This is a genomic window from Bradyrhizobium sp. USDA 3364 (assembly GCF_054056355.1).
Genome location: NZ_JBSRYG010000002.1, coordinates 560,815 through 618,485, shown reverse-complemented (window position 1 = coordinate 618,485; position 57,671 = coordinate 560,815). Strand labels below are relative to the sequence as shown.

Sequence of the window (57,671 nt, the reverse complement as noted above, 5' to 3'; positions counted from 1 at the left end):
TCACGACCTACCGCCGGCTGGCGGAGCAGGCGATGCAGCGCCTCGCGCCGTGGTTTCCGAAGCTGTCGCCGGCCTGGACCGCGGATCGGCCGCTGCCGGGCGGCGACATCGGCGGCAGCTTCGATGAGTTCTCGAATGGGCTGGTGCGCGACTATCCCGATCTGCCGCGAACGGTCGTCCGTCACTATGCCCGTCGCTACGGGACGCGGGCACGCGAGCTGCTGGGCTCGGCCCGCAGCTCCGTCGATCTCGGCCGCCATTTCGGCGGCGACTTCTACGAGTGCGAAGCGGCGTATCTTCGCGACAAGGAATGGGCCAAGAGGCCTGCCGACTTCCTGGATCGGCGCACCAAGCATGGCTTGCATATGACGCAGGCTGAGCGGCTCGCGTTCGAGAACTACATCTAGGCAGCATCGGCCAGCGGACGTCCGGACAGTCGTCATTCAGGTAATGATTATACCCGTATAACCTCACTACTTTACCCCGATGAGAAGCGTACCAATATCGGAGCCTTCTGAACAGGAGAGCTTCTCATGCGCGTATTCGTCACCGGGGCCGCGGGATTTATCGGCACCGAAACCACCAAGGAACTCATTGCCAACGGCCATCAGGTCGTCGGCCTCGCGCGCTCGGAAGCGAATGTGGAGACGCTCGAGAAGCTCGGCGCCAAGGTTCATCGCGGCTCGCTGCAGGATCTCGAAAGCCTGAAGCGCGGCGCGAGGGATGCGGACGGCGTGATCCATCTGGCCTTCATCCATGATTTCGCGAAGTTCGCGGAGAACGGCGCGATCGACAAGGCCGCGATCGAAGCCATGGGCGAGGCGCTGGCCGGCACCAATAAGCCCTTCATCGTGACCTCGGGAACGGGTCTCATCGCGCCGGGTGTGGTGATCACCGAGGAGATGCGGCGCGACTCGAGCCCGCATGTTCCGCGCATGTCCGAGCAGGCCGGCTTGGCCTATGCGTCGCGCGGCGTGCGCGCGATGGCGATGCGCCTGCCGCAAGTGCACGGCGCCGCCGGAAAGGCCGGGCTGATCTCCTATCTGGTCGAGCCCGCGCGCCGGAAGGGCGCCGCCGCCTACGTCGGCGAAGGCAGCGAACGCTGGGCTGCGGCGCATAGGCAGGACGTTGCCCGCCTCTACCGGCTTGCGTTGGAGAACGGTGCGGTGGACGGAATCTACCACGCCGTCGGCGAGGAAGGCGTATCGATGCGCCAGATCATCGACGTGATCGGCCGCGCGCTGAACGTGCCGGTGGTTTCGATCAGGAAGGAGGACGCGGGCGAATATTACGGGCCGCTGGCCATGTTCGCCGGCTTGGACATGCCGGCCTCCAGCGCGCTCACGCAACAGCGGCTGGGCTGGACGCCCACGGGGTCCGGCTTGATCGCCGACATCGGCCAGCCGGATTACTTCAAGGCCTGAGCGGCCCGAAGTTTTCGAGCACAACCGCGAGTGCCAGCGGCGGGCCGCTGCTGGCATGACGATCATGAGAGTCCCTGGCGTTCCCGGCACCGGCGACGAGATCATCATCTCGATCTCATTGGTGGGCCCGGCAGGACTCGAACCTGCAACCAGACCGTTATGAGCGGCCGGCTCTAACCATTGAGCTACAGGCCCCGCCGCCTTGCGGGCCGCATGGCGCGGCCGGCAACGGTGCGGGCTCCGTTTACAGGCTGCATCGGGTTTCGGCAATGCCGTCCCCGACCCGGCCCGTGGCGGGCCATCCACGCCTCAATCCACCGAGACGCCGGCGAACTCGACGACCTTGCGCCATTTCTCGGTCTCGTCGGCCACCAGTTTGCCGAATTCGGCCGGGGTCATCGGCCTCGGGATGCCGCCGGCCTCGGCGAGGCGCGCCACGAGTTTCGGGTCCTTCAAGGCCTCGCCGACCGCCTTGTTGAGGATCTCGATGACTTCCGGCGGCGTGCCCTTCGGCGCCGAGATGCCGTAGAAGCCCACCGCCTCGAAGCCCGGCACGGTCTCGGCGATCGCGGGCACGTCGGGCACGCCCGGCCAGCGTTGCGGCGAGGTGACGCCGAGCGCGCGGACGCTGCCGCCGCGCGACTGCTCCAGCGCCGACGGCAGATTGTCGAAGATCAGCTGCACCTTGTTGGAGATGATGTCGGGGAAGGCGATCGCGGATCCCCGGTACGGCACGTGCTGCATGTCGCACTTGGTCATCGCCTTGAACAGCTCGGCCGACATGTGCACCGAGGTGCCGTAGCCGGACGAGGCGTAGGCGATCTTGCCCGGATTGGCCTTGCAGTAGTCGATGAATTCTTGAACCGTCTTCACCGGCATCGCGTTTGAGACCACCAGCATGTTGGTGAGCTGCATGATGCTGGCGACCGGCGTGGTGTCGCGCAGGAAGTCGTAGGGCAGCTTCTTGTAGAGCGAGGTCGAGATCGCATTGTTGGGCGCAACGAACAGCAGCGTGTATCCGTCCGCCGGCGAGTTGATCGCGGCGGCAGCCGCGATGTTGCCGCCGGAGCCGGTGCGGTTCTCGACCACGAATTGCTGGCCGAGATGATCCGACAGCCACTGGCTCATGATGCGGGCGACGATGTCGACCGGGCCACCGGCGGCAAACCCGATCAGCCAGCGCACCGGGCGGTTCGGATAGTCGGATGCGAAGGAGGGGGCAGCCGAGGCAATGCAACAAAACAAACCAAGCAACGCGGCACGTGCGAACCGGAACATCGTCTCTCCCGTCATTTTCTTGTGACTGTTGCCGTCATGGTTTCACAAAACGCTGCCTTTGCCTACGACCCCGCCCGTGCGACGATAGTCGGGCTCATGTGCAATGCTTGAGGCTCGGAATGAAATTCGCTGTTATGGTTTGCGCTGGCGCGCTGCTGCTCGCGGGCGGCGCGGCGGCGCAAGAGGGGGACAAGGCCATTTCCAAAACTACGATCAGTTTCGCCACGGCGACGCCGGGTGGCGGCTTTCCGCTCTATGGCAATGCGCTTGCCGAGGTGATGAATGCGGCCGATCCGACGCTGTCGATCGAGCCGCGCAACACCAAGGGCTCCAACGAGAACATTCCGCTGCTCGAGGCCGGCGGCGTCGATATCGCAACCGTTGCGGGTGAGCCCGCCTATGAAGCCTTCATGGGCATCGGCCGGTCGAAGGCGACGAAGCTGAAGATCCTCACCGCGATGTATTCGAGTCCTGGCATGTTCGTGGTCCGCGCCGACAGTTCCTACACGACGATCAAGGACCTCGTCGGCCAGTCCGTCGCGTTCGGCGCCAAGGGTTCCGGCCTGCCGATCCTGTCGCGCTACATCCTCGACGGCATCGGGCTGAAGCAGGACGAGGACTTCAAGTCGATCTATCTCGATCGCGCCGGCGACGGGCCCGCGATGGTCGAGGACGGCCGCGCCGCGGCACTGTGGGGCGCCGGCATCGGCTGGCCCGGCTTCACCAAGATGGCCGAGAGCGCGAGCGGTGCGCGTTTCATCGCGCCGACCGCAGACGAGATCGCCCGCATCCGTGCCAAGCACACCTTCCTGAAGCCGCTGACGATCCCCGCGGGCAGCTATCCGAGGCAGAACGAGGCAATCTCGTCGGTCGGCTCCTGGAGCTACGTCCTGGTGCGCGAGAGCCTGCCCGACGACGTCGCCTACCGGCTGGCGAAGACGCTGCACGGCGTCGAGGCCGAGTTCTGCAAGAAGCTCGCCCAGGCCTGCGAGACCACGGCGGCGAACACCGTCGCCGCCGCGCCCGACATCAATCTGATTCACCCCGGCGTGCTCAGATATTTCCGCGAGATCGGGGTGGCGAAATGAAGAGGGCGAATGGCGAGTAGCGAATGGCGAATGGAAATTTCGGTCCATCGTCACCATTCGCCACTCCCTATTCGCCTACTTCTTCGCCATCGCACACGCCGGGTCCGGCGGGCCGAACGCGTCCTCGCCGGAGATCTTCGCCAGGATCTTGTAATAGTCCCACGGATATTTCGACTCGGCCGGCGTCTTGACCTGGACCAGCCAGAGGTCGTGCACCATCAGATTGTCCTCGCGCAGTCTGCCGTTGCGGGCGAAGAAATCCTCGACCGGCTTCTCGCGCATCTTGGCCGCGACCTTGAGCGGATCGTCGGTGCCGCTGTCCTTGATCGCGTTCAGATAGGCGGTCACCGAGGAGTAGACGCCGGCCTGCCACATCGTCGGCATCCGGTTCATCTTGGCGAAATAGCGCTTCGACCATTCCCGGGTCTTATCGTCCATGTCCCAGTAGAACGACGTGGTCAGCAACAGGCCCTGCGCGGCCGACAGCCCGATCGAGTGCACGTCGGTGATCAGCGCCAGCAGCGCCGCCATCTGCTGCCCGCCGGCGAAGACACCGAACTCGGCGGCCGTCTTGATCTCGTTGGTGTTGTTCGGCGGTCCGCCGGCGATGCCGATGATCTTGGCCTTCGAGGCCTGCGCCTGCAGGATGAAGGACGACAGGTCGGGCGTGGCAAACGGCGGCCGCACCGCACCAAGCACCTTGCCGCCGTTCTTGGTCACGATCGCGGAGGCGTCCTTCTCCAGCGAGTGGCCGAACGCATAGTCGTCAGTGATGAAGAACCAGCTGTCGCCGCCGCGCTTCACCACCTCCTGCGCGGTGCCGACCGCGAGCGCGCGGGTGTCGAACACCCACTGCATCGTGTAGGGCGAGCAGAACTTGCCATGGAAATCGGTCGCGCCGGTCGAGTGCGTGATGAACAGTTTCTTCTTCTCGTTGGCGATGTTCTGCACCGCGAGCCCGACCGCCGAGACCGGCACGTCGACGATGAGGTCGACCTGATCGACGTCATACCAGCGCCGCGCGATGGTCGCGCCGATGTCCGGCTTGAGCTGGTGATCGCCGACGATGACCGAGATCGGCTTGCCGAGCACCTTGCCGCCGAAATCGTCGACCGCCATCTGCGCGGCGGTCACCGAGCCCTGGCCGGTCGGCGTCGAGGCCGGGCCGTTCATGTCGGTCAGCACGCCGATCTTGACGATGTCGTCGGATACCTGCGCAGATACGGTCGAGGAGGCCAGCAGCGCGGCTGCGAGCGTCCCGAACATGGCTAGTCTGGTGGCGATCATTCTGTGTCCCTCCTGAACTGGCGCATTGGCCATTATTATGGTTGTGCCGGGCCTCTGGAACCCGGTCATATTAGTTTCTTTTGCAACTATATTGGGGGCAACGTCAACGCGCCATCGGTCTAATGACGCAGGCCCGGACCGGCGGGAGGCAGTTTCTTTCGGGGCCGATTCAGTCCATAGCGGGCCATGGCTACCACCCAGCGCTTGCCGGCTTCGCTCACCCCGCTCGACGCGGCATTGGCCGCCGTGCTGCGCGACCTCGCGCCGGTCCAGCCGATCGAGCTGACGCCGGCCGACGCCTTGCGTTGCATTGCGGCCGAGATGTCGGCCTTGCGCGCCTATCCGCCGCACGATGTCGCCGTCAATGACGGCTGGGCGATGCGCGCCAATGACCTGGTCGGCGCGTCCTCCTATGCGCCGTTGCCGCTGGCCGAACGCCCGGTCTGGGTGGCGGCCGGCGCGGCGATGCCCGACGGGACCGACTGCGTGGTCGACGCCGATGCCGTCGACAGCTCCGGTCCGCTTACGCAGGTGCTCGCCGATGCCATCCCGGGGCAGGGCGTCCGGCGTGCCGGCAGCGACATTGCCGCCGGGCGCGTCGTGATGCCGGCGGGAGAGCCGCTGCTGCCGCGCGGCCTGCTGCTCGCGCGGGCGGCCGGACTGGAACGGTCGCGCGTACGACGCCCTCGGCTTCGCATCGTCAATATCGCCAACGGCGAGCTGACCGCGCACCTGATCGCTGACACCGCGCGGCTCGCGGGCGCCGAAGTCATCCGCACGGAGGCGGCGCCGGATGTGGTTGCGATTGCAAGCGCGGTCGATCCAGCCGGCTGCGATCTGATCGTCACGATCGGGGGCACCGGCGTCGGTCATACGGATGCGACGGTGAATGCCCTGGCGTCGCGCGGCACGCTGCTCGCGCACGGCATCGCCCTGCAGCCCGGGCGCACGACCGCGGTCGGCCGGATCGATGTGGCGCCGGTCGTCGCCCTGCCGGGTGCGCCGGATCAGGCTTTCGCCGCCTGGTGGGCGATTGCGCTTCCCGTGCTCGATCACCTCGCGGGCCGGCGCGCGCGCAAAACGCTGGCGCTGCCGCTGGAACGCAAGATCGCCTCGGGCGTCGGCATTGCGGAGGTCGTGCTGCTGACGCGTCAGCAGGGGTCTCAACAGGGCTCTTGGTCCGTGATCGCGATCGCCGATCTGTCGCTCGATGCCATCGCGCGCGCCGAAGCCCTGCTGATCGTGCCTGGCGGCGCAGAGGGCTTCGCTGCGGGTACGGTGGTTGATGCCTATATGTTGCGGGAGTGAGTTCCCGAGATGACCCAACCATTCGCGCCGAAACCAAACCTGTCCGTCGAGCAGGACCAGTTCCTGACCATCCTGTCGCGTGAGGACGCGATCGCGCGCTTCGAGGCGGCGCTGTTCCCGCGCCAATTGCCGTCCGAGACGCGACGGCTCGTCGACGCGCTCGGCCGCGCGCTGGCCGAGGACGTGGTGGCGCCGATCGACGTGCCTCCGTTCGATCGCTCCAATGTCGACGGCTTTGCGGTGCGCTCGGCCGATCTTGCGCGCGCCGGCGAGGGCGCGCCGGTGCAGCTCGCGCTGAACGACGAGACCATCTCCTGCGGGACCGCGCCGAGGCGACCGGTGCTCCCGGGTACTGCGACCGCGATTGCGACCGGCGGTCCGGTGCCGCGCGGCGCGGACGCGATCGTAATGGTCGAGCACACCCAACCCGCCGGCCAAGCGGGCAGCAATGGCGCCATCGAGGTCCGTCGCGCGGCGGCGCCCGGGCAGTTCGTGTCCTATGCCGGCTCCGATATCGCGCGCGGCGAGGCATTGTTGCGCGCCGGAACCATGATCGGGTCGCGCGAGATCGGCATGCTCGCCGCCTGCGGCATCGCCGAAGTTTTGGTGACGCGCCGTCCGCGCGTTGCGATCCTCTCGACCGGCGACGAGCTGGTGCAGCCGGGCGAGACGCTGCGTCCGGCCGCGATCTACGACACCAATGGCGCGATCGTCACGGCGGCGATTGCCGAGAACGGCGGTGACGCGGCGTTCCTTGGCGCGATCGCCGACAACGAGGCGATGCTCGAAGCCGCGATGCGCAAGGCGCTGGCGGAGAGCGACATGCTGGTGCTGTCGGGCGGCACCTCGAAGGGCGCGGGCGATGTTTCGCATCGGATCATTTCTCGACTCGGCAAGCCCGGCATCATCGCGCACGGCGTGGCGCTCAAACCCGGCAAGCCGCTGTGCCTTGCGGTCTGCGACGGCAAGCCGGTGGTCATCCTGCCGGGCTTTCCGACCTCCGCGATGTTCACCTTCCACGACATGATCGTGCCGGTGCTGCGGCGGATGGCCGGCCTGCCGCCGCGCTCCGATGCCAGGGTGGCGGCGAAGGTGCCGGTGCGCATCGCCTCCGAACTCGGCCGCACCGAGTTCGTGATGGTGTCGCTGGTCGAGGGCGGCGACGGCCTGATCGCCTATCCAAGCGGCAAGGGCTCGGGCGCGATCACGTCGTTCGCGCAGGCCGACGGCTTCCTGAAGATCGAGGCACTCGCCGACCAGTTGCCGGCCGGCAGCGACGCCGAGGTGACCTTGTTCACGCCGCATGTGCGGGTGCCTGATCTGGTCATCGTCGGCAGCCATTGCACCGGGCTCGATCTCGTCACCGCCCCGCTGGCGCATGCCGGCCTTGTGGTGCGTTCGATCGCGGTCGGCAGCCTCGGCGGGCTCGCTGCTGCCAAGCGCGGCGAATGCGATCTCGCCCCGATCCATCTGTTCGACGACAAGACCGGAACCTACAACACGCCCTATCTCGCCGACGGCCTCGAACTGGTGCCGGGCTGGCGGCGCATGCAGGGCATCGTGTTCCGCACGGACGACAGGCGTTTTGCCGGCCTGAGCGCGGAGGAGGCCGTGCGCGCCGCGCTCGCCGATCCCGCCTGCATCATGGTCAACCGCAACCAGGGCGCCGGCACCCGCATCCTGATAGATCGCCTGCTGGGCGGCCACCGGCCCGACGGCTATTGGAATCAGCCGCGCTCGCACAATGCGGTTGCCGCCGCGGTGGCGCAGCATCGCGCCGACTGGGGCATGACCATCGCGCCGGTCGCCCACGCGTCCGGGCTCGGCTTCATTCCGCTCGCCGAGGAGCATTACGACTTCGCGCTGGTAACCGCGCGCAAGCAACGGCCCGCGGTGCAGGCCTTTCTCGATGCGCTGGCATCGGAAAAGGGGCGGGAGGCGTTGACGGCGGCGGGATTCCGGCCAGCGTAGTGCTGCCGTATACACAGCTGTCGTCGAAAGCCAGGACCCATAACCACCGCGTTGGGTGATGAACGGGACTGTGGCCCCAGCGTCGCGTAACAATCGCGATTTGGGGTAATGGGTCCCGGCTTTCGCCAGAACGACGATGGGGATGGTTCTCGATCCAGATGCCAAACACGCGGTGTCATCACCCGCGTGCGCATGCGGGTGATCCAGTATTTCCAGAGGCAGCAGTGCTTGGGCCGTGAAGCCGCGGCGTGCTGGATCGCCCGGTCAAGCCGGGCGATGACGAATGAGAACGGGACGACCGCGACCCGCCCGGCTCACGGATCCGGCTCAGTGCCGCATCGCCATCTCGACGAACTCCAGCACGGAACGCGGGACCTCATCGTATTCGACGAAGCGACGCCGGAGCTCGTCGGCGATATCGGTCGTCACGTCGCGCGCCCAACCTTCGTTGGTGTTGAAGGCGACGATGCGGACCGGACGGCTGTACTGGTCATCGAGCAGACGGCGGATCAGCGTCTTCCGGTCAGTGCCTTCTTCATCGGTTTCGCACCAGGCACGGCCAAGCCGGCCGAAATCGTTCAGCACCAGATAGGTGTCGTGGTCGATTTGATGCGGCACGATCGAAGGCGAGCGAGGCATACGTAGTGCTCCTATGACGCAATTTATCGCGTTCCACTTGCCCCACGCATTGGAAACTTCGAGGTATATCCGTTGATAGTCGGACCACGCGTGGCATGAGACGAAGGGCGCAATGGTCGCGTTGGAGCAAAGCGTCCCGTCGCTGGTTAATCTTCCATCACCGACATGAGCCCTGACGTGGGCATCGGTGGCTGAGCGACCATGTGGCACCCGCCCGCTCAGGGAGCGATGCGATGTTAAGAAGGCTTCGCTTTAGGAATACAACGCTGGAAGAGGTGCTGGCTGTTGGCACGCAGCGCGCCCGGAAGCGGTTCCGGCTGCGTTGCCAGGCCGCGCGAGAGAATCGGTCGGGAAGGCTTGCCAAGCCAGGGCAGCCCGTCAGTCAGCGGAACGAGTGATCCCAGCGCAGGGGCCGCCGCGGTGTTTCCGCTCGGCATCGTGTTCGGCCTGTTCTTCCGGCCGGCCTGGTTGCTCGTCGCCATCGGCCGGTTGCCGCGATTGACCCTGGCGCTTGGCGTCTGTGGCCTGGTCGCGTTCGCGGTGCTGTGGGCGCAGCTCTCCAGGAGCTTCCGAAGGCGCTCCATTAGGCCGCCCGATCGCGCGCCATCCGCCGGCGAGGGCTGGCATGACATTGCGTCAAGGCTGATATAAGCAGCGTTGGATGCTGGATGTCTTCGGAGACGCGTATGAAAGTGATTGGCCTCGCGGGATGGAGCGGTGCGGGCAAGACCACCCTGCTGTCGCGGGTGATCCCGCATCTGCTGAGCCGTGGCCTGCGCGTCTCCGTGATCAAGCACGCCCACCACGAATTCGATGTCGACGTGCCCGGCAAGGATTCCTGGGTGCACCGGCAGTCCGGCGCGACCGAGGTGCTGGTGTCCTCGACCAGGCGCTGGGCGCTGATGCATGAGCTGCGTGGCGCCGACGAGCCGCGGCTGCCGGAACTGCTCGCCAAGATGGCGCACGTCGATCTGGTCGTGGTCGAGGGGTTCAAGCGCGAGCCGGTCAACAAGATCGAGGTATATCGGGCCGCCAACGGCAAGCCGCCGCTGTTCCCCGACGACCCGTGCGTGGTCGGGATCGCCAGCGACGTCGCCATCGAAACCACGCTGCCGGTCGCGCATCTCGACGACATCGAGGACGTCGCCGAGTTGATGGTGCGCTTTGCGCTTCCCGTCGACGATGTGCTGGCATCGGCTCCCGCCGAAAGCTGAACAGGATGAAAGGCGCCGCCGTTGACGATGCGTGACGGCTTCGCCATGGTCGAACCATGACAACGACAAAGCTCGATCTCACCGGCCTGAAATGCCCGCTGCCGGCGCTGAAGACGCGCAAGGCTCTCAGGAACGTGACGGCGGGAGATTTCCTCGAGGTGCACTGCACAGATCCGCTTTCGGTGATCGACATCCCGGCCCTGATCCAGGAGACTGGGGACAAGGTCGAGATCACCGAACGAAGCGATATGCGGATCGTTTTCTTGATCGAGAAGGCGAATGGAACGATAGACAATCTAAATGCTGCAGCGCCGCGTACGCGCTAGATCCGGCTTGATATCTACCTTTTGCCAATCGACACCTATTTTCCATTCTGCGCGAATTGATAATGTCCACGGGGTTGTGGAGATGAAGTCGTGCCCGGATCAGGGCACGTGGGGCAGTGCAGGGCAGGCCTAACGTACAGAGCGGGCCGTGCGGCCGGGGCATATCCGGCCGTATCGGGGGTTAGCATTTCCGGAATGCGCGTGGCTGATCCCGGCGCATGCAGGGAATGGGTGGAGCAATGTGAAGATTGCGCCGCAAGGAATGAGACGGGATCGAACACGGCAGAACGCCTGACGCAACGGCGGCTGCAGGGAGGGTTCAATGACGACGATGAGCAGCGCCGGACGCGTATCGGCTGCAGGCGCAGGTTTCCTGGACAAGGAGCACACGATCGCGACCGCCGGCTTCAACCGCTGGCTGGTGCCGCCGGCCGCGCTGTGCATCCATCTGTGCATCGGCATGGCCTACGGCTTCTCGGTGTTCTGGCTGCCGCTGTCGCGTGCGATCGGGTTGAGCGCGCCGAAGGCGTGCCCCGACATTTCGCTAGTCCAGGAATTGTTCACCACGACCTGCGACTGGAAGGTCGCGAGCCTGGGGTGGATGTACACCTTGTTCTTCGTGCTGCTCGGCGTTTCCGCCGCGATCTGGGGCGGCTGGCTCGAGAAAGTCGGTCCGCGCAAGGCGGGCTTCGTCGCGGCGCTGTGCTGGGCCGGCGGCCTCGTGATCGGCGCGCTCGGCGTCTACACGCACCAGCTCTGGCTGATGTGGCTCGGCTCCGGCGTGATCGGCGGGGTTGGTCTCGGCCTCGGCTACATCTCGCCGGTGTCGACGCTGGTGAAGTGGTTTCCCGACCGCCGCGGCATGGCGACCGGCATGGCCATCATGGGGTTCGGCGGCGGCGCCATGATCGGCGCGCCGCTCGCGGACAAGCTGATGAACTATTTCAAGACCCCGACCTCGGTCGGCGTCTGGGAAACCTTCCTCGTCATGGGTGCGATCTACTTCGTGTTCATGATGATCGGTGCGTTCCGCTATCGCATCCCGCCGGCCGGCTGGCAGCCCGAGGGCTGGACGCCGCCGTCCAAGGCCAATGCGATGATCTCGACCAAGAACGTTCATCTCGACAATGCGCACAAGACGCCGCAGTTCTGGCTGATCTGGTGGGTGCTCTGCCTGAACGTGTCGGCGGGTATCGGCGTGATCGGCATGGCCTCGCCGATGCTGCAGGAGATCTTCGCCGGCAAGCTGATCGGCCTGCCCAGTGTCGGCTTCAACCAGCTCGATGCCGCACAGAAGGCGCAGATCGCGGCGATCGCCGCCGGTTTCGCCGGCCTGCTGTCGCTGTTCAACATCGGCGGCCGCTTCTTCTGGGCGTCGCTGTCGGACAAGATCGGTCGCAAGAACACCTATTATACGTTCTTCATTCTCGGCATCGCACTCTACGCGCTGGCTCCGACCTTCGCGGCGATGGGCTCGAAACTGTTGTTCGTGCTCGGCTTCGGCATCATCCTGTCGATGTATGGCGGCGGTTTTGCCACCGTGCCGGCCTATCTCGCCGACATGTTCGGCACCCAGTTCGTCGGCGCGATCCACGGCCGCCTGCTGACGGCCTGGTCGACCGCGGGCATCATCGGCCCGGTGGTGGTGAACTACCTGCGTGAATTCCAGCTCGCCGCCGGCGTGCCGCGCGACCAGCTCTACAACACCACGATGTACATCCTGTGCGGCATGCTGATCGCGGGCCTGATCTGCAATTACCTGATCAAGCCAGTTGATCCGAAGTGGCACATGAGCGACGCCGAGGTCGCCAAGCTGCAGGAGGCGAGCGCGAGCGCCACCGCGGCCGGGCCGCACGGCTCCTACGGGATCGGGTTTGGCGGGCTCGACGCCAAGGCTGCGCTGTTCTGGCTGTTCGTCGGCATCCCGCTGGCCTGGGGCATCTATATGACGCTGCTCAGCGCGGTCAAAATCCTCTGATCGCGACAATCTTCGCCGCGGGTTGCCGATTCTCCGGCGCCTGCGGCGTTCGTTTTATTCGATGAATTGAAATGGGATTGGGGATTTCAATGTTTTGCACCCGGATTTGCCTTGCCGCCGCACTGCTTTCCATAGGGCTTCATGCCGCGTCGGCCCAGACCGCGGCGCCGGCCGCGCCGCCACCGGCCGCCACGACGGCCAAGCCGTCGAAGATGAAGCTGACGATGGAGAAGCTGAAGGAGATGAAGGCGCAGTGGCGCGCCAACAAGCCCAAGCTGAAGGCCTGCCGCAAAGAGGTGAAGCAGAAGGGCCTGACCGGTGACGACCGTTGGTTCTATATCGAAGAATGCATGGGCAAGAGCTGAGCGATGCTTTGAACTCGTTCAGTTGAGAGAGCACGCCGTGTGGCACCCCTCTCCCTAGCCCTCCCCCGCAAGGGGGGAGGGAACCCTTCCACCTCGGGTTCCCTTACACGCGCACAACACAAGGCTTCGCAATTTATCCGTGCATCGTCTGCGCTTTCTGCGCGGCGAACGTGAGGTGAGCACGCTGGTCAGGCTCCCTCCCCCCTTGCGGGGGAGGGTTGGGGAGAGGGGTGGCCCCGGGCGAGATGTTTGAGCCTTCGCGGCAACCATCACTCCGCCGCGGCGGGCGTCGCCTTGGCGGGCTCGAGCGCGGCGGCGATCGCCTCGTCGACCCGTTCGAGCCAGATGAACTCCAGCTTGGCGCGGGCGCCGGCGGGGATGTCGTCGAAGTCGCGCTTGTTGCGCGCCGGGAGCATCACCCGGGTCAGGCCCGCGGCCGCGGCGGCAACCACCTTCTCCTTGATGCCGCCGACCGGCAGCACGAGGCCGCGCAGCGAGATCTCGCCGGTCATCGCGGTGTCGCTGCGCACCGTGCGATCGGTCAGCAGCGAGGTGAGGGCGGTGAACATCGCAACCCCCGCGCTCGGGCCGTCCTTTGGCGTCGCACCGGCTGGAACGTGGATGTGGATGTCGTTCTTCTCGAACATGCTCGCGTCGATACCGAGCTGCGCGGCGCGGCCCTTCACCAGCGTCAGCGCTGCCTGCACGCTCTCGCGCATGACGTCGCCGAGCTGGCCGGTGATCGTCAGTCCGCCGCGGCCCGGCGTGCGCGAGGCCTCGATGAACAGGATGTCGCCGCCGACCGGGGTCCAGGCAAGCCCGGTGGCGACGCCCGGGATGCTGGTGCGCTGCGCGATCTCGTTCTCGAACCTGGGCTGGCCGAGCAGCGATACGATGTCCTTCGGCGCGATCGTGACGTGGCTGGTGCTGCCTTCGGCGATCTGCACCGCGACGTTGCGCAGCACCTTGCCGATCTCGCGCTCCAGGTTGCGGACGCCGGCCTCGCGGGTATAGCTGCGGATGATCAGCCGCAGCGCATCCGGATCGATCTCGACCTGCTCGGCCTTGATGCCGTTGGCCTCGAGCTGGCGCCGCACCAGATAGCGCTTGGCGATCTCGAGCTTCTCGTCCTCGGTGTAGCCGGCGAGGCTGATCAGCTCCATGCGGTCGAGCAATGGCCCGGGGACGCCGTCGAGCATGTTGGCGGTGGCGATGAAGACGACCCGCGACAGGTCGAATGGCACGCCGAGGTAATTGTCGCGGAAGGTGCCGTTCTGCTCGGGGTCGAGCACTTCGAGCATCGCGGCCGACGGATCGCCCTGGATGCCGCGGCCCATCTTGTCGATCTCGTCGAGCATCATTACGCAATTGCGCGCGCCGGCCTTCTTGATGGCCTGGATGATGTTGCCGGGCAGGGCGCCGATATAGGTGCGGCGATGGCCGCGGATCTCGGCCTCGTCATGCACGCCGCCGAGCGAGACCCGCACGAACGGCCGCGACATCGCGCGCGCGATCGATTGCCCGAGCGAGGTCTTGCCGACGCCGGGCGGCCCGAGGAAGCAGAGGATCGGCGCCTTGCCGCCGGGCGCGAGCTTGCGCACCGCGAGGTATTCGATGATGCGGCTCTTGATCTTCTCCAGCCCATAATGGTCCTGGTCGAGGATCTTGCGCGCTTCCGCGATGTCGATCGGCTTCTCCTCCGGAAGGCTCCAGGGCAGCTCGATCAGCCAGTCGAGATAGCTGCGCACCATGCCGGACTCGGCGGCCGCCTCCGGCATCCGCTCGTAGCGGCGCAATTCCTTCTGCGCCTGATTCTCGGCCTCCGGCGGCATCTTGGCGTCCGCGATCGCCTTGGTCAGCTCGGCGACCTCCGCGGCCTTGCCGTCGCCCTCACCGAGCTGGCGCTGGATCGTCGCCATCTGCTCGCGCAGGATCGCCTCGCGCTGCCGCTCGTCGAACACCGCCTTGGTCTTCTGGCCGATCTCCTGGCTCAGCCGCAGCACCTCGATGCGCTCGGCGAGATGGCGCGAGACCTTGTCCATCCGCGCCACGAGATCGATGGTCTCGAGGATGTCCTGCTTCTCCTGCGGCTTGATGTCCATGTAGGAGGTCGCGAGGTCGGCCAGCGTCGCCGGCGACGTCGTGCCCTGCAGCGCCGCGATCAGCTCCTGCGGCACCTGCGGCAGGAGCTGCGCGGCCTCCAGCGCCTGGCGCTGCAGATTAAGGAAGCGCGCCTCGATGTCGGGCGAGGTGTTGGTCGGCTCCGGGATCTGCAATACCCGCGCGGCGAGGAACGGCGTGCCGGGCAGATAGTCGAGCACGCGCATGCGCTGCACGCCCTGGCAGACCAGATGATGGCTGTCGTCGGCCCCGGTGATGTAGCGCACGATGTTGGCGACCGTGCCGACGCGGTAGAGCCCGTCGGGCCCGGGGTCGTTCGCCTCCGGATCGCGCTGCAGCAGGATGCCGATCGGCCGCTGCTCGCGCACCGCCTGCTGGGCGGCGGCGATCGAGGTCGCGCGCGCGATCGTGATCGGAAAGATGACGTCCGGAAACAGCACGGTGTTGCGCACCGGGACGATGATCAGCGCGTCGCTCGGGATCGGCGTCGAGGTCGCCGGGCTTGAAACGTCTGCGATAGCCATGGCGAAATCCTCAGCTCGATTTTCCGAGCCGCAGGCCGACGCAGCCATGCGCGGCAAAGCGGCTGATGGTGTAGCGGCCGGTCGGCAGCGCGATGCGGCGCTCGAACCGGCCCTGCGGCAGCTCGAGGCGCAGGATGCGCGCGTTGCGGAGTTCGGAGGGCAGGGTGCGGCGGCCGGAGATGACCAGCGTGCCGCCGTCGAGCGCGGCCTCGACTTCGTCGGGATCCACCCCCGGAAGCGCGACCAGGATCAGGATCTCCTCCTCGGTCTCGATCACGTCCATCGGCGGTTCCCAGCTTGGCTCACTGCCTGCCGCGCGCGGGTGCAAATTGAGGAAGCTCTGGTGCAACCGTTCGGCCCGGGCGAGCGCCTCGATCGCATCCGTCAGCATCCAGTTGATCTGATCCTTGGGCCGCATGGGCACTCTCCACGTCGCATTGGGAGGCAACGTTACCGGTCTTGCCGCCGACCGTAAACCGGCCCCGGAGAGGGGCGGATCGGCGGCAAGATCGATGGAAATGTCCCGATTCGCAGCATGATGGCGACGTACCGGTACGGCTGGCCTCGGCCGGAGATGGCCCGGCGTTCCGGTCGCGGACTACAGCCAGCCGGAACGCCTGAACCGCCAGAATAGCCCGCCGCATGCGGCTAGCATCAGGCCCATCACGACGAAATAGCTGTACTCCCACTGCAGCTCCGGGATGTACTTGAAATTCATGCCGTAGATGCCGGCGACGGCGGTCGGCACGGCAACGATCGCAAGCCATGAGGCGAGCTTCTTGGAGATCGCCGTCTCCTGCGCCTGACCGACCAGCAGGCTTGCTTCAAACGCAAAGGCCAGCACCTCGCGCAGGGCATCGATCCGTTCCTGGATCGTGCGGACGTGGTCGGTGACGTCGCGGAACAGCGGACGCATGGTCTCGCGCACCATCGGCAAATGGTCGCGCTCGAGCCGGCGGCAGACCTCCACCAGCGGCCCGACCGCGTTGCGCAGCCGCAGCAGGTCGCGCCGCAACAGGTAGAGCCGCTCGATCTGCGCCCGCGTCATCGCGCTCGCCAGCACCTCGGCCTCCATCGTCTCGACCTCGTCCTGGATCGTCTCGAGCACGGGCGAGTAGTTGTCGACGATGAAATCGAGGATGGCATAGAGGATGTAGTCCTCGCCGCGGGCGAGCGCGCGCGGACAGCTCTCGCAACGTTCGCGGACCGGCTTGTAGGACGTCGAGGCGCCGTGGCGCACCGAGACGATGTATCCCTCGCCGACGAACAGATGCGTCTCGCCGAAGGCGATGCTCTCGCCTTCGAGCTGCGCCGTGCGTGCCACGATGAACAGCGCGTCGCCATACTGCTCGATCTTCGGCCGCTGATGCGCGTGATCGGCATCCTCGATCGCGAGGTCGTGCAGCTGGAATTGCCGCTGCAGGCTGCTCAGCAGCGCCATGTCGGGTTCGTGCAACCCGATCCACACCACGTGGTCCGGCTTGTTGCGCCAGCTTGCGGCCTCGTCGATCGCGATATTGGCGATGCGTCGTCCTTCGACGTAGACGCCTGCGGCGATCACGCCATCGGAGTGGACGGGGGACCCGGCGGTTGCGACAGTTGGCGATACGAGGTTCATGGTCTTCACCCTCGACGCGGTTATCGAATCCGCTTCACGACAATTCGCCAGCAAAAGGCTAGCACCGTATGGGCGCTGGTCAACACACGGGGCGGCGGCGTGTTCCGCCTTGCGCAGGACGGCCCGTCACGGCGGGCCGCGATGGGCGGCCGGTCTTTATACGGCTCCTATGCCGCACCGCGGCGTGCCCTCTCGAATTCCTACGGTCTTCGCAGCATCTTCGGGTTGACGCGGTGCGCTTGCGCGCCGCCAACAGGAAGGTGGGACATGACCTTGCTCCAACTACACGATGTCCGGCCCCAACGTTCGGCCGGTGCTGTCAGCCCCGTACTGAAGCGGGCGATCCGGCGGATCGGCCTCGCTTTCAGGAACATTCACCGCGCGATCGCCGCCGCCAAGATCCACCGGCTGCGCAACGAGCTGTTGCTGCATCGCGGCCATGAGGACTGGGCGCGGACCCATCTCAAGGCCGGCATGCTCGGCGGCGATGCCGAGCGATATCCGCGGACGCCGGCGGTGCTCGGCGAGAAGTGGGATTACTGAGATGCGCGCAACGTCATTCATCGCGGCCCTGCTGCATCGTGCCGCCGAGGGACTGCTCAAATTCCTCGCCTGGATCGGCGAGGAGCCGATCAGCTCCTATCGGCCCGAGGCGCATTACATGCGCGGGCCGGGTCCGGCGTGGCGGGCCAAGCACCAGCCGGGTCAGGTTGCCTCGCTTCGCCGCGTCAGGTGATCGAGCAGGTTCATCGGTAGCGGGAATACCACGGTCGAGGACCGCTCGCCGGCAATGTCATGCAGCGCCGCGAAATAGCGTAGCTGCATCGCCTGCGGCTCCTGGGCGAGGATCCGCCCGGCCTCCACGAGCTTCTCGGCGGCCTGCTGCTCACCCATCGCGTTGATCACCTTGGCGCGCCGCAGCCGCTCCGCCTCGGCCTGCTTGGCGATCGCCCGCACCATCGTCTCGTTGATGTCGATATCCTTGATCTCGATCCCGGTGACCTTGATGCCCCAGACGTCGGTCTGCCGATCGAGGGTCTCCTGGATATCGGCGTTCAACTTGTCGCGTTCGGCGAGCATCTCGTCGAGTTCGTGCTTGCCGAGCACCGAGCGCAGCGTGGTCTGGGCAAGCTGGCTGGTCGCGGCCATGTAGTCGCCGACCTTGATGATGGCACGCTCGGGATCGACGATGCGGAAGTAGAGCACGGCGTTGACCTTGACCGAGACGTTGTCACGCGAGATCACGTCCTGCGGCGGCACCACCTGCACCATCACCCTGAGATCGACCTTCACGAGCTGCTGCACCACCGGGATCAGGATGATGAGGCCGGGACCCTTCACCCCGGTGAAACGGCCGAGCGTGAAGACGACGCCGCGCTCGTATTCGCGCAACACCCGCACCGCCTGGGTCAGGAAGATGACGACCAGCAGTGCGATGGCCGCATAGGTGAAATAGTCAAGCATCATGCTGTACCTCCTTCGCCGGCCGAGGCCGGCGCACGCCGTACCACCAGCGTCAAATCGATGATGTTGGCGACCTCGACGGTCTCGCCCGCCTTGAAGGTCTCGGTGCCGCGCGCTTGCCAGCGCTCGCCATTGGTGAAGACGTGACCCGTGGTCTCGGACCAGTCGAGAACCTCGGCCGATAGCCCGCGCATGGCTTGCGCACCGGTCCGGACCGGGCCGTTGCGGGCGCGGCGCAGCGCGCCGAGCACCACCAGGATGAGCCCGGCGAACATCGCCGCGACGATGCCGATGACCGGCCATGACAGGGTGTAACCGGGCGCCTCGATCCGGAACAGCATGGCGGCGCCCAGCACGAAGGCCACGATGCCGCCGAGGCCGATCACGACGGTCGGGTTGAAGGCTTCGATCGCGAGCAGCGCGATCCCGACCAGCATCAGGGCGAAGCCGGCGTAGTTGATCGGCAGCATGTTGAGCGCGTAGAGGCCGACCAGCAGGCAGATCGTCCCGACCACTCCCGGTGCCACGGCACCGGGCGACATGAATTCGAAGATTAGGCCGTAGATGCCGACCATCAGGAGAACGAATGCGATGTTGGGGTCGGTGATGACCGCAAGCGCGCGCGCGAGCCAGGTGGGATCGATGGCCTCGATCACGGCATCCTTGGTCACGAGGCGTTGTGTCTTGCCGCCGGCAAGCTCCACCGTCCGGCCATCGAGCTGCCTCAGCAGGTCGGCGGGATCGCGCGCGGTGAATTCGATGACGTTGGCCTGCAACGCGGCGTTGGCGGAGAGGGTGGCGGCATCGCGCACCGCCTTCTCGGCCCAGTCGGCATTGCGGCCGCGCAGTTCGGCCAGGCTGCGGATGAAGGCGACGGCATCATTGGTCACCTTCGCCGTCATGGCATCCTTCGTTCCGGCCGGCTTGTCGCTGTCCTTTTCCTTGCCGTCCTTGTCCGGGGTGCTGCCCGGCAGACCCGGCAGCGGGCCGCCGATCTGCACCGGCGTCGCGGCGCCGATATTGGTGCCGGGCGCCATGACCGCGAGATGGGTCGCATAGAGGATATAGGTCCCGGCGCTCGCGGCATGGGCGCCGGAGGGCGCAACGTAGCCGACGACGGGAACGGGCGACGCCAGCACGTCGGTGATGATCTCGCGCATGCTGGTGCTGAGACCGCCCGGCGTATTCATCCGCAGGATGACGACCTCGGCGCGCCGCTCGGCCGCCTGCGCCAGGGCGTCCTTGACGTAGCTGGCCGATGCCGGCCCGATCGCGCCATCGATGGAAATGGTCAGGGCAAGACGGTTGTTGTCCGCGGCCATGCCGGGACCGACGGAAACAACCAGAGCGACCAGAACGGCCGCCACAACGAGAGCCGCCTTGAAGGTCTGCACGGCAAGCACTCCCTTGCCGTGGATATGGGGCGCCGTTCCGGGACCTCAATATGGCGCGGTGTCACGGAGGATGTTTGCGCGCGCCATTGTGCATTGCGATGGCTTGCGCGCGTCGGCAAGGCTCACTGCGCCGCTGCGAGATACTCGTCGGCAAGCGCAGCCATCGCCTGCGCGAGCTCGGCCTTCGCCACTGCACCGAGCTGCACGATCGGCAGTCGTGTGGCCGGCTGCATGAACCCGAGCAGCGCCAGCGCGAATTTCAGGGCAGCCGGATGCTCCCGCTCCAGCAGGGTTGCGAGCGGCACCAGCCGCTGGTGCAACTCGCGGGCCTGATACAGCCGGCCCGCGCGGAAATGCCGCTGAACGGCGACGTAGAGATCAGGCGCGACGTTGGCCACGGCCGAGATGCAACCATCGCCGCCGGCCGCAAGCCAGGCCAGCGATGAATTGTCGTCGCCGGTCAGCATCCGGAACGTGGCAGGCAGGCGTGAGCGCAGCCGTGCCAGCCGGGCGACGTCGCCGCCGCCATCGCGCAATCCCGCGAAACCCGGCGATGCCGCGAGCTCGACCAGCGTCTCGTCGGCCAGGCCCTTGACCGTCCGCGACGGGATATCGTGCAGGATCACGGGCAGCGGCGTGGCCGCGGCGACGGCGTGGAAATGCGCCGTCATGCCCCGCGGCATCGGCTTGTTGTAATACGGTACGACGGACATGATGGCGTCGGCGCCGGCCGCCTGCGCGGCCCGCGTGAACGCGACGGCGCGATCCGTCGCGTTAGACCCGGCGCCGGCGATGATCCGGACCCGCTTGCGCGCGACGCGGGCGGCGATGCCAACCAGCTGCGCGCGCTCCGCGGGCTCCAGCGTCGAGCTTTCACCCGCGGTCTCACCGACCACCAGCGCGGTCGCGCCGGCTGCGATCTGGCGCTCGCATAGCCGGCCGAACGCATCAGCGTCGATCTCGTCCTGGTGGTTAAAGGGGGTCGGAAGATCGGGGATGAAGCCCGACAGCCATTCGGCCGAATCAGCTTTCAATGCCCATCTCGATGTTGCTTTCGAGATCATTGGGTGGCTCACGCCACGCGGCTCGCGGGGAGGCTTGCGGTCTCGCCGCCCATGTCGAGCTCAAGCTCACGCGACAGCTCGACGATCATTTCGGGGTGCTGGCCGTTCTCGAACAGTGCGTATTTGACGGCCTGGGCGCGGTTGACGAACAGGCCGCCATAGAGGCCGTTCTGTTGCTGGGCGACCCATTGGCCGCGGTGGTTGCGGCCGATGAAGACGATGGTGGACGTTGCACTACACGAGGGAGGCTCGAAACGTTTCACGTTGGTAGTCCTTCTTTTCGTTTCTGAGGCGTTTTCGTCACGCGAACCGGTATCCACTTCGCTCGAACACGCTACAGTCACAGTCACGCGATCAATGTCTGATTTGCCGGATATGAAATCGAGCGCGGAGGGCGGCCGACTTCATAGGAGCGGCATAGGATTTGAGGGGTGATTTCAGTGGTGCTGGACGATGCCGGTGCCGAGCGCGCACAGCGCGACATAGGCGGTCATCTCGTCCCAGTGATTGAGGCTTGCGGCCAGCGGCATTTCGCGTTTGGCAATCCCGGCGAAGGCGCAGATCACGGCCGACATCAACAGCAGCGTGACCAGGCCCTTGCTGAAGCCTGCGCCGGCGAACACGGCAAAGCCGATCATGATGGCGAGACGGAAGCCGAACCGGACCATGACCTGGACCGACTGCAGCTGCCGCGGCAGTTGTTTGGTCTTCACGATTGCGCCGTCATCAGCCGAAATTGTCGACGAGCTGCGGCTGGTAGACCGAGCCCGCGCCGCGGCGCACGCTGGGCACGCTGCTGCGGCTCTCGGGCGCGCTGATTTGTTGCGCCTCGACGAAGGCGCTGAGGATCGCGAGCGCCAGATCCGAATGGTGGGTCTCGATCGACTGGTCGAGCCAGTCCGGAAGTTCGCGTTGGCGCGACAATGCGCAGTACCACTCGCACTCGTCATAGACCAGGCGGCGGATCTGCCATTGCGGCAGTTCGAGATCGAGCAGCGCGATCGCGGCGTCGGTCCAGGCGCCGGACCGGATCAGGCGCTCGACGCGGGAGCTCTTGCCGCCCTGTCCGGCCGAGGGGAAGCGCCGACAGGTCTGGCTGATGATGTCGGCCATGAAGTCGGCGGTGACGATATAGGCGTCGCGCAGCCGGTCACCGAGGTCGGTCGAGGTGTGTTCGGAAAGTACAGACATCGCATCATCTCGTTTCACGCGCGGCCCAACACATTGGCCGCACGGTTCAAAATGGCCTCGATGGCTGTTGGAAAACGAGATGAGGGAGGGGGCCGAGATATAGGGATTCCATAAAGACCCGGCGTCGTCCCGGCGAAGGCTGAGAACATTGGCGGCACTCAGGCACTTATAGGATTCCTATAACGTCCCTATGCGCCACCTCTCGAAAACCTATGCTCCGGGTGGCACCTCACGGCGATCCGGCGCGGAGCGCTTATACGGCGCGTCCGCGCCCTTCGGACGCATAGGAGTCTCTCATGATGGACATTCTCATGGCGACGCTCGCGATCGGCTTCTTCGCTGCGGGCATCGGCTACGCCTACGCCTGCGAACGGCTGTAAGGGGAGGTGGCGATGATCTTCGATTACTCGCTCGCCGGCCTCGTCTCGCTCGGCCTGCTGTTCTACCTCACCTACGCATTGCTGCGGCCGGAACGCTTCTAGGCGGCCCGCGATGTCAGCGCTTTGCACGATTCTCCTCGCCGACGCGGTGCTGACCGGGCTGTTGCTCGGCGTGTTCGCGTCGCTGCTGCGCTACGCACCCATTCGAAAGGTTTGACGCAATGACCGTCATCGGCTGGATTCAAATTATTCTGTTTTGCGCGATCGTGGCCGCGCTGGTCAAACCGCTCGGCTGGTACATGACCCGCGTGTTCAACGGCGATCGCACCTTCCTCTCGCCCGTGCTGCGCCCGATCGAGCGCGGCATCTACTGGGTCGGCGGCGTCGACGAGCGGCGCGAGCAGCACTGGTTGACCTATACGGTCGCGATGCTGCTGTTCCATGTCGGCGGCTTCGCCATCATCTACGGGCTGATGCGGCTTCAGGCGGTGCTGCCGTTCAACCCGGCCGGTCAGTCCGCGGTTGCCGAGGATCTCTCCTTCAATACGGCGATCTCCTTCATCACCAACACCAACTGGCAGAACTACGGCGGCGAGAGCACGCTGTCCTATCTGGTCCAGATGCTCGGCCTGACCCACCAGAACTTCCTGTCGGCAGCGACCGGCATCGCGCTGGCGATGGCGCTGATCCGCGGCTTCACCCGCTCGTCGATGCGCACGGTCGGAAATTTCTGGGTCGACGTCACCCGCGTCACCCTCTATGTGCTGCTGCCGATCTGCATCGTCTATGCGCTGTTCCTTGTCTCGCAGGGCATGCCGCAGACGCTTCAGCCCTATGTCGATGCCACCACGCTGGAAGGCGGCAAGCAGACCATCGCGCTGGGACCTGTCGCCTCGCAGGTCGCGATCAAGATGCTCGGCACCAATGGCGGCGGCTTCTTCAATGCCAACGCGGCGCATCCGTTCGAGAACCCGACCGCGCTGTCGAACCTCGTGCAGATGATCTCGATCTTCGCGCTGGGCGCTGCGATGACCAACGTGTTCGGCCGCATGGTCGGCAACGAGCGCCAGGGCTGGGCGATCTTCGCCGTGATGGGCATCCTGTTCGTCGCCGGCGTCACCGTCACGTACTGGGCGGAAGCCAACGGCACCTCGCTCCTGCAGGCTTACGGCCTGACCGGCGGCAACATGGAGGGCAAGGAGGTCCGCTTCGGCATCGTCGCGTCCTCGCTGTTCGCCGTGGTGACCACCGCAGCCTCCTGCGGCGCGGTCAACGCGATGCATGACAGCTTCACCGCGCTCGGCGGCATGATCCCGCTGATCAACATGCAGCTCGGCGAAGTCATCATCGGCGGCGTCGGCGCCGGCTTCTACGGCATGCTGCTTTTCGTCGTGCTGGCGATCTTCGTCGCCGGCCTGATGGTCGGCCGCACGCCGGAATATGTCGGCAAGAAGATCGAGGCGCGCGAGGTCAAGATGGCGATGCTCGCGATCCTGGTGCTGCCGCTGATGTATCTCGGCTGGACCGCGGTCGGCGTCGTGCTGCCGTCGGCGGCGGCCTCGATGGCCAATGCCGGCCCGCACGGCTTCACCGAGGTGCTCTATGCCTATACCTCGGCGACCGGCAACAACGGCTCGGCCTTCGCGGGCCTCACCGGCAACACGCTGTTCTACAATCTGACGCTTGCGTCGGCGATGTTCGTCGGCCGCTTCTTCATGATCGTGCCGGCGATGGCCATTGCAGGTTCGCTGGTCGAGAAAAAGTCGATCCCGGCCTCGGCGGGCACTTTCCCGACCACCGGCGGCCTGTTCGTCGGCCTCGTCATCGGCGTGATCCTGATCATCGGCGGCCTGACCTTCTTCCCGGCGCTGGCGCTCGGGCCGATCGTCGAGCATCTCGCCATGAACGCCAACACCCTGTTCTGATCGAATTGTCCGGAGTGACATCCATGGAAACCACAAGACTGCAGAAGCAGGTAACGGCGTCGACCATGCTCGACCCGAAGATCCTGGTGCCGGCGATCAAGTCGGCCTTCGTCAAGCTGGATCCCCGCCTGATGATGAAGAATCCGGTGATGTTCGTCGTCGAGGTCGTGGCTGCGCTGACCACCGTGATCTTCGTGCGCGACCTCGTCATCGGTAACGCCAATCTCAGCTTCACCTTCCAGATCATCCTCTGGCTCTGGTTCACGGTGCTGTTCGCCAACTTCGCCGAGGCCGTCGCCGAAGGCCGCGGCAAGGCGCAGGCGGAGTCCCTGAAAAAGACCCGCACCGAGAGCCAGGCCAAGCTCTTGACCGGCACCGACCGGACCTATCGCATGGTGCCCGGCACCTCGTTGAAGGTCGGCGACATCGTGCTGGTCGAGGCCGGCGACAACATCCCGTCCGACGGTGAGGTGATCGAAGGCGTCGCCTCGGTCAACGAGGCCGCGATCACGGGTGAATCCGCGCCGGTCATTCGCGAGTCCGGCGGCGACCGATCGGCGGTCACCGGTGGCACCCAGGTGCTGTCGGACTGGATCCGCGTCCGCATCACCGCGGCGCAGGGCTCGACCTTCATCGACCGCATGATCAGGCTGGTGGAGGGCGCCGAGCGGCAGAAGACGCCGAACGAGATCGCGCTCAACATCCTGCTCGCAGGCCTCACCATCATCTTCGTGTTCGCCACGGTGACGATCCCGAGCTATGCGGCCTATGCCGGCGGCTCGATCTCGGTCGTGGTGCTGGTGGCGCTGTTCGTCACGCTGATCCCGACCACAATCGGCGCGTTGCTGTCGGCGATCGGCATCGCCGGCATGGACCGCCTGGTGCGCTTCAACGTGCTGGCGATGTCCGGCCGCGCCGTGGAAGCCGCCGGCGACGTCGACACGCTGCTGCTGGACAAGACCGGCACCATCACGCTCGGCAACCGCCAGGCGACCGCGTTCCGCCCGATCCGCGGCGTCTCCGAGCAGGACCTCGCCGACGCGGCGCAGCTGGCTTCGCTGGCCGACGAAACCCCGGAGGGCCGCTCGATCGTGGTGCTCGCCAAGGAGAAGTACGGCATCCGCGGCCGCGACATGCATGAGCTTGCCGCGACCTTCGTGCCGTTCACGGCGCAGACCCGGATGAGCGGCATCGATGCCGGCTCCTCGTCGGTCCGCAAGGGCGCGGTGGATGCGATCCTCGCCTATGTCGACGGCGGCTCGCCGCGCACCGTCGCCTCGGGCAACACCGTTCGCGCGGTTGCAGCGACGATGAGCGCGGAAGCGCGCGAGATCCAGACCATCGCCGACGAGATCGCCAAGGCCGGCGGCACGCCGCTGGCGGTGGCCAAGGACGGCAAGCTGCTCGGCGTCGTGCACCTCAAGGATATCGTCAAGGGCGGCATCCGCGAGCGCTTTGCCGAGCTGCGCCGCATGGGCATCCGCACCGTGATGATCACCGGCGATAACCCGATGACCGCGGCCGCGATCGCGGCGGAGGCCGGCGTCGACGACTTCCTGGCGCAGGCAACGCCCGAGGACAAGCTCAAGCTGATCCGCGACGAGCAGTCCAAGGGCAAGCTGGTTGCGATGTGCGGCGACGGCACCAACGACGCGCCGGCGCTCGCGCAGGCCGACGTCGGCGTCGCCATGAACACCGGCACGCAGGCCGCCCGTGAGGCCGGCAACATGGTCGACCTCGACTCCAACCCGACCAAGCTGATCGAGGTGGTCGAGATCGGCAAGCAGCTGCTGATGACCCGCGGCGCGCTCACCACGTTCTCGATCGCCAACGACGTCGCGAAGTACTTCGCGATCATCCCGGCGATGTTCCTCGCGTTCTACCCGCAGCTCCAGGTGCTGAACGTGATGCACCTGGCGAGCCCGCAGAGCGCGATCCTGTCGGCGATCATCTTCAACGCGCTGATCATCGTCGCGCTGATTCCGCTGGCGCTGAAGGGCGTCAAGTATCGCGCCGTCGGTGCCGGCGCGCTGCTCAGCCGCAACCTGATGATCTACGGCCTCGGCGGCATCATCATCCCGTTCATCGGCATCAAGGCGATCGACCTCGTCGTCGCCGCCCTGGGCCTGGCTTAGTAACAACCGTCATTGCGAGCGCAGCGAAGCAATCCATCTGTCCGCGAAGAAAGTGTGGATTGCTTCGTCGCTCCGCTCCTCGCAATGACGAAAGAGACTTAGGAGACCTATCATGTTGAGAGAAATTCGTCCCGCCATCCTGGTGCTGGTCCTGCTGACCGCGATCACGGGCCTTGCCTATCCGCTCGGTATCACGGCGATCGCCGGCGTCATCTTTCCGAAGCAGGCGCACGGCAGCCTGATCGAGAAGGACGGCAAGGTGATCGGCTCCGCCCTGATCGGGCAGGAGTTCAAGGAGGATAAATACTTCCACGGCCGGCCGTCGGCGACGGTCGCGCCCGATCCGAACGACTCCTCGAAGACCGTGCCGGCGCCCTACAACGCCGCCAATTCCGGCGGCTCCAACCTCGGCCCGACCAGCAAGGCGCTGAACGACCGCGTCAAGGAGGATGTCGAGAAGCTGAAGGCGGAGAACCCGACCGCCAGCGTGCCGGTCGATCTCGTCACCACCTCGGCCAGCGGGCTCGATCCGGACATCTCGCCGGATGCCGCGCTGTTCCAGGTGCCGCGGGTGGCGAAGGCCCGCAGCATGTCCGAGAATGCGGTGCGCGAGCTGGTGACGCAGAACACGCAGGGCCACTTCGCCGGCGTGCTCGGTGAGCCCCGCGTTAACGTTCTTGCGCTCAACCTGGCGCTCGACGCGGCAAAGGGGAAATAGGGGAGTAGGCTCGCTCTCAGGGGATGACTATATTGCGGTATGGCCAATCAGCGTGACCCCCATAAACGACCGTCGCCGGACGCGCTGCTCGAGGCAGCGCGCCGGGAGACCGATCGCTCGGGGCGGCTGAAGATCTTCATCGGCGCCGCGCCCGGCGTCGGCAAGACCTACGAGATGCTCTCGAGCGCCCACGCCCGCCTCAAGGCGGGCGTGGACGTCGTGGTCGGCGTCGTCGAAACCCACGGGCGGGCGGAAACCGAGGCGCTGCTCAGGGGTCTCGAAGTGATACCTCGAAAGCGGCTGGCCTATCGCGACCAGACGCTCGAGGAGATGGACCTCGACGCCGTGATCGCGCGGCGTCCGCAGCTCGCGCTGGTCGACGAGCTCGCCCACACCAATGCGCCGGGCAGCCGGCACCCCAAGCGCTATCTCGACGTCGAGGAGCTGCTGTCGCACGGCATTGACGTCTACACCGCGATCAACATCCAGCACATCGAGAGCCTCAACGACGTCGTCGCGCAGATCACCCATGTGCGGGTGCGCGAAACCGTGCCGGACTCTGTGGTCGATCGCGCCGATGCCATCGAGTTGATCGACCTCACGCCCGACGATCTGATCCAGCGGCTGAAGGAGGGCAAGGTCTATGTGCCCAAGCAGGCCGAGCGGGCGCTTGAGCACTATTTCTCGCCCGGCAATCTCACTGCGCTGCGCGAGCTGGCGCTGCGCCGCACCGCCGAGCGGGTCGACGAGCAGCTGCTCAACCACATGCAGGCCAATGCGATCCAGGGCCCCTGGGCCGCCGGCGAGCGCATCCTAGTCTGCCTGAGCGAGGATCCGCGTGCGGCCGGCCTGGTGCGCTACACCAAGCGGCTGGCCGACCGGCTGCACGCGCAGTGGACCGCGATCAGCATCGAGACGCGGCGCAGCCTGCAACTCGGCGACGTGCAGCGCGACCGGCTGGCCGACACCATGCGGCTTGCGGAATCGCTCGGCGGCGAGGCGCTGACCCTTCCCGGCGTCGGCCGCCGCATCGCCGACGACGTCATCAATTTCGCCCAGGCCAACAACGTCACCCAGATCATCATCGGCAAATCGACGCGCTCGCGCTGGTTCGAGCTGACGCACGGCTCCGTGGTGCACGATTTGGTGCGCCGGGCCGGCAATATCAGCGTCAACGTGATCGCCGGCGACGAGCTGCCGGTCGGCAAGGCGGCGGTGCAGACCGCGCAGCGGCAGGAGCCGTTCAATCCGCGGCCTTACCTGATGGCGCTGTTGCTGGCGGCGCTCGGGCTCGGCGCCGCCAAGCTGATCCAGCCGTTCTTCGGCATCGAGAACGTCGACCTCGTGTTCCTCACTGCCGTGGTCGGCGCGGCGGCGCGTTACGGCCTGGGGCCGTCGCTGCTGGCCAGCGTCGCGGCGTCGCTGTGCTACAATTTCTTCTTCCTGCCGCCGGTCTATACCTTCACCATCACCGACCCGACCAATGTCGCGGCATTCTTCTTCTTCATGCTGATCGCGTTCCTGGTCTCCAACGTCGCGGCGCGGGTGCGCACCCAGGCCGACACCGCGATCGGCCGCGTCCGCACCACCGAGTCGCTTTACGCGTTCAGCCGCAAGCTCGCCGGCACCGCGACGCTCGACGACGTGCTGTGGGCGACCGCCTACCAGATCGCGCTGATGCTGAAGGTGCGCGTGGTGCTGCTGCTGCCGGAAGACGGCATGCTGACCGTCAAGAGCGGCTATCCGCCGGAGGACCAGCTCGATCAGGCCGATCTCGCCGCCGCCAACTGGGCTTGGGGCAACGATCGCCCGGCCGGCCGCGGCTCCGACACGCTGCCGGGCGGCAAGCGACTGTTCCTGCCGATGCGCACCGGCCGCGGCCCGATCGGGGTGATCGGCATCGACGACGACCGCACCGGGCCGCTATTGACGCCGGACCAGCGCCGGCTGCTCGATGCGCTGGTCGACCAGGGCGCGCTCGCGATCGAGCGCGTGCTGCTGGTCGAGGACATGGATCGGGTCAAGCGCACGGTCGAATCCGACCGGCTGCGCGGCGCGCTGTTGACCTCGATCTCGCACGACCTCAAGACGCCGCTTGCCTCGGTGCTGGGCTCGGCCTCGGCACTGCGCGATCTCGGCGCCAACCTGAGCGACGCCCAGAAGCATGACCTGCTCGCCACCGTGATCGACGAGTCGGAGCGGCTCAATCGTTTCATCGCCAACCTGCTCGACATGACCAAGCTGGAATCCGGCGCGATCGTGCCGAACACCGCGCGGCACGATGTCGGCGAGATCGTCGGCAGCGCGCTGCGCCGCGCCGCCAAGATCCTGGTGCATCACCGGGTGTCGCTCGAGCTCGCGGCCGATCTGCCGATGCTCGAGCTCGACGCCGTGCTGTTCGAGCAGGTGCTGTTCAATCTGCTCGACAACGCCGCCAAATACGCGCCCTCGGACACCACGATCTCGATCCGCGGCGCGCGCGACCGCGACACCATCGCGCTGCAGATACTGGACGAAGGCAACGGCATTCCCCCCGCCGAGCTCGAAAGCGTGTTCGACAAGTTCTATCGCGCCGAGAAGGGCGACCATGTCCGCCCCGGCACCGGCCTTGGGCTGGCGATCTCGCGCGGCTTCGTCGAGGCGATGCGCGGCACCATCGCCGCGGCCAACCGCTCCGACCGGAGCGGCGCCGTCATCACCATCCGCCTGCCTGTTACCGCCGACACCAACGCCCTGGACACTGCTGCATGAACGCGACGCCGATCAAGGTCCTGGTCATCGACGACGAGCCGCCGATCCGCAAGCTGCTGCGGATGGGGCTGAGCACGCAGGGCTACGACATCCTCGAAGCATCGAACGGCAAGAACGCGCTGGAGATGCTGGGCGAGGGACCGGCGCTGATCATCCTCGATCTCGGCCTGCCCGACATCCAGGGCCACGACCTGCTGCGCATGATCCGCGGCCGCAACGAGAGCGTTCCGATCGTGGTGCTGTCGAGCCGCGGCGACGAGGCCGGCAAGGTGCAGGCGCTCGATCTCGGCGCCGACGATTATCTGACCAAGCCGTTCGGCATGGACGAATTGCTGGCGCGGCTGCGCGCGGCGCTGCGCCACCAGCTGCAGGTGCAGGGCGAGCGGCCGGTGTTCCGCTCCGGCGATCTCTCGGTCGACCTGGTGCGCCGCATCGTCAAGGTCGGCGACAAGGAGATCAAGCTGTCGCCGAAGGAGTACGACCTGTTGCGCGTGCTGGTTCAGCATGCCGGCAAGGTACTGACTCATCGCTTTCTGCTGAAGGAATTGTGGGACGAACTGACCGATGCGCAGTATCTGCGGGTCTATGTGCGTCAGCTTCGCCAGAAGATCGAGGCCGATCCCGAGCGTCCGCAATTCGTGCTGACCGAGACCGGCATCGGTTATCGGCTGCGCGCCGGGGATTAGCTTCGGAACTTTCATTGCCATCGCGGCTTGGTCTCCCTTAGCGGGAGAGAAGCCATGGCAAGAAAATACTCGCGGAAGGCGTCAAGCGATGTCGAGCGTGTGATGAAGAAGCGCAGGGCCGGGACGCTGCGCAGCGGCCGCTCCAAGAAGAAGGTGAAGAGCCGCAAGCAGGCGATCGCGATCGGCCTGTCAGAGGCGCGCGCCAAGGGCCGCAAGGTGCCGAAGAAGACGTCAAAGAAGACGACGAAGAAACGGAAGACGACGAAAAAGCGCAAGGCCGCGAAGAAGCGGTAGGATAGCCAAATCTATCTGGTCGTCATTGCGAGGAGCAAAGCGACGAAGCAATCCATCTTTCCGCATGCACGGAGAGATGGATTGCTTCGCTTCGCTCGCAATGACGGGGGAGGGAGGGAATTCACCCCGCCTTGCGCCGCCGCGCGCTCGACCGGTGCGCCTTCTTCGCCGCACGGCGGTGCGAGGTCGGGCGCCGTGCGGTGGAGCCGGATCGCCGTCCGCCGCTCTTGCCGCCCTTCAGGCTCTGCTGCAACGCGTCCATCAGGCTTACGACATTGCTCGGCTTCTCCTCGCGCTCGGCGGCCTTGATCGGCTTGCCGGCAGCCTTGCGGCGGACCAGCGCCTTCAGCGCGGTCTCGTACTCGTCCTTGAATGTCGACGGATCGAAATGCGCAGCCTTGCTGTCGAGGATGTGACCGGCGAGCTCGATCATGTCCTTGGTGACCTTCGGGCTCTTGATGTCGTCGAAGTAGTCGTCGGCGTCGCGTACCTCGTAGGGGTAGCGCAGGGTGGTGCCGAGCATGCCCTTGTCGAACGGCTCGATCGCGATCACGTGCTCGCGGTTGGTCAGCACGATCCGCGCCAGCGCGACGCGGTCCTGGTCCTTCATGGCATCGCGGATCACCGCGAAGGCATCGACGCCGGCCTTGCCGTCGGGCCTGATGTAATAGGGGTGGTCGAGATAGCGCTTGTCGATCTCGCCCTCGGGCACGAAACTATCGATGTCGATGGTGTGGTTGCTCTCGATCTGGACCGCCTCGAGCTCGTCCTTCTCGATCTCGACATATTTACCCTTGCTCACCTCGTAGCCGCGGCCCTTCTGGTCGCCCTCGACGACGTCGCCGGTCTCGGCATCGACCATCTGCTGCTTGAGCCGGTTGCCGGTCTCCCGGTTGATCATGTGAAAGCGGGTCTTCTCGACTGCGGTCGAGGCCGGGTAGAGCGCCACCGGGCATGACACCAGCGAGAGCTTGAGCGTGCCTTTCCAGTAGGCGCGGGGAGCGGCCATGATCGTCTCCAAACAGCTTGAGTTTGGAACTTGAACGGATACCGTAGGTTTTGGTTCCTGATGGCCGCACGAAGGCGGCGGCCGCTGATTGTGCCGAGGCCTGCACGTGTCGCTGAGAAACCTCACCACCTATCGCAAGAAACGCGACTTCGAGAAGACCAGTGAGCCGTCGGGCGACGTCAAGGTCGCACCGAGCAAGCAGCGGCGTTTCGTGATCCAGAAGCATGACGCGACGCGGCTGCACTATGATTTCAGGCTGGAGTTCGACGGCGTCTTCAAGTCCTGGGCGGTGACGCGCGGGCCCTCGCTCGATCCGCATGACAAGCGGCTGGCGGTCGAGGTCGAGGATCATCCGCTCGACTATGGCGATTTCGAAGGTACGATCCCCGAAGGCCAGTATGGCGGCGGCACGGTGCAGCTGTGGGATCGCGGCACCTGGGAATCTGACGATCCCGAACGCGGCTTCAGGAAGGGCGACCTGAAGTTCACGCTGCATGGCGACAAGCTGCACGGCAGCTGGGTGCTGGTGCGGATGAAGAACGACCGCTTCGGCGGCAAGCGCACCAATTGGCTATTGATCAAGCACCGCGATGAATATGCCGTGGAAGGTAACGGTGAGGAGATTTTGGAGGAAGACCGCTCGGTCGCCTCCGGCCGCTCGATGGCCGAGATCGCTTCCGGCAAGGGACGGGCGCCGAAGCCGTTCATGCTGGCGAAGGGGAACGGCAAGGCCAAGGCGACCATCAAGGCGGACGCGGTCTGGCAGTCCAATCACGGCATGGCCGCCGCCGCGCGCGCGAAGACCAAGGGGCCGGCGCCCAAAGCGCAATTGAAGGAGCGATCGAAGGCGAAATCGAAGCAGGTGGCCGAGATGCCTGATTTCGTCGCGCCGCAGCTCTGCGCCGCGGTCGAGTCTCCGCCAAATGGCGCCGGCTGGTGCCACGAGATCAAGTTCGACGGCTATCGCGTGCAGCTTCGCGTCGAGGACGGCGAGGCCGCGCTGAAGACCCGCAAGGCGCTCGACTGGACCGACAAATTCGGCGCGATCGCGAAGGAGGCCGGCAAGCTGCCGGATGCCTTGATCGACGGCGAGATCGTCGCGCTCGACAACAACGGCACGCCGCACTTCTCGACGCTGCAGGCCGCGCTCTCCGACGGCAAGACCGACCGGCTGATCTTCTACGCGTTCGACCTGCTGTTTGCAGGCCACGAGGATCTGCGCCCGCTGCCACTGACTGAGCGCAAGGCGCGGCTGAGGCCATTGCTCGCGGCGCGCAAGGGCAGGAACCCGTTAATCCGCTATGTCGAGCATTTCGAGGAGCGCGGCGACGCCGTGCTCGACTCGGCGCGCAAGCTCGGGCTGGAAGGCATCGTCTCCAAGCGGCTCGACGGCGCCTATCGCTCCGGCCGCTCCGACGACTGGACCAAGGCCAAGATCCGCGCCGGCCACGAGGTGGTGATCGGTGGCTGGAAGACCACCAACGGCAAATTCCGCTCGCTGATGGCCGGCGTCTATCGCGGCGATCATCTGGCCTTTGTCGGCATCGTCGGCACCGGCTTCGGCCAGGACACGGTCCGCCGCATCATGCCGGCGCTGAAGGAAGCGGCATCCGACACCAGCCCGTTCGGCGGCAAGGATGCGCCGAAGAAGACCCGCGACGTGCATTGGCTGAAGCCAGAGCTGGTCGCCGAGATCGAGTTCGCCGGCTGGACCGATGCTCAGAATATCCGCCAGGCGGCGTTCAAGGGCCTGCGCCAAGACAAGCCGGCACATGAGGTGGAGGTCGAGCGGCCGGTCGTAACCAAAGTGGTGAAGCCGATGGCCAAGGGAAAGGTATCCGGGAAAGCATCCAGCGAGGTGATGGGGGTCGCGATCTCCCATCCGGACAAGGCATTGTGGCCCGACGCCGGCGATGGCGCGCCGGTGACCAAGCTCGACCTCGCCAACTATTTCGAGGCGGTCGGCGAATGGATGATCTCCTATCTCAAGGGCCGGCCGTGCTCGATCGTCCGTGCGCCCGACGGCATCAAGGGCGAGACCTTCTTCCAGCGCCACGCGATGGCCGGCACGTCGAAGCTGCTGAAGCTCGCCAAGGTCTCCGGCGACCGCAAGCCCTATTTGCAGATCGACCAGATCGAGGGTCTGGCTGCGGTCGCGCAGCTCGGCGGCCTCGAGTTGCATCCCTGGAATTGCGCGCCCGATGCCTATGACACGCCGGGCCGGCTGGTGTTCGATCTCGATCCCGCGCCCGACGTCGTGTTCAGCGACGTGATCGACGCCGCCAAGGACATGCGCCAGCGGCTGACCGCGGTCGGTCTCGACAGCTTCTGCAAGACGACGGGCGGCAAGGGCCTTCATGTCGTGGCGCCGCTGCTGTCAGGCGCGAGGGACAAGGTGACGTGGAAGGAGGCCAAGGCGTTCGCGCAAGCCATCTGCCAGTGGATGGCGCAGGACGACCCCGAGCGCTATCTGATCAACATGTCGAAGGCCAAGCGCACCGGAAAGATCTTCCTCGACTATCTGCGCAACGACCGGCTCTCGACCGCGGTCGCGGTGCTGTCGCCGCGGGCGCGTCCGGGCGCGACGGTGTCGATGCCGCTGACTTGGGCTCAGCTGCGCGGCGATCTCGATCCGAAGAAGTACACGATACGGTCGGTGCCGGCGCTGCTCGCCAAGACCAAGGCCTGGGACGGCTATGAGGATGCGGCGGGGTCGATCAAGGCGGCGATCAAGAAGCTCGCGGCACGGTAAGCCCTACCAACGAAGTATCACCCGCTTTCGCGGGTGATGACAGCCGTCAATACGGACGGGCGCATTGCGCGCCACGCGCTATATGCGTCCGAGCAGCAGCAGGATCAGCAGGATCACGATAACAAGGCCGAGACCGCCGCCGCCGTAATATCCTGTGCCGTAGAACGGCCCGCCGCCGAGGCCGCTGAAGCCGCCAAGCAGCGCGATGATCAGGATAATAAGAATGATCGTTCCGAGTGACATCTCGATCCCTCCTCAGCCCGGCAGGCCTGTTGTCGCTGCCCTTCGGAAGAGCCAACAGCCCGTCACCATGAAGGTTCCTGGTTGAGCGGTGCGATAAAACTGTGTGATCTTCCGTTTGCGGAGGAACAGAACTACATGAACGGAATCCATGGAGGAGTGCACCACGATGTCGGCTCCGCTGATCGTTTCGATCCCCCACAGCCTCGGCCGCGAGGAAGCGATGCGGCGCCTGAAGACGGGCCTGTCGCGCGCGGCCGAGAGCGTGCCGGTCATGAGCGTCGACGAAGAGCGCTGGGAGAATAACCGGATGAGCTTTCGCGTCCGCGCGCTGGGACAGGTCGCGGCCGGACATCTCGACGTCGAGGATGACCATGTGCGGCTGGAGGTGACGCTGCCGTGGTTGCTGCAACGCTTCGCCGAGGTGGCGCAGGCCGCCATCCAGAAGCGCGGGCAGTTGCTGCTGACCAAGCGCTGACGCGCGGCGCTAGCCGTGCGCGCGCGCACGCTTCGGGGCTTGCTTCGCCCCCGCCGCGGCCTTCGCCCTCAGCACGGCGACCGGCACATCGGCGAACAGCGCCGGGAGCTGAAGTTTGCGTTCGCCGCCCGGGAGCGCAAATCCGGCGAGGTCGATCTCGCCTTCAAAGGCTTCAGCGCGTGGCCACTGCCGTCCTCCTTGCGTGAACGGCGCGAATGATTTCACCACCGCGACGATGGCCGCGTCGCGGCCGTGGCGCCGCGCGAACGCGACGACATGATCGCGATGCGGCCCGCTGACCGCGAGCGGTTCGTAAGCGCCGCTGGTGAAGACATCGGCCATCTCGTTGCGCAGCCGCAGTAGGTGCCGCGTCCATGCGAACTTGATGCGGCCGTCGCGCCAGCTCTGCGCCAGCGCGTCCCAATCCGGTGCTTCCAGCGCCGTCAGGAGCTCGGCACGACCGGCAAAGTCGACCGGACGGCGATTGTCCGGATCGACCAGTGAAAGATCCCAGCTTTCGGTGCCCTGGTAAAAATCCGGCACGCCCGGCATGGTCGCCTTCAGCGTGATCTGGCTGAGCGAGTTCAGCGCGCCGATCAGCGCGGTCCGCTGCGCCAGCGTGTCCAGCGCGTCGAGGAATTCGGGCGACGTGTTGCGATCGAGGATCCGCTCGATGAAGGTTTTCACGCCCGCTTCATAAGGCTCGTGCGGATTGAGCCAGCTGGTCTCCTGCTTGCCCTCGCGCGCCGCTTTCAGGGCATAGGCCTGGATGCGCGCCGGGAGCGAAGCGTCGCCCGGATCACAGGCGCCGAGCAGGGCCTGATACAGCATGTATTCGAACGTCGTCGACGGCGCGCGCATCTCGCCGTCGAGCACCAGATGCGGCGCGTTCAACACCTTCCAGCGCGCCACCGCGCTGGTCCATTCGCCGGGGATTTCCGCCAGCGCCATGATGCGGGCGCGGGCGTCCTCGCCGCGCTTGGTGTCGTGGGTTGCGGTCGCCGTCATGCCGTGCGGCCATTCGCGGGCGCGGGCCTGCATCATGGCGTGGAAGGTCTCGGGCGCAATCGCGCTTGCCGCGGGATCGCCGCCGACCTCGTTGAGCGCGAGCAGGCGGTGGTAGCGATAGAAGGTGGTGTCCTCCAGTGACTTCGCCATCATCGGCCCGGTGAATTGCTGCACCTTGAGCGCGAAGCGGCGGACCCGCGGCGCGCTGTGCGGCGGCCGGCCGGGCTTCAGCAGGTCCATGGTCAGGGCATCGCGCAGGAAGTCGAAGATGCCTTCGTCGGCGGCGAACCAGTCGGCGCGGGCGCGCTCGATGGTCTCGCTGATCAGCGCGCGGTCGTGCGCGGCCGGGCCGGAGCCGGTGAGATAGGTGCGATAGACCGGGAAATGCAGCACGTAGAGTTCGAGCGCCTGTCGCAGGCTGTCGCCGGAGAAGTCGCGGGTCGTGTAATGGCCGCTGGCGATGCGCGCGACGAGCCGCGCCAGCACGGTGAATTCGCTGGTCAGCAGCGTCTCCAGCACACGGCGCTTGGCCTCGCGCAGCACCGGCGTGAGGTTTGGCGACCGGTTGCTGATCTGGCGCCAGATCTCGCTCAGTGGGTCGAGGCCCGCGCCGTCGACCAGTACCTGGCTGATCGTGTTCATCCATTCGTAGCCGGTTGTGCCGTGAACGCCGCTGAATTTCGTCAGTCTCTCGTCCTCGCCGAGGATCTTCTCGACGACCATGTAGAACGGCCTGGCCTTGGCGCCCTGCGCTGTGCGGATCAGGCGGCGCAGGCGCTGGAAGTACTGGGCGGGGTCGCGCAGGCCGTCGATATGGTCGAGCCGCAGGCCCTGCAGCCGGCCCTCCGCGATCAGCCGCCGCACCAGGCTATGGCTCGCCTCGAAGGTGGCGGCGTCTTCTACTCTGAGGCCGGCCAGCGTGTTGACGTCGAAGAAGCGGCGATAGTTGATGTCGCTGGAGGCAAGCCGCCAGTGACCGAGCTTGTAGTGCTGGCGTTCGAGGAGATGATGCAGCGCCAGCGTCTGGTTGGGGCGGTCTTCGCCGGCACGATAGGCATCGAGCCCGCGCGCGATGATCCCGGCGCTGCCCTCGATCGCCTTGATCTCCGCCTTCAGCGTCGGGGCTTCCTTGCGGTTCGGATGGCGCAGTCCGCGGTACCGCGCCGCGAGTTCCAGCATCGCGCGCCCGGCCGGGCTGTCTTCGGCCGCCGCCTCGCGGACGATGGTCCGCAGCACCTCGCCATAGCGTTCAGGTGCGATCGGCAGACGGTGCTCGAAATACCACGCCGAGAAGCTGCCTTCGGCCGCCTCGTAGCGCAGCTCGATGTCGCCGCGCTCCAGCGCCTGGCCATAGGATGAGCCGAGGATCGGCAGCAGCACGCCGCCGCGCGCGCGGTACGGCAATTGGTCCCAGTCGATGTCGAAGGAGACCGCGTGCGGCGACACCGGTCCCCATTCCAGCACGTCGAGCCACCACGGATTGTCGGCAAAATGCACGCCGACATGGTTCGGCACGAAATCCAGGATCAGCCCGAGGTCGTTGCGCTTCAGTGCTTCGCTGAGCCGCGCAAATCCTGCCTCGCCGCCGAGCTCCGGATTGAACTTGGTGTGGTCGACGACGTCATAGCCATGGGTCGAGCCCTTGCGCGCCTTCATGAAGGGCGACGCATAGACATGGCTGATGCCGAGCGCCTTCAGATAGGGGGCGACACCGGCGGCGGCATCGAAGTCGAAATCGGCAGTGAGTTGCAGTCGGTATGTCGCGATCGGGATCGCCGGAGGCATTGTGCTATCCGATGTGCCAGCGTACCGCCCAGCCGGGGAGGTCGCCGGACAACGCGCCGCCCCAGATCGCAGTTCCCTTCGGGCCCGCCGCGCCGGTGATGGCCCGATCTGACAGATTGGCCGTGAGCCACAGCGTGCGGCCGTCGCCCATCCGCCAATGCGCGGTCAAGAGATCGCCGGTGACGCGGTCGCCGCCGAAGCGTGCCCCGGTGAGCCGCGGCGTGATCTCGCGCCGGCGTGTGGCGAGCAGGTCGCGCACCAGCTTAAGCCGTGTGCGGGCGGGATCGCGGCCGAGCGCCGACCAGTCGAGCACGGCCGAACGCAGGGTCTCCTCGGCCAGCGGGTCGGGAATGTCGTCGCCATATTTGGCATAGGCCCAGGCGAACTCCTTGCGCCGCCCGGCGCGGACCGCGTTGGCGAGGTCGCCCTTGAAATCGCAGAAGAACGGGAACGGCGTCGTCGCACCCCATTCCTCGCCCATGAACAGCATCGGCATGGTCGGCGCGATCAGCGTCACCGCCAGCGCCGCTTCGATCGCCTTCGGCTTCGCAATGCTCTCGAGCCGATCGCCCAGCGGCCGGTTGCCGATCTGGTCGTGGTTTTGCAGGAAGTTGATGAAGCAGGTCGGCGACAGCATGCCGCTCGGCTCGCCGCGGGCCTTGCCGCCCCAGAACTCCGAGACTTCGCCCTGGTAGATGTAGCCGGACGACAGCGCGCGTGCGAGGTCCTGCTTCGGCGCGCGGTAGTCGCCGTAGTAGCCCTGCCGTTCTCCGGTCAGCAGCACGTGCCAGGCGTGATGATAATCGTCGTTCCACTGGCCGCGGAACTTGCCGTTCGGCGGATCCTCGGCGGCGTCGAGCAGGCTTGCGATGTTGTCGCCGTTCTCCAGCACGAGGTTGATCTGCCGGCCGGTCTCGGTGGCAAGCTGGCCGGCGGCCTTGCTGAAGTCGTGCAGCACGGAGACCTCGCCGGCCTCGACGATGGTATTGACCGCGTCGAACCGCAGCCCGTCGAAGCGATAGTCGCGCAGCCAGCTCACCACGCTGCCGATTGCGAACGCCCGCACCTCGGGTACGCGATAATCGATCGCGCTGCCCCACGGCGTATGCGCTTCGCTGAAGAAGGAGGGCGCGTAGCGCCCGAGATAATTCCCCTCGGGGCCGAAATGGTTATAGACCACGTCGAGCATCACCATCAGCCCGCGCAGATGCGCCTCGTCGATCAGGGTCTTGAGGTCCTCGGGCCGGCCATAGGCGCTGTCGGGCGCATACCACAGCACGCCGTCATAGCCCCAGTTGCGGCGGCCGGCGAAATCCGCGAGCGGCATCAGCTCGAGCGCGGTGATCCCTGTTGCAACCAGATGATCGAGCTTGTCGATCATGGCGCGATAGGTGCCCTCCGGCGTGAAGGTGCCGACGTGAGCCTCGAGGACGACGGCCTCGTGCCAGGGACGTCCGCGCCACTCCGTCGCACGCCATTTGAAGGCGGTGTGATCGATCACCTCGCTTGGGCCGAACACGTCGTCCGGCTGGAAGGCGGAGGCGGGATCGGGCACATCGACCTCGTCGTCGATGCGGAATTTATAGCGTGTGCCTGCGCGGGCGCCTGCAATCTCGGCGACGTACCAGCCGGCTGCGTCGCGGGTGAGTGGATGCGGCTTGTCGAGCAGGAGATCGACGCGCTTCGCTGCCGGCGCCCAGAGCCGGAAGCGCGTGCCATCGGGTGTCAGCTCGGGGCCGAAATGCTGCGCGGTCATGCGGAGCCTGCAAATGCCAGCACCGAGCGCGGCGGTGCGGTGATGTCTGCGCCGGATGCAAATTGCTCAGCGGTCTGCTGCGCTTTGGTCGTGTTCAAGACCTGCTGCCAGCTCCTGTATTCCGCCATCCTCGGCATCCTGAACACGATCTCCTGCGGTGCGGCATTGAGCACGATAAAGATCGGCGCCTGTCCTGGTTCCATCGGCCCCAGCACATAGGCGAGAAACCGGCTTTCCGGGAATTTCCAGTCGGATTCCTTCATCTCCTCCGCCGATGGCGTCAGCCACAGCACGCCGTAGCTGCCGTCGGTACGGCGGCGCGTCGAGCCAGCTCTGGCAGCGGATCTGGCCGAAGCGCTGGCGCAGCGCGGTGAGGTGGCCGATGAAGTCGATCGCGTCGTCGTCGGTGCCGAGATTGTCCCAGCCGATCCAGCCGGTCTCATTGTCCTGGCAATAGGCGTTGTTGTTGCCTCCTTGCGTGTTGGCGACCTCGTCGCCGGCGAGGATCAGCGGCGTGCCCTGCGCCAGCAGCAGGCAGGCCAGCGCGTTCTTCCTGAGCTGGCGGCGCAGCGCGATGATCGCGGGGTCGTCGGTCGGGCCTTCGTGGCCGCAATTGTTGCTGTGGTTGTCGTTGGAGCCGTCGCGATTGTCCTCGCCATTGGCCTCGTTGTGCTTCTCGTTATAGCTGAAGAGGTCGGCGAGCGTGAAACCGTCATGCACCGTGATGTGGTTGACGCTGGCGCGGGTGGCGCGGTTGTCGTGGTGAAACAGGTCCGAGGAGGCGGTCATGCGGCCGGAGATGTCGCCGATCAGGCTGCCTTCGCCGCTCCAGTAGCGCCGCATCGCGCTGCGATAGCGGTCGTTCCACTCCGACCATTGCGACGGAAACGCGCCGACCTGATAGCCGCCGAGACCGAGGTCCCAGGGCTCGGCGACCATCTTGGCGGTCGCCAGCACCGGGTCCTGGCGGATCGCGGTGAGGAAGGGGTGGTTGCGATCGAAGCCGTTCGGCCCGCGCGCCAGGGTCGTTGCGAGATCGAAGCGGAAGCCGTCGACATGGCAGACCTCGACCCAGTAGCGCAGCGAATCCATCACCATCTGCAACACGCGCGGATGGGTGAGGTTGACCGAGCTGCCGCAGCCGGTGAAGTCGTCGTAGAAGCGCGGGTTCTCGCGGTTCAGCCAGTAATAGGAGGCATTGTCGATGCCGCGGAAGCACAGCGTCGGCCCCATATGGTTGCCTTCGGCGGTGTGGTTGTAGACGACGTCGAGCAGCACCTCGATGCCGGCGTCGTGCAGCCGCGCCACCGTGGTGCGGAAGGAGTCGAGCGCATTGTCCTGGGCATAGCGCGCCTCAGGTGCGAAGAAGGCGATGGTGTTGTAGCCCCAGTAATTCGCGAGCTTCTTCTCGACCAGGATACGGTCGTCGATCAGGCCGTGGATCGGCAACAGCTCGATGGTGGTGACGCCGAGCCGCTTGAGATGGTCGATCATCGCCGGCGATGACAGCCCGCCATAGGTGCCCCGCAAATTCGGCGGCACGTCCTCGCGCTTCTGGGTCAGGCCCTTGACGTGGGCTTCGTAGATGATGGTGTCTTCCCATGGAATATGCGGGCGGATCTCGCGGCGGCCCCAGTTGAAGCTCTCGTCGACGACGACGGCCTTCGGCATGCCGCGCGCATTGTCGCGCCGGTCGAAGGAGAGATCCTCGCGCGCGCTGCCGGTGCGGTAGGCGAAGTGCGCATCGCTCCACACCAGCCGGCCGGCAAGCCGCTTGGCGTAGGGATCGAGCAGGAGCTTGTTGGCGTTGAAGCGGTGGCCGCGCTCCGGCGCGTAGGGCCCGTAGACGCGATAGCCGTAGAGCTGGCCCGGCGAGATGTCGTTGAGATAGCAGTGCCAGACGTCCTCGGTGCGTTCCGGCATCTCGATTCGCTCGAGCTCGCGGCGGCCCTGGCCGTCGAACAGGCACAGCTCCACCTTCTCCGCATTCGCCGAGAACAGCGCAAAATTGGTGCCTCTGCCGTCCCAGCTTGCACCGAGCCGTGCGGACGTTCCCCCGGTCAGTCGCATCAATCAGCTTTCCGGTACGAGGAAGATCGCTGCCAGCGGCGGGATCGTCAGGCTCAGTTCCGGCGTCGCGCCCTCGGAGGCACGGACCTCGCCGATATTGCCGACATTGGTGCCGCCGTAATGCGCGGAATCCGAGTTGAACACTTCGTGCCACTTGCCTGCGAACGGCACGCGGACGCGATAGTTGCGATAGACGTTGGGCGAGAAGTTCGCGACCACGAGGCAGCGTGCCCGCGCATCATTACCCTTGCGGATCCACGCGAACACGTTGTTGTTGGCGTCGTCGGTGACGACCCATTCGAAGCCGGCCTGGTCGCAATCGAGCTCGTGCAGCGCCGGCAGCGCGCGATAGAGCCGGTTGAGGTCGCGGACCAGGTTCTGGATGCCGCTGTGCCGCGGCTGCTGCAGCAGGTGCCAATCGATCGAGTAGTCGTGGTTCCACTCGCGCTCCTGGCCGAACTCGCAGCCCATGAACATCAGCTTCTTGCCGGGATGTCCGAACATGAAGCTGTAATAGGCGCGCAGATTGGCGAAGCGCTGCCAGTCGTCACCGGGCATGCGGCCGAGGATCGAGCGCTTGCCGTGCACGACCTCGTCGTGGGACAGCGGCAGGATGAAGTTCTCCGAGAAGGCGTAGTGCAGGCCGAACAGGATGTCGCCGTGATGATATTTGCGGTGGATCGGATCCTTGCCGATGTATTTCAGCGTATCGTGCATCCAGCCCATGTTCCACTTGTAGCCGAAGCCGAGCCCGCCATATTCGACGGGACGCGACACCTGCGGCCATGCGGTGGATTCCTCCGCGGCGGTCGTCGCCTGCGGGAAGTGCGCGAACAGCTCGGTGTTGAAGCGGCGCAGGAAGTCGATCGCCTCGATGTTCTCGCGGCCGCCATATTTGTTCGGGATCCAGCCGCCGGCGGGGCGGCTGTAGTCGAGATAGAGCATCGAGGCGACGGCATCGACGCGCAGCCCGTCGATGCCGTAGCGATCGAGCCAGAACAGCGCGTTCGACACCAGGAAGTTGGTGATCTCGGTGCGCCCGTAATTGTAGATCAGCGTGCCCCAGTCGAGGTGACGGCCCTGCAACGGATTGGCGTGCTCGTAGAGCGCGGTGCCGTCGAAATTGCCCAGACCGTGCGGATCGTCGGGGAAATGTCCGGGGACCCAGTCGAGCAGCACGGCGAGGCCGGCGCCGTGGCAGGCGTCGATCAGCGCGGCGAAATCATCGGGCGAGCCGAACCGGCTGGTCGGCGCGAACATGCCGGTCGGCTGGTAGCCCCAGGAGCCGTCGAACGGGTGCTCGGATATCGGCAGGAATTCGATATGGGTGAAGCCCATGTCGCTGGCATAGGCGGGAAGCTGCTCCGCCATCTCGCGATAGGTCAGCCACTCATTGCGGCCCTTGCGCCGCCACGACCCGAGATGAACCTCGTAGATCGACATCGGCGAGCTCAGCGCGTTGACGCGGTCGGGCGCCGGGCGCGGATGCGGGATCTTGCGCTCGTCGATCACGATCGAGGCGGTCTTCGGACGCACCTCGGCGGCGAAGGCCAGTGGATCGGACTTCAGCGGCAGATGCTGGCCGTTGCGCCCGATGATCTCGAACTTGTAGTGGTCGCCGACCCGCGCGCGCGGGATGAACAGCTCCCAGTAGCCGGGGCCGCGGACGCGCATCGGATGGCGTCGTCCGTCCCAGAAATTGAAGTCGCCGACCACGCTGACCCGCCGCGCATTCGGCGCCAGCACCACGAAGCCGATGCCGTCGACGCCGTCGAGCGTCATCGGATGCGCGCCGAGCGTATCGTAGACGCGCTGATGGGTGCCTTCGCCGAGCAGATAGAGATCGAAATCGCTCAGGATCGGGGGGAAGCGGTAGGCGTCCTCCAGCTCGACGATATTGTCGCCGAAGCGGGCGCGCAGCTGATAGCGCGTCGAGCCGTTCGGCAGGGGGCCTGCGAACAGGCCGGCGTCATGGATGCGCGCCAGCGGAGCCGTCTCGCCATGCTCGCCGATCGCCTCGACATTGACAGCATCGGGCAGGAAGGCGCGCACGACGTTGCGATCCCCCTCGGTGTGAAGCCCGAGGTAGTGGAAGGGATCGGAGTGGCGGCCTTCGATGATGGCATAGGCCTCGGCGGGCAGTTTGCTCATGCAACCTCATGCGGCTGTTGCGCCAAAATCCTCAGCAGGCCGGTTAGCGGCACCCTTAGCCAATCGGGCCGGTTGGCCAGCTCATACTCGATCTCGTAGAAGGCTTTCTCAAGCAGGAAAAGGTTAAGCAGGCGATCGGCCGTTTTGGCGTCGGCGGGCCACAGGCGTTGCCCGGCCATGGTCTCGCGATAGGCCGCCAGCAGCGCATCCGCGGCCTGGTCGCGCCATTCGGCCACGGCGAGGCTCAGCCGGCCGCTCTCGTCGGGGGAAACCTTGAGCGTCCGTTCCAGCGCGGCGGTTGCCGCATAGTCGATCGAGCGGATCAGGCCTGCGACGTCGCGCGCCGCCGGCGCCTTGCGGCGCCGCTCGGCGATGGTGCGGCCCGGTCCGCCGTCGAAATCGATGATGAAGACGTCGTCCTTGACCATCAGCAACTGGCCGAGATGCAGGTCGCCGTGATGGCGGATGTTGAACCCGTCGGTCTCGCGCGGCAGCAGGGCCTTGAGCCGCTCCGGCAGCGTGCCGTGCTGGGCGTGCAGCTGATCCGCCAGCAGCCGGTCGGCATCCTTCAGCGAGCCGCGGCGCTGCTTCAGCGTTTCGAACACGCGTTCGGCGCGCGCCATGATCTCATCGTTCCAGCGCTGCAGGTCCTCGGGCTTGGTCGGCTCGGGCGCGAAGTCCGGCAGGTCGCGGTTGCTGGCGAGCGCGATATGCAGCTCGGCGAGGCGCTTTCCGCTGTGCGACATGTGGCGCAGATAGGTGGCCTGATCGCCGTTCTCCGCCGGGTGCTCGCTCACCGCGAGCAGGCGTTGCCGTTCGACAAGGCGGTCGAGATGGGAGGCGGCGACGTTCCATAGGTCGCCCTGGTTGACCACCATCGTATGCAGCACGGCAATCGCGCTACGCTTGTCGCCCTCGACCAATTCAGAGGTGCCGAGCAGAGCCGGCGTGTTCGGAAAGCCGACCACTTCGGTGAGGAAGCGGCCCATCTCGATCTCCGGATTGATGCCGACCTCGAGCTTGCGGTAGATCTTGGTGACATATTCATTGTCGACCAGCGCGGTCGAATGCGGCTGGTCGTTCTCGAAGACGCGAATCCGTTCCGGCTGCCGCACCGGCCGGTCGGAGAAGCGGCTGGTTGGCCGGAATTCGAGCTTCAGGCCTTGCTCACCTTCATCGACCGTGAGGTTCTCCCGCAAATTGCGCAGGAACAGGCCGGTGAAGATCTGGTCGGTGGCGACGTCGAGCAGCGTGCCCTCGCGGGCGCCCTGGCGGATCGCGGCGAAGGCGCGCGGGTTGTAGCGCTCGCGGTCGAAGCGCACCCATTCGATCTGCATCGGCAGCACGTAGCGGCTGGTGGTGCCGCGCTGCGTGGTCTCGAAGAAGATCAGCCAGGGCCGGTTGTCGCCGATGTCGCAGAACGGGATCGCCGACACCAGCGTCGGCTGGATGGTGCGCGCGGAGTGCTCGGGATACCACCGCGAGCGCGCGAGATGCTCGGGCAGCACGTCGTGCTCGAACACGCCGCGGGTCCGCGCCAGCGAGGTCCAGGTCGATCCGAGCGGCACCACCAGCGTCTCGAATTCCGGCACCGCGCGGGGCGTCACCGGCTCGGACTTGTCGCGCTCCTGCAACTGGAACCAGTAGAAGCCGTAAGGCGCCAGCGTGATCATGTAGGGCAGCTCGCCGATCGCCGGGAAGCGCGTGCGTCCGAGCATCTCGAGCGGGATGCGGTCCTTGAAGGCGGAGAGGTCGAGCTCGGTCGCCTGCGCCGAGCGCGACAGATTGGCGACGCACAGGATCGCCTCGCCCTGGTACTCGCGTACATAGGCGAGCACCGAGCGGTTCTCGGGGCGGATGAAGGTCATGGTGCCGCGTCCGAAGGCGAGCGTCGACTTGCGTACCGCGATCAGTCGCTTGGTCGCCGACAGCAGCGAGGACAGGCTGCGCGACTGCGCCTCGACATTGACGGCCTCGTAGCCGTACACCGGGTCCATGATCATCGGCGCGTAGAGCCGTGCCGGATCGGCGCGCGAGAAGCCGCCGTTGCGGTCCGGCGACCATTGCATCGGTGTCCGCACGCCGTTGCGGTCGCCGAGATAAATGTTGTCGCCCATGCCGATCTCGTCGCCGTAATAGATGATCGGCGTGCCGGGGAATGACAGCAAGAGCGAGTTCATCAGCTCGATCTTGCGCCGGTCATTGTCCATCAGCGGCGCAAGGCGGCGGCGGATTCCGACATTGATGCGGGCGCGCGGGTCGTTGGCGTAGGTCGACCACAGATAGTCGCGCTCGACGTCGGTCACCATTTCCAAGGTCAGCTCGTCGTGGTTGCGCAGGAACAGCGCCCACTGGGCCGCGGCCGGAATGTCGGGCGTCTGGCGCAGGATGTCGGTGATCGGAAAGCGATCTTCCTGGGCGATTGCCATGTAGATGCGCGGCATCAGCGGGAAGTGATAGGCCATGTGGCATTCGTCGCCATGGCCGAAATATTCCTGCACGTCCTCCGGCCATTGATTGGCCTCGGCCAGCAGGATCTTGCCCTTGGCGTAGGCGTCGAGCTCGTGGCGCAGCCGCTTGATGATGGCATGCGTCTCCGGCAGGTTCTCGTTGTTGGTGCCGTCGCGCTCGCACAGATAGGGAATCGCGTCGAGCCGGAAGCCGTCGACGCCGGTGTCGAGCCAGCGCTTCATCACCTGCACGATGGCGCGCACCACGCGCGGATTGTCGAAGTTCAGGTCCGGTTGGTGCGAGAAGAAGCGATGCCAATAGAACTGGCCGGCTTCCGGATCCCAGGTCCAGTTCGACTTCTCGGTATCGGTGAAAATGATCCTCGTATCGAGGTATTTCTGGTCGGTGTCGCTCCAGACGTACCAGCTGCGCGCGCTGGAATTCGGCGGGCTGCGGCGGGCGCGCTTGAACCAGGCATGCTGGTCCGAGGTGTGGTTGACGACGAGCTCGGTGATGACGCGCAGGCCGCGCTTCTTGGCTTCCTGGATGAAGCGCTTGAAGTCCTTCATCGTCCCGAAATCGGGATTGATGTCGCCATAGTCGCCGATGTCGTAGCCGTCGTCGCGGCCGGGCGAGGGATAGAACGGCAACAGCCACAGCGCGGTGACGCCGAGCTCCTGCAGATAGCTGAGCTTCTCCGTCAGCCCCGCGAAGTCGCCAATGCCGTCATTGTTGCTGTCGGCGAACGCCTTGACGTGCAGCTGGTAGATGATCGCGTCCTTGTACCAGAGCTGGTCGGTGGTCTCGGTCGCGACCTTCGCCTCGGTATTGACGGAGGAGAATACGTTCATGACGGCTCCTTCAGGCGACACAGCGCAACAGCAACGCGGGATCGCGCGCAGGATCGAGACGCAGGCGGATGCCTCCCCATTCGAGCGCGTGGCGCTCGCCGGTGACAAGGTCTTCCAGTTCCGTGACGGGGCGGCGGACATCGCCGCGGCCGACCATGACGTCGTCGAGCGGAAGCCAGACCTCGCGCGGCTCGCCTGACAATGCAATCGCGGCCGCGATCACATTGGTCTGATCGGCCGCCTCCTTGACGAAGCCGATCACGCCGCCGTCATCGACATTGATAAAGCGCAAATTGGCGAATTGTTGCAGGGCCGGATTGCCGCGCCTGATGCGATTGAGGGCCGCGATGTAGGGCTTGATGTTCCCCGGCTCGTCCCAGTCGCGAACCTTGATCTCGTACTTCTCGGAGTTGAGGTATTCCTCGCGGCCGGGCACCGGCGTGTGTTCGCGCAATTCGAAGCCGCTATAGATGCCGTAGCTGCTTGAGAGCGTCGCGGCCAGCGCGAGACGCGACTTGAACATCCAGGATTCGCCGCTTTGCAGGTGGAAGGGCAGGATGTCGGGTGTGTTGGCGAAGAAATTCGGCCGAAAGAAGTCACGCTCGGGATAGGAGATCAGCTCGCCGAGATACTGTTCGAGCTCGACGCGCTGCGTACGCCAAATGAAATAGCTGTAGGACTGCGAGAAGCCGAGCTTGGCGAGGCCTTTCATCAGCTTCGGCCGCGCGAAGGCTTCCGAGAGGAACAGCACATCGGCGTCGCGGTCCTGCACCTCGCGGATCAGCCATTCCCAGAATGCCAGCGGCTTGGTGTGCGGATTGTCGACCCGGAAGATTTTTACGCCCTGCTCGACCCAGAACAGCACGACGTCGCGCAATGCGCGCCACAGCGCGGCGGCATCCTCGGATCCGAAATCCGGATTGACGACATCGTCCCAGCGCTGCGGCGGATGCTCGGCCGTGCGCATCGATCCGTCCGGGCGCCGCTTGAACCATTCCGGATGCGCGGTCAGCCAGGGATGATCGGGCGAGCACTGCACGGCGAAATCGAGTGCGACCTCAAGGCCGTGCGCCTGGCATGCCGCCACGAATCCGCGGAAGTCGTCGAGCGTGCCGAGCGCCGGATGCACGGCGTCGTGGCCGCCATCGCGCGAGCCGATCGCATAGGGGCTGCCGGGATCGCCCGCCTGCGCAATCGCGGCATTGTTGCGGCCCTTGCGGTGCGTCTGCCCGATCGGATGGATCGGCGCCAGCAGCAGGACATCGAAGCCCATCGCGGCGATGTCGGGCAGCCGCGCGATGCAATCGTGGAAGGTTGCATGCGCGCCGGGCGTCTTGCCTGATATCTTGCCCTGGCTGCGCGGAAACATCTGGTACCACGCGCCATCGCGGGCCCGCGGCCGGTCGGCGGTCAGGGGATAGAGCTGCGATCGCACCAGGTCGCGGCGAAACTGGCTGCCGGCCATCGCCTCCCGCAATTCCGGCGCGAGCAGCGCGCCCGGCTCGCCGGTCTGCAGGTAGATTTCGCACTGCCTGATGATGATTGCAGCCGCGGCCGGACCGCCGGCCTGCGCCTGGGTCAGCATGCCGGCGCCCTCGATCGCGTCCAGCGTGTGGTCGCCGCTGTCGCGCTGCTTCTGCTCGAAGCGCTGCCGCCAGCTGGCGAATTCGTCGGTCCAGGCCTCGATCGCGAAACTGTAGCGGCCGGGCCGGTCCGGCACGAAGGCGCCGCCCCAGCGGTCGTCGCTGTGCGGCGTCATCGGCGCGACCTGCCATTCGTCGTCGCCTTCGCGCCGCCACACCAATGCCGCTGATATCACGTCATGTCCGTCCCGGTAGATGTCGGCCCACACCTCGACAGGTTCACCTGCAATGCGCTTGACAGGGAAGCGGCCGCCATCGACCGACGGATAGACATCGGTGATATGAAAAGTGCCATGGGCACTCTCGACAGGCCGGAGGGTTTTGTTCACGGTGATGCCGCCATTGAAAATGCAAATGACGTCCCGGCGCCGGCAAGGAGGCGCGCCAGACCCATATAGAAAGCCGCTCGCCGGGCAATGGTTCCCGGTGGGAACGCCGGATAAGGTAGAGCGTTGAACATCAACTATCCCTTTCCCGTATCTGTACAATTTAGCAACGATCCCAATACCGTTGCGAGCAGGCAGCGTGCCGAATGGACCTTTACGCCAAAGCCCAGACCCTGGGAATTCAGACCGAGTATATTGATGGCAGCGGTCACCGTCGTGTGACAACCCCGGAGGCGCTGACGGCGATCCTTGCCGCGTTGCCGCCCCAGACGCCGCGTCGGATCGTCACTGACCCCGTGGTGGTCAGGTCCGGTCATGGCGGGCAAACGGCGCTCGCGGAGGCGGCCCGGCTTCCGGTGCGATGGAAGGTCACGAACGGCGGCGGCGTGCTTGCGCAAGGCGAGGCGCATGAACGGAGCGTGACGTGGCCGTCGGGCCTGCCCGAAGGCGTGCACCGGTTGCAACTGTCGGACGCATCGGGCGGCGAGGAGCTGCCGCTCCTGGTGGCGCCGCAAGGGGCGTTCGGCGGCGAGTTCGATCGCTGCTGGGTGATCGCGGTCCAGCTCTACGGGGTGCGGTCGGCGCGCAACTGGGGGATCGGCGATTTCACCGATCTGCAGGGACTGCTCGAATTCGCCCATCGTCTCGGCGCCGACGGCATCGGGCTCAATCCGCTGCATGCGCTGTTCGACGACCGGCCGGGCGATTGCAGCCCATACTCGCCGAACAGCCGGCTGTTCCTCAATGCGCTCTATATCGACGTCGAGAAGATTCCCGAATATCGCGTCGATGCGGAGACGGAGGCCGCGCTGGCACAGCTCCGCAGCCGCGACATGGTCGACTATGTCGGCGCCGCGGCGCGGAAATGGCCGGCACTGCGCGCGGCCTTCGCCGCCTTCAAGGCCAATCCCGGCATCGGCCGTTGGCAGGATTTCGAGGCCTACCGCAAGGAGCAGGGCGCGCTGCTGTCGCGTTTCGCCTGCTTCGAGACGATGCGGCACAAATTCAACACGCCGTGGTGGGAATGGCCGGACGAATGGCGGCAACCCGACGATACGGCCTGCGCGAAACTGCATCGGGCGCGCGACACCGCCGCCGAGGTCGAGTTCGTCGAATTCGTGCAATGGACCGCGGACCGTCAGCTCGGCGCCTGTCAGGCGTTCGCGCATCAGCTCGGCATGCGGGTCGGCCTCTATCTCGATGTCGCCGTCGGCGTGCAGTCGGATGGCTTCGACGCCTGGAATGAGCAGACCGCGATCTCGCGCCATCTCGGCGTCGGCGCGCCGCCGGACCCGCTCAACACCGCGGGCCAGGACTGGGGACTGGCCGGCTTCAACGCCGCGGGCCTCGAGCAGCGCTCGTTCGAGCCGTTCAGGCAGATGCTGCGTACCTCGATGCGCCATGCCGGCGCGATCAGGCTCGATCACGCCTTCGGGCTGAAGCGGCTTTATCTCGTGCCGCGCGGCTTCGGCCCGGCCAATGGCGCCTACGTGCTGATGCCGTTCGAGGCGCTGCTGGCGGCGACCGCGCAGGAGAGCACGGCCAACCGCTGCGTCGTGATCGGCGAGGACCTCGGCACCGTGCCCCCGGGGTTCCGCGAGCAGATGAACGGCTGGGGCATCTGGTCCTATCTCGTGATGATGTTCGAGACCGACGACCAGGGCGTCTTCCGCAATGCCGACTACTATCTGCCGAACGCGCTGGTCACCTTCAACACCCACGACCTCTCGACCTATGCCGGCTGGCGCTCGTTCAGCGACCTCAAGACCAAGCGCGCGCTCGGGATCGATCCCGGTGAGACCGATCAGGGACGCTGGGATGCGCTCGGCCATCTCGACGACGTGCTGCGCCGGCACGATATCCACCACAATGATTTCTATTCGGTGGTGAGCTTCATGGCGCGCACGCGGTCGCGGATGATGGCGGTTTCGATGGAGGATCTGCTCGGTATCGTCGATCAGCCGAACATCCCCGGCACCGTCTACGAGCATCCGAACTGGAAACGGCGGCTTCCGGTCTCGATCGAGCATCTCGCGTCGGCGATCGACATCGACGCGCTCAAGCAAGCGACCCGCGAGCGATCGCACGCAGGGTAACGGGGGGCACGGCGCGTGGCTTCTCGGATCGAAGACTATGGACTGATCGGCGATTGCGAGACCGCGGCGCTGGTCGGCCGTGACGGCTCGATCGACTGGCTGTGCTGGCCCGCGTTCGATTCCGACGCCTGCTTCGCGGCGCTGCTCGGTACGTCGAGGAACGGCCGCTGGCTGCTGTCGCCCGCCGGGACGATCAGGCAGACCTCGCGCCGCTATTGGGACGATACCCTGATCCTGGAGACGCGGTTCGAGACGGACAGCGGCGTGGTCGCGCTGATCGACTTCATGCCGCCGCGCGGCAATGCCTCCGACGTGGTCCGCCTGGTTCGCGGCATCAGCGGCCGCGTCAGGATGCGCATGGAGCTGGTGATCCGCTTCGGCCTCGGGGGCGATGTGCCCTGGGTGAAGAAGAACCCGGACGGCGAGGGGCTGCTGGCGATCAGCGGGCAGGACATGACCGTGCTGCGCACACCGGTCGAGACCCGCGGTCAGGATCTCACCACGCTCGCCGATTTCGAGGTCGGCGAGGGCGAGACCGTGCCGTTCGTGCTGACCTACGGCGCATCCTTTCAGCCGGTGCCCGAGCCGATCGATCCCGAGGCCGCGCTCAGGGATACCGAGGACTACTGGACGGAATGGTGTAGCCGCTCGACCTATGACGGCAGCATTCAACGTGACCTCGTGATGCGCTCGTTGATCACGCTGAAGGCGCTGACCTTCAGGCCGACCGGCGGCATCGTCGCCGCACCGACCACGTCATTGCCGGAAAAGCTCGGCGGCGCGCGCAACTGGGACTACCGCTTCTGCTGGCTGCGCGACGCCACCTTCACGCTGCTGGCCCTGATGAACTCGGGCTATACCGAGGAGGCGGCGGCCTGGCACAACTGGCTGCTGCGGGCCGCGGCCGGCGCTCCCGCCAACATGCAGATCATGTACGGCATCCTGGGCCAGCGCCGGCTGCTGGAATGGGAGGCCGGATGGCTGTCCGGCTATGAAGGGGCGCAGCCGGTGCGCATCGGCAACGCCGCACATGCGCAGCTTCAGCTCGACGTCTACGGCGAATTGATCGACGCCTTCCATCAGTCGCGCATGGCCAGGCTGAAGCTCGACGAGGAGAACTGGTCGCTGGAATGCACCGTCGTCGGCCATCTCGCCGATGTCTGGGACCAGCCCGACCACGGCATCTGGGAGCGCCGCGGCGAGCCGCGGCACTATGTGTTCTCCAAGGTGATGTGCTGGGTCGCCTTCGACCGCGCCATCAAGAGCGCCGAGCGGTTCGGCTTCAAGGGGCCGCTGGTCAAATGGCGGGTGCTGCGCGATGCCATCCATCGCGACGTCTGTCGGCGGGGCTTCGACCCCGGCCTCAACAGCTTCGTCGAGAGCTACGGCTCAAAGCTGCTCGACGCCAGCCTGCTGCTGCTGCCGTCGGTCGGCTTCCTGCCGCCGGACGACCCGCGCATCCGCGGCACCATCGAGGCGGTCGAGCGACACATGATGCGCGACGGGTTCGTGCTGCGGCACGATCCGCGCGAGGTGTCCGAAGAGATCAAGCCGATCGAGGGCGCGTTCCTGGCCTGCAGCCTGTGGCTTGCCGATGCCCATGTGCTGGCGGGGGATGTCGACAGGGCGCAGACCATGTTCGACCGCGTGGTGGCGGTCGCCAACGATCTCGGCCTCTTGGCGGAGGAATTCGACTCCGGCGCCGGCCGGCAGACCGGCAACTTCCCGCAGGCCCTGACCCACATCGCGCTGATCAACACCGCGCACAATCTCAGCGCGGCAAGAGCCGACGCCGAGAAGCCGGCGGTGCAGCGTTCGACCTGACGCAAGATGACTTGAGATCGAATCGCTTCAACCATGCACTTGCTTTACCTCTCCCCAATGGGGAGAGGTCGATTTGCGAAGCAAATCGGGTGAGGGGCCGCAGCTCTAACGAGGGACCGCAACCCCTCACCCGGCGCTACGCGCCGACCTCTCCCAAGGGAGAGGTGAACCTCCGCCGCCGATCCAACTCACGGGAGTGCGACCAAAATATCGAAAACAACCCCATGCAAAGGAGTCGGCGGCTGCCGGCGTCCGAGTGGGACGACTTGACACGTCGGGCAACTCAGGGGTACATTTCCAATATTCCGAAATCGTGCATGCGCCCTGCATCGCGCGTCGGCCTAAGTGCGAACTTCGCTCGTCTCGCCCCGCGTGGCTCACGACATGTAAAGCGCTCAAGGCTGATGACCTAACTTCACAATCTTCCGTGGATGACGTTCACTCAGGGCCTTCAACGCAAGCAAACTCTTCCGCTCCTCTTCCCGGTCGTATGTAAGCGCCCACCAATCGATTATGTCCCTTCCTGGCCGGTAGCCGACCTCCGCGTCGGGCACCGCAATGACCGGCTTAGCGGGCAGAAGCCTTGTCCGACAAAGCGCGCTGTCAAAAAAGATTGATGGGCGAAATCGCTTGGAGCCAAGCCAAATACTAGACGATCGGTCTAATTCATGGCACCTCGGAAAAAGCGCGGTGAAAGCAGCTTCGGTTGGGGCTCGGCCGCTACCGAGCGCTGACCGGTTGACGAAGGAATCTTCAACAAACAACGTCCGCCAATACCTTCACGGTTGGGTGGATTCCAGCATGAGAGGTCACGCATGTTTCGCAATATCGCGCTTGGAATGACCATCACTCTCGCAATGGCTCTAACCGCGCCGGTGGCCATGGCGCAGCAAAAGCACCACGTCAGCTATGATACGCCGGCAACTCAGACGGTATACACCCAGCAACACGTCATCGACGTTGGCGACATTCCGGGACATCAAGCTCGGCTCTTCGAAATTCGGCGGACCTATGGTGACGATGCCCCCCTCATCAACGGATCGAGGTTGAAGGAGCAGTGGACACGCGGCATGTCGGACTACATCGACAACAACGGTCCGGCTCTCATCTACAACGTTTGGATACTGGAGAACGGGGAGAAGTTTTTTGTCAGGACATCTCTGGTCGCTCAAAGCAGTGGAGATGGGAAGCTTACGAACATGACATCGGGCGTCATTACCGGCGGCACGGGTAGCCTCGCCAGAATGCGTGGCATCATCAGCAGTCATGGCCCGTCCGAGCCGAAGGCCGGCATCAATGCCAATCAGACGGACATCGACTATTGGATGGAGTGAGAAGGCCTTCGCGATAGGCGATGGGACCGGTGAAAAAGTTGCCGGTCCGTCATGTCCGTTCCATACGGCGTGTCGTGATCAAAAAATGCTCGAAACCAGCCGCCATCTCCTATGGAGAATTCGCATGCCGCACCGTCGAAACGGGCGAATTGTGATGTTCTTGTATTGCTTGTTCAGCCTGATCTCGACGGCGCGGCCAGTGAGCGCAGAAGTTACCCGGATCGAGTTCACGTCGAAGCAGCCTTACGGCACATTTCGCGCCGGCGACTATGTGATCTGGCAGGGCAAGATCCGCGGCGACCTATCGCCGCAAGAGGCCATCCCTGGGATCGACAAGGCGCCGCGCAATGAACGCGGGCGCGTCGACTACGCGGCGAAGATCATTCTCATGATGCCGGCGGCTCCGCGCGGGGAAAACGGCGCGTTGCTGGTGGACGTACCTAACCGCGGGCAAGTCTGGGCCGAGGCGATCTACAACTCGCCACGCGACGTGCGGTTTCTCCCGGGCACGCTGGAGCAGGGCACCGGCTTTCTTCAGGACCATGGTTTTGCGGTTGCGGAGGTTTTTTGGGAGCTTGGACAGGGTGCGGACCTGCCTTCGTTCACTGACGCCGATGGCAAGACGCGCTTCGTCGAGGGAGTGGGCTTTGCGATCGTCCGCGATGCCGCGGATTTCTTCGCGCATGCAGCTTCTGACAAGGGTGGAACGCCCAACCCGCTCAAGGGAGCGATCAACCGCGTGCTCGCGAGCGGCAGGTCCCAGGATGGACGATTCCTGAAGACCTTTCTCCTGAACGGCTTCAACATGATGGGCGACCGGCGCGTCTTCGACGGAATGCATGTGTTCGTCTCGGCCGCTGGCCTTCTTCCGATCCTGCAGACGGGCCTTGGACCAATGTCGAGCGCCGAGGGGGCTCCCACATTCGACAACCCGGATTTTCCCGGCGTGAATGACGGACCGCTCACGATCGGGGAGATCACGGCCAAGGTCGAGGCGCGCGGCGAGGTGCCTCCGAGGATGATACTCGTGAACTCCACCACGGACTACTATTCGCTACGCGCTTCGCTTGGCCGCACGGGCGCGTCCGGAACCGCGGATCAGCCACTGCCCGCCAATGTGCGGATGTACGATATCGCGGGAGGCCCGCATGTACCCGCCCCCAAGGCACCGGCCTGTACACTGGCGCCGGGCCGCCTCGATTGGTCGCCGCTGTCGCGGGCCCTCCTGCTGCACCTTGATGCCTGGGTAAGCCGCGGCACCGAGCCGCCCGCCAGCGAACTGATGTCGCTTGAAGCCGCGGGCGGCGAGCCACCTGCGCTGCGCGCCCCGACTCGGCTCTCCGCCGCAGTGATACAAGTGCCGAAGCGTGATCAGGACGGCAATGCGCTCGGCGGCGTGCGGCTGCCGGATGTCGCGGTGCCGACCGGCACCAATGGCGCCCAGAACCAGCCGCAGACATTCACCTGCATGCTGATCGGGTCCTTCTCGCCATTCGCAGCGACGAAAGCGGAACGAGAGCGTACCGGTGACGCCCGCCCGTCGATCGAAGAGCGCTATCACGGCCGCGACGATTACGTGAACCGGATCCGGATCGCCGCCCAGGATCTGATGGCGCGTGGGTTTCTGCTGCCGGAAGACGCGGCAGTGATCGTTCAGGAAGCCGCGTCGACTAACCTGTTCGCGCCCGCACCAACGAACGCCGAGCCACGTTGAGTGAGCCAAGCCGGAGCCTGGGTCTGCCACCGAACTCGTGGATGGAGGGAGAGTCTCCGCCACTTGCAGAACGCCGCATCACGGGCAGTTTGCCTCTCCTAGACGATCGGTCTATTACGATCTGCATGAGCAAGACGCTGCCTCGCCGCCGTCGCGGGCGACCTCCTAAGGAACTTGCCGGCACCAGCGCGACCCGTGACGCGCTGGTCCGTGCAGGTGTCGTTATGCTGACGGAGAAGGGCTATTCCGCGACGGGGATCGAGGAAGTCCTGCGGAGCGTCGACGTGCCAAAGGGATCGTTCTACCACTACTTTCCGAGCAAAGAGGCATTCGGAGCGGAGCTGATCGACAGCTACGCCGGCTACTTTTCGCGGAAGCTCGACAGCTTCTTCCTGAACGAGCAGCATCCCCCGCTCGAAAGGCTCAGAGGTTTTACCGACGACGCTACGTCCGCCATGAAACGCTTCCGTTATGCGCGAGGCTGTTTGGTTGGCAATCTTGGGCAGGAGATGAGCGTACTTCCACGATCATTTCGCCAGCAGCTGTTCGATGTGTTCATCGACTGGCAGCAGCGCACTGCCAAGTGCTTGAGAGCTGCCCAGGCTACTGGTGCAATCTCTTCCAACCAAGATTGCGACTGGCTTGCCGAGTTCTTCTGGATCGGTTGGGAGGGCGCGGTTCTTCGCGCCAAACTCGAACGCCGTTCCGAACCGCTTCATTCCTTCTCGAAGGGCTTTTTCAAGCTCCTCGGTGAATGAGTCGTTTTTCGTCTAGATGGCCGAAGGTACAATCCACCACACTGCCATCATTTCAACCGGCTTGATCAGACGCTCGCGCTCGGCCGCGAGAGCCTGCCGAGCGTGTGATCGTCCGCACGCTTCAGCGAAGCTGCAACACCGCGTCCATCGCGCGGGCGAAACCGTCGTGCTCGTTGGTCTCGGTGACATGCGTAGCGCGCGCCTTCACGTCGTCGCTGGCAT

Annotated in this window: 46 protein-coding genes, 1 tRNA gene and 1 pseudogene (2 of these 48 only partly in view); 26 read left to right on the top strand and 22 right to left on the bottom strand. The window is 65.6% G+C overall.

The features are described 5' to 3' along the window. Positions 1-407, top strand: the end of a protein-coding gene (locus tag ACVILL_RS03180; RefSeq protein WP_456727814.1) for a glycerol-3-phosphate dehydrogenase. It extends 1,102 nt beyond the left edge of the window; 407 of the gene's 1,509 nt are visible here — the last part of the coding sequence; its start codon lies beyond the left edge, outside the window; its stop codon occupies positions 405-407. Positions 408-533: 126 nt separating this feature from the next. Next, positions 534-1,424, top strand: coding sequence for an SDR family oxidoreductase (locus ACVILL_RS03175; RefSeq protein ID WP_456727813.1), 891 nt, complete (start codon positions 534-536; stop codon positions 1,422-1,424). A 119-nt stretch (positions 1,425-1,543) separates the two neighbouring features. On the opposite strand, the gene ACVILL_RS03170 is transcribed toward ACVILL_RS03175, so the two are convergent. After that, positions 1,544-1,619, bottom strand: a tRNA-Ile gene (locus ACVILL_RS03170). A 114-nt stretch (positions 1,620-1,733) separates the two neighbouring features. Next, positions 1,734-2,702 (bottom strand): Bug family tripartite tricarboxylate transporter substrate binding protein, encoded by a 969-nt coding sequence (locus ACVILL_RS03165; RefSeq protein ID WP_456727812.1) that lies wholly within the window; start codon positions 2,700-2,702, stop codon positions 1,734-1,736. 119 nt (positions 2,703-2,821) lie between these two features. Between ACVILL_RS03165 and ACVILL_RS03160 the strand changes: the two genes are divergently transcribed. Beyond that, the gene (locus ACVILL_RS03160; protein WP_456727811.1) at positions 2,822-3,790 is read left to right on the top strand and encodes a TAXI family TRAP transporter solute-binding subunit; all 969 of its coding nucleotides are present in this window, start codon (positions 2,822-2,824) and stop codon (positions 3,788-3,790) included. Positions 3,791-3,865: 75 nt separating this feature from the next. Here ACVILL_RS03160 and ACVILL_RS03155 read toward each other — a convergent pair whose 3' ends face one another. Continuing rightward, positions 3,866-5,077, bottom strand: a complete 1,212-nt coding sequence (locus ACVILL_RS03155; RefSeq protein ID WP_456727810.1) for an ABC transporter substrate-binding protein — start codon at positions 5,075-5,077, stop codon at positions 3,866-3,868. A 186-nt stretch (positions 5,078-5,263) separates the two neighbouring features. Here ACVILL_RS03155 and ACVILL_RS03150 point away from each other — a divergent pair, with 186 nt between their 5' ends. Then, a complete protein-coding gene (locus ACVILL_RS03150) occupies positions 5,264-6,385 on the top strand; it encodes a molybdopterin-binding protein (protein ID WP_456727809.1) in 1,122 nt (373 codons plus the stop codon). Positions 6,386-6,394: 9 nt separating this feature from the next. Continuing rightward, positions 6,395-8,356, top strand: a complete 1,962-nt coding sequence (locus ACVILL_RS03145; RefSeq protein WP_456727808.1) for a molybdopterin biosynthesis protein — start codon at positions 6,395-6,397, stop codon at positions 8,354-8,356. Between the two features lie 327 nt (positions 8,357-8,683). On the opposite strand, the gene ACVILL_RS03140 is transcribed toward ACVILL_RS03145, so the two are convergent. Further along, a complete protein-coding gene (locus tag ACVILL_RS03140) occupies positions 8,684-8,995 on the bottom strand; it encodes a hypothetical protein (protein ID WP_456727807.1) in 312 nt (103 codons plus the stop codon). A gap of 420 nt (positions 8,996-9,415) precedes the next feature. Here ACVILL_RS03140 and ACVILL_RS03135 point away from each other — a divergent pair, with 420 nt between their 5' ends. The 5 genes from ACVILL_RS03135 (at position 9,416) to ACVILL_RS03115 (ending at position 12,878) form a co-directional block, all read left to right on the top strand. Next, positions 9,416-9,646 (top strand): hypothetical protein, encoded by a 231-nt coding sequence (locus tag ACVILL_RS03135; RefSeq protein ID WP_456727806.1) that lies wholly within the window; start codon positions 9,416-9,418, stop codon positions 9,644-9,646. Positions 9,647-9,681: 35 nt separating this feature from the next. Then, on the top strand, positions 9,682-10,209 hold the full coding sequence (gene mobB / locus ACVILL_RS03130) for a molybdopterin-guanine dinucleotide biosynthesis protein B (RefSeq protein ID WP_456727805.1): 528 nt from the start codon (positions 9,682-9,684) through the stop codon (positions 10,207-10,209). A 56-nt stretch (positions 10,210-10,265) separates the two neighbouring features. Then, a complete protein-coding gene (locus tag ACVILL_RS03125; RefSeq protein WP_456727804.1) occupies positions 10,266-10,535 on the top strand; it encodes a sulfurtransferase TusA family protein in 270 nt (89 codons plus the stop codon). Between the two features lie 322 nt (positions 10,536-10,857). Beyond that, positions 10,858-12,513, top strand: a complete 1,656-nt coding sequence (locus tag ACVILL_RS03120) for an OFA family MFS transporter (RefSeq protein WP_456727803.1) — start codon at positions 10,858-10,860, stop codon at positions 12,511-12,513. Between the two features lie 89 nt (positions 12,514-12,602). After that, complete coding sequence (locus ACVILL_RS03115) at positions 12,603-12,878, top strand: hypothetical protein (RefSeq protein ID WP_456727802.1); 276 nt, start codon at positions 12,603-12,605, stop codon at positions 12,876-12,878. 269 nt (positions 12,879-13,147) lie between these two features. On the opposite strand, the gene lon is transcribed toward ACVILL_RS03115, so the two are convergent. The 3 genes from lon to corA form a co-directional block, all read right to left on the bottom strand. After that, on the bottom strand, positions 13,148-15,523 hold the full coding sequence (lon, locus tag ACVILL_RS03110; protein WP_456727801.1) for an endopeptidase La: 2,376 nt from the start codon (positions 15,521-15,523) through the stop codon (positions 13,148-13,150). A gap of 10 nt (positions 15,524-15,533) precedes the next feature. Then, positions 15,534-15,941, bottom strand: coding sequence for an Hsp20/alpha crystallin family protein (locus ACVILL_RS03105; protein ID WP_456727800.1), 408 nt, complete (start codon positions 15,939-15,941; stop codon positions 15,534-15,536). A gap of 180 nt (positions 15,942-16,121) precedes the next feature. Then, positions 16,122-17,141, bottom strand: a complete 1,020-nt coding sequence (gene corA / locus ACVILL_RS03100; RefSeq protein ID WP_456727799.1) for a magnesium/cobalt transporter CorA — start codon at positions 17,139-17,141, stop codon at positions 16,122-16,124. Positions 17,142-17,408: 267 nt separating this feature from the next. Here corA and ACVILL_RS03095 point away from each other — a divergent pair, with 267 nt between their 5' ends. Both ACVILL_RS03095 and ACVILL_RS03090 read left to right on the top strand, forming a co-directional pair. Then, positions 17,409-17,684, top strand: a complete 276-nt coding sequence (locus tag ACVILL_RS03095; RefSeq protein ID WP_456727798.1) for a hypothetical protein — start codon at positions 17,409-17,411, stop codon at positions 17,682-17,684. A 1-nt stretch (position 17,685) separates the two neighbouring features. After that, complete coding sequence (locus ACVILL_RS03090) at positions 17,686-17,877, top strand: hypothetical protein (RefSeq protein WP_456727797.1); 192 nt, start codon at positions 17,686-17,688, stop codon at positions 17,875-17,877. Here the strand turns inward: ACVILL_RS03090 and ACVILL_RS03085 are convergent. The 6 genes from ACVILL_RS03085 to ACVILL_RS03060 form a co-directional block, all read right to left on the bottom strand. Beyond that, entirely contained in the window at positions 17,847-18,608 is a 762-nt protein-coding gene (locus ACVILL_RS03085; RefSeq protein ID WP_456727796.1) for a slipin family protein, read from the bottom strand. The genes ACVILL_RS03090 and ACVILL_RS03085 overlap by 31 nt on opposite strands. Beyond that, complete coding sequence (locus ACVILL_RS03080) at positions 18,605-19,999, bottom strand: NfeD family protein (RefSeq protein WP_456727795.1); 1,395 nt, start codon at positions 19,997-19,999, stop codon at positions 18,605-18,607. Before ACVILL_RS03080 ends, ACVILL_RS03085 begins: the two co-directional genes overlap by 4 nt. A 122-nt stretch (positions 20,000-20,121) precedes the next feature. Further along, the gene (gene dapA / locus ACVILL_RS03075) at positions 20,122-21,063 is read right to left on the bottom strand and encodes a 4-hydroxy-tetrahydrodipicolinate synthase (protein WP_456727794.1); all 942 of its coding nucleotides are present in this window, start codon (positions 21,061-21,063) and stop codon (positions 20,122-20,124) included. 8 nt (positions 21,064-21,071) lie between these two features. Continuing rightward, positions 21,072-21,326: a hypothetical protein gene (locus ACVILL_RS03070; protein WP_456727793.1), complete on the bottom strand. Its 255-nt coding sequence runs from the start codon at positions 21,324-21,326 to the stop codon at positions 21,072-21,074. Positions 21,327-21,500: 174 nt separating this feature from the next. Continuing rightward, positions 21,501-21,776, bottom strand: coding sequence for a hypothetical protein (locus ACVILL_RS03065; RefSeq protein WP_456727792.1), 276 nt, complete (start codon positions 21,774-21,776; stop codon positions 21,501-21,503). A 13-nt stretch (positions 21,777-21,789) separates the two neighbouring features. Beyond that, positions 21,790-22,254, bottom strand: a complete 465-nt coding sequence (locus ACVILL_RS03060; RefSeq protein WP_456727791.1) for a hypothetical protein — start codon at positions 22,252-22,254, stop codon at positions 21,790-21,792. A gap of 392 nt (positions 22,255-22,646) precedes the next feature. On the opposite strand from ACVILL_RS03060, the gene ACVILL_RS03055 reads away from it, so the two are divergent. The 7 genes from ACVILL_RS03055 (at position 22,647) to ACVILL_RS03025 (ending at position 31,143) form a co-directional block, all read left to right on the top strand. Next, positions 22,647-22,736 carry a K(+)-transporting ATPase subunit F gene (locus ACVILL_RS03055; protein WP_016846764.1) on the top strand — a complete coding sequence of 30 codons (90 nt, stop codon included), beginning with the start codon at positions 22,647-22,649 and terminating at the stop codon, positions 22,734-22,736. 119 nt (positions 22,737-22,855) lie between these two features. Next, the gene (gene kdpA / locus ACVILL_RS03050; protein ID WP_456727790.1) at positions 22,856-24,559 is read left to right on the top strand and encodes a potassium-transporting ATPase subunit KdpA; all 1,704 of its coding nucleotides are present in this window, start codon (positions 22,856-22,858) and stop codon (positions 24,557-24,559) included. 23 nt (positions 24,560-24,582) lie between these two features. Next, entirely contained in the window at positions 24,583-26,694 is a 2,112-nt protein-coding gene (kdpB, locus tag ACVILL_RS03045; protein ID WP_456727789.1) for a potassium-transporting ATPase subunit KdpB, read from the top strand. A gap of 112 nt (positions 26,695-26,806) precedes the next feature. After that, entirely contained in the window at positions 26,807-27,412 is a 606-nt protein-coding gene (locus ACVILL_RS03040; RefSeq protein WP_456727788.1) for a K(+)-transporting ATPase subunit C, read from the top strand. Between the two features lie 39 nt (positions 27,413-27,451). Continuing rightward, positions 27,452-30,163: a DUF4118 domain-containing protein gene (locus ACVILL_RS03035; RefSeq protein ID WP_456727787.1), complete on the top strand. Its 2,712-nt coding sequence runs from the start codon at positions 27,452-27,454 to the stop codon at positions 30,161-30,163. Next, complete coding sequence (locus ACVILL_RS03030) at positions 30,160-30,849, top strand: response regulator (protein ID WP_456727786.1); 690 nt, start codon at positions 30,160-30,162, stop codon at positions 30,847-30,849. The genes ACVILL_RS03035 and ACVILL_RS03030 overlap by 4 nt, the downstream gene beginning before the upstream one ends. A 54-nt stretch (positions 30,850-30,903) precedes the next feature. Next, the gene (locus ACVILL_RS03025; protein ID WP_456727785.1) at positions 30,904-31,143 is read left to right on the top strand and encodes a DUF6496 domain-containing protein; all 240 of its coding nucleotides are present in this window, start codon (positions 30,904-30,906) and stop codon (positions 31,141-31,143) included. Positions 31,144-31,264: 121 nt separating this feature from the next. Here the strand turns inward: ACVILL_RS03025 and ku are convergent, their stop codons facing one another. Next, positions 31,265-32,152: a non-homologous end joining protein Ku gene (ku, locus tag ACVILL_RS03020; protein ID WP_456727784.1), complete on the bottom strand. Its 888-nt coding sequence runs from the start codon at positions 32,150-32,152 to the stop codon at positions 31,265-31,267. Positions 32,153-32,258: 106 nt separating this feature from the next. Here ku and ligD point away from each other — a divergent pair, with 106 nt between their 5' ends. Next, on the top strand, positions 32,259-34,904 hold the full coding sequence (ligD, locus tag ACVILL_RS03015) for a DNA ligase D (RefSeq protein ID WP_456727783.1): 2,646 nt from the start codon (positions 32,259-32,261) through the stop codon (positions 34,902-34,904). A gap of 78 nt (positions 34,905-34,982) precedes the next feature. Here ligD and ACVILL_RS03010 read toward each other — a convergent pair whose 3' ends face one another. After that, complete coding sequence (locus tag ACVILL_RS03010) at positions 34,983-35,147, bottom strand: DUF3309 family protein (protein ID WP_456727782.1); 165 nt, start codon at positions 35,145-35,147, stop codon at positions 34,983-34,985. 166 nt (positions 35,148-35,313) lie between these two features. On the opposite strand from ACVILL_RS03010, the gene ACVILL_RS03005 reads away from it, so the two are divergent. Further along, positions 35,314-35,622 carry a polyhydroxyalkanoic acid system family protein gene (locus tag ACVILL_RS03005; protein ID WP_456727781.1) on the top strand — a complete coding sequence of 103 codons (309 nt, stop codon included), beginning with the start codon at positions 35,314-35,316 and terminating at the stop codon, positions 35,620-35,622. Positions 35,623-35,631: 9 nt separating this feature from the next. Here ACVILL_RS03005 and treY read toward each other — a convergent pair whose 3' ends face one another. The 6 genes and pseudogenes from treY to ACVILL_RS02975 all read right to left on the bottom strand — a co-directional run bounded on the left by treY (position 35,632) and on the right by ACVILL_RS02975 (position 49,666). Next, positions 35,632-38,415, bottom strand: coding sequence for a malto-oligosyltrehalose synthase (gene treY, locus ACVILL_RS03000; RefSeq protein ID WP_456727780.1), 2,784 nt, complete (start codon positions 38,413-38,415; stop codon positions 35,632-35,634). Between the two features lie 4 nt (positions 38,416-38,419). Beyond that, a complete protein-coding gene (gene treZ / locus ACVILL_RS02995; protein WP_456727779.1) occupies positions 38,420-40,171 on the bottom strand; it encodes a malto-oligosyltrehalose trehalohydrolase in 1,752 nt (583 codons plus the stop codon). Continuing rightward, positions 40,168-42,241 (bottom strand): annotated as a pseudogene (gene glgX / locus ACVILL_RS02990) (glycogen debranching protein GlgX). Before glgX ends, treZ begins: the two are co-directional and overlap by 4 nt. A gap of 3 nt (positions 42,242-42,244) precedes the next feature. Beyond that, positions 42,245-44,392, bottom strand: a complete 2,148-nt coding sequence (gene glgB / locus ACVILL_RS02985) for a 1,4-alpha-glucan branching protein GlgB (protein ID WP_456727778.1) — start codon at positions 44,390-44,392, stop codon at positions 42,245-42,247. Continuing rightward, positions 44,389-47,694 carry a maltose alpha-D-glucosyltransferase gene (gene treS, locus ACVILL_RS02980; protein WP_456727777.1) on the bottom strand — a complete coding sequence of 1,102 codons (3,306 nt, stop codon included), beginning with the start codon at positions 47,692-47,694 and terminating at the stop codon, positions 44,389-44,391. The genes glgB and treS overlap by 4 nt, the downstream gene beginning before the upstream one ends. Before the next feature lie 10 nt (positions 47,695-47,704). Beyond that, positions 47,705-49,666 (bottom strand): alpha-1,4-glucan--maltose-1-phosphate maltosyltransferase, encoded by a 1,962-nt coding sequence (locus tag ACVILL_RS02975; RefSeq protein WP_456727776.1) that lies wholly within the window; start codon positions 49,664-49,666, stop codon positions 47,705-47,707. 203 nt (positions 49,667-49,869) lie between these two features. On the opposite strand from ACVILL_RS02975, the gene malQ reads away from it, so the two are divergent. The 5 genes from malQ (at position 49,870) to acuR (ending at position 57,449) form a co-directional block, all read left to right on the top strand. After that, a complete protein-coding gene (gene malQ, locus ACVILL_RS02970) occupies positions 49,870-51,819 on the top strand; it encodes a 4-alpha-glucanotransferase (protein WP_456727775.1) in 1,950 nt (649 codons plus the stop codon). A 15-nt stretch (positions 51,820-51,834) separates the two neighbouring features. Continuing rightward, positions 51,835-53,643 carry a glycoside hydrolase family 15 protein gene (locus ACVILL_RS02965; protein ID WP_456727774.1) on the top strand — a complete coding sequence of 603 codons (1,809 nt, stop codon included), beginning with the start codon at positions 51,835-51,837 and terminating at the stop codon, positions 53,641-53,643. Positions 53,644-54,458: 815 nt separating this feature from the next. After that, positions 54,459-54,977, top strand: coding sequence for a hypothetical protein (locus ACVILL_RS02960; RefSeq protein WP_456727773.1), 519 nt, complete (start codon positions 54,459-54,461; stop codon positions 54,975-54,977). A gap of 124 nt (positions 54,978-55,101) precedes the next feature. Then, positions 55,102-56,691 carry an alpha/beta hydrolase domain-containing protein gene (locus ACVILL_RS02955; RefSeq protein WP_456727772.1) on the top strand — a complete coding sequence of 530 codons (1,590 nt, stop codon included), beginning with the start codon at positions 55,102-55,104 and terminating at the stop codon, positions 56,689-56,691. A gap of 125 nt (positions 56,692-56,816) precedes the next feature. Continuing rightward, on the top strand, positions 56,817-57,449 hold the full coding sequence (acuR, locus tag ACVILL_RS02950; RefSeq protein WP_456727771.1) for an acrylate utilization transcriptional regulator AcuR: 633 nt from the start codon (positions 56,817-56,819) through the stop codon (positions 57,447-57,449). Between the two features lie 121 nt (positions 57,450-57,570). Here the strand turns inward: acuR and ACVILL_RS02945 are convergent, their stop codons facing one another. Further along, positions 57,571-57,671, bottom strand: partial view of an HAD family hydrolase gene (locus tag ACVILL_RS02945; RefSeq protein ID WP_456727770.1) — the final stretch only. The gene runs 715 nt beyond the window's last position; only the last 101 of its 816 coding nucleotides appear in the window; its start codon lies off the right edge, out of view; its stop codon occupies positions 57,571-57,573.

Coding starts and splice junctions, on each gene's coding strand:
- ACVILL_RS03175 (WP_456727813.1), top strand. CDS start 534: ATGCGCGTATTCGTCACCGGGGCCGCGGGATTTATCGGCACCGAAACC.
- ACVILL_RS03165 (WP_456727812.1), bottom strand. CDS start 2,702: ATGTTCCGGTTCGCACGTGCCGCGTTGCTTGGTTTGTTTTGTTGCATT.
- ACVILL_RS03160 (WP_456727811.1), top strand. CDS start 2,822: ATGAAATTCGCTGTTATGGTTTGCGCTGGCGCGCTGCTGCTCGCGGGC.
- ACVILL_RS03155 (WP_456727810.1), bottom strand. CDS start 5,077: ATGATCGCCACCAGACTAGCCATGTTCGGGACGCTCGCAGCCGCGCTG.
- ACVILL_RS03150 (WP_456727809.1), top strand. CDS start 5,264: ATGGCTACCACCCAGCGCTTGCCGGCTTCGCTCACCCCGCTCGACGCG.
- ACVILL_RS03145 (WP_456727808.1), top strand. CDS start 6,395: ATGACCCAACCATTCGCGCCGAAACCAAACCTGTCCGTCGAGCAGGAC.
- ACVILL_RS03140 (WP_456727807.1), bottom strand. CDS start 8,995: ATGCCTCGCTCGCCTTCGATCGTGCCGCATCAAATCGACCACGACACC.
- mobB (WP_456727805.1), top strand. CDS start 9,682: ATGAAAGTGATTGGCCTCGCGGGATGGAGCGGTGCGGGCAAGACCACC.
- ACVILL_RS03125 (WP_456727804.1), top strand. CDS start 10,266: ATGACAACGACAAAGCTCGATCTCACCGGCCTGAAATGCCCGCTGCCG.
- ACVILL_RS03120 (WP_456727803.1), top strand. CDS start 10,858: ATGACGACGATGAGCAGCGCCGGACGCGTATCGGCTGCAGGCGCAGGT.
- ACVILL_RS03115 (WP_456727802.1), top strand. CDS start 12,603: ATGTTTTGCACCCGGATTTGCCTTGCCGCCGCACTGCTTTCCATAGGG.
- lon (WP_456727801.1), bottom strand. CDS start 15,523: ATGGCTATCGCAGACGTTTCAAGCCCGGCGACCTCGACGCCGATCCCG.
- ACVILL_RS03105 (WP_456727800.1), bottom strand. CDS start 15,941: ATGCGGCCCAAGGATCAGATCAACTGGATGCTGACGGATGCGATCGAG.
- corA (WP_456727799.1), bottom strand. CDS start 17,141: ATGAACCTCGTATCGCCAACTGTCGCAACCGCCGGGTCCCCCGTCCAC.
- ACVILL_RS03095 (WP_456727798.1), top strand. CDS start 17,409: ATGACCTTGCTCCAACTACACGATGTCCGGCCCCAACGTTCGGCCGGT.
- ACVILL_RS03090 (WP_456727797.1), top strand. CDS start 17,686: ATGCGCGCAACGTCATTCATCGCGGCCCTGCTGCATCGTGCCGCCGAG.
- ACVILL_RS03085 (WP_456727796.1), bottom strand. CDS start 18,608: ATGATGCTTGACTATTTCACCTATGCGGCCATCGCACTGCTGGTCGTC.
- dapA (WP_456727794.1), bottom strand. CDS start 21,063: ATGATCTCGAAAGCAACATCGAGATGGGCATTGAAAGCTGATTCGGCC.
- ACVILL_RS03060 (WP_456727791.1), bottom strand. CDS start 22,254: ATGTCTGTACTTTCCGAACACACCTCGACCGACCTCGGTGACCGGCTG.
- ACVILL_RS03055 (WP_016846764.1), top strand. CDS start 22,647: ATGATCTTCGATTACTCGCTCGCCGGCCTCGTCTCGCTCGGCCTGCTG.
- kdpA (WP_456727790.1), top strand. CDS start 22,856: ATGACCGTCATCGGCTGGATTCAAATTATTCTGTTTTGCGCGATCGTG.
- kdpB (WP_456727789.1), top strand. CDS start 24,583: ATGGAAACCACAAGACTGCAGAAGCAGGTAACGGCGTCGACCATGCTC.
- ACVILL_RS03040 (WP_456727788.1), top strand. CDS start 26,807: ATGTTGAGAGAAATTCGTCCCGCCATCCTGGTGCTGGTCCTGCTGACC.
- ACVILL_RS03035 (WP_456727787.1), top strand. CDS start 27,452: ATGGCCAATCAGCGTGACCCCCATAAACGACCGTCGCCGGACGCGCTG.
- ACVILL_RS03030 (WP_456727786.1), top strand. CDS start 30,160: ATGAACGCGACGCCGATCAAGGTCCTGGTCATCGACGACGAGCCGCCG.
- ACVILL_RS03025 (WP_456727785.1), top strand. CDS start 30,904: ATGGCAAGAAAATACTCGCGGAAGGCGTCAAGCGATGTCGAGCGTGTG.
- ku (WP_456727784.1), bottom strand. CDS start 32,152: ATGGCCGCTCCCCGCGCCTACTGGAAAGGCACGCTCAAGCTCTCGCTG.
- ACVILL_RS03010 (WP_456727782.1), bottom strand. CDS start 35,147: ATGTCACTCGGAACGATCATTCTTATTATCCTGATCATCGCGCTGCTT.
- ACVILL_RS03005 (WP_456727781.1), top strand. CDS start 35,314: ATGTCGGCTCCGCTGATCGTTTCGATCCCCCACAGCCTCGGCCGCGAG.
- treY (WP_456727780.1), bottom strand. CDS start 38,415: ATGCCTCCGGCGATCCCGATCGCGACATACCGACTGCAACTCACTGCC.
- treZ (WP_456727779.1), bottom strand. CDS start 40,171: ATGACCGCGCAGCATTTCGGCCCCGAGCTGACACCCGATGGCACGCGC.
- glgB (WP_456727778.1), bottom strand. CDS start 44,392: ATGAGCAAACTGCCCGCCGAGGCCTATGCCATCATCGAAGGCCGCCAC.
- treS (WP_456727777.1), bottom strand. CDS start 47,694: ATGAACGTATTCTCCTCCGTCAATACCGAGGCGAAGGTCGCGACCGAG.
- malQ (WP_456727775.1), top strand. CDS start 49,870: ATGGACCTTTACGCCAAAGCCCAGACCCTGGGAATTCAGACCGAGTAT.
- ACVILL_RS02960 (WP_456727773.1), top strand. CDS start 54,459: ATGTTTCGCAATATCGCGCTTGGAATGACCATCACTCTCGCAATGGCT.
- ACVILL_RS02955 (WP_456727772.1), top strand. CDS start 55,102: ATGCCGCACCGTCGAAACGGGCGAATTGTGATGTTCTTGTATTGCTTG.
- acuR (WP_456727771.1), top strand. CDS start 56,817: ATGAGCAAGACGCTGCCTCGCCGCCGTCGCGGGCGACCTCCTAAGGAA.